Source organism: Kitasatospora sp. NPDC058046 (assembly GCF_042885595.1).
GTDB lineage: Bacteria > Actinomycetota > Actinomycetes > Streptomycetales > Streptomycetaceae > Kitasatospora.
On record NZ_JBHVRS010000017.1, the window covers coordinates 171,987 to 228,692 of the forward strand.

Genomic DNA, 56,706 nt, shown 5'->3' on the forward strand with positions numbered 1-56,706 from the left:
CGTACGGTCAGCCGCAGGGGCACCACGTTGGACATCGTGCCGGGCACCGCCGTCAGGTCGCGGTCGGCGGACCGCCGGGCCGTGACGGGGAGGGCGAGCACCACGTCCCGCGTTCCGGTCAGCCGGTGCGCGTAGAGCGCCGCCGCCGCGACCACCAGGCGGGACCAGCGGACGCCGGTCCTCGCCGCCGCGGCGCGCAGCGCGTCCGGGCGCCGCAGTTCCCGCTCCTCGGCCAGCCGGAGCGCGCGGTCCGGGTCGGTCGGGGCCGTGCGGGTCAGCCGGGTCGGTTCCGGCCGGTCGGCGAATCGTTCCGTCCAGTAGTCGCGGTCGGCGGTGAAGTCCGCCGACGCGCGGTAGGCGGCGTCGCTGTCGACCAGGTCCCGCAGCGGGCCGAACGGGGACGGCGGCACCGGGCCGCCGTCGGCCAGCGCCGAGTACACCTCGCCGACCCGCCCGCGGACCATCGAGCTGCTGATCGCGTCCAGCACCACGTGGTGGTAGTTCAGGTACCAGAGGTACTCGGTCGGCGACAGCCGGATCAGCGCGTGGCCGAACAGCTGGTCGCGCGCGAGGTCCAGCGGGCGCAGCAGGTCCCGCTCCATCCACTCCAGGGCCGCCGCGCGGGGTTCGGGCTCCCCGCTGAGGTCCAGGTGGGCCGGTGCCCAGTCCCAGGTCTCGCGGAGGACCTGGCGCGGGCCCTCGCCATCGTCGACGAAGGTCACGTGCAGGGCGTCGACCTCGTCGACCACCCGGCGCAGCGCCGTCTCGAACAGCTCCGGGTCCACCGGCCCGTGGATCTCCAGGCACTCGCCGACGCGGTAGCCGGGGATCGGTGTGCGGGAGCGTTGTTCGGCGAGCCAGATCTCGCGCTGGGCCCCGGTCAGGGGAAGGACGTCGCCGTCGCGACGGGACATGGGAAGACCTCCGGAAGAGTGTGGGCGGGCAGGCGCGCAGGACGCGCCGACTGCGGTGGCGTCACGCTGTCGGCGGGCGGAGCGGCCTGGTCGGTGGCATCACGCTGTCGGCGAGCGGAGCGGCCTGGTCGGTGGCATCACGCTGTCGGCGAGCGGAGCGGCCTGGTCGGTGGCATCACGCTGTCGGCGAGCGGAGCGGCCTGGTGCGGTCAGGCGGCGAGTTCGCCGGCCTGGAGTTGCCAGAGGGATGCGTAGAGTCCGTGCCGGGCGATGAGTTCGTCGTGGGTGCCCTGTTCGGCCACGACACCGCCCTTGTCCATGACGTAGATCCGGTCCGCGTGGCGGACGGTGGAGAGCCGGTGGGCGATCACGACCATCGTGCGGTCGGCCGCGAAGACCCGGAGCGTGCGCTGGATGGCGGCCTCGGTCTCGTTGTCGACGGCCGAGGTGGCCTCGTCGAGGACGACGACCGGCGAGTCCTTGAGGATCGCCCGGGCCAGGGCGATCCGCTGCCGCTGGCCGCCCGAGAGGGCGGCGCCGCGTTCGCCGATCACCGTGTCGTAGCCGTCCGGCAGCGTCGCGATGAAGGCGTGGGCCTCGGCCATCGTGGCCGCCTCCACCAGGGCCTCGTCCGAGGCGCCGAAACTGCCGTAGCGGATGTTGTCGGCGATGGTGCCGTCGAAGAGGAAGGCGTCCTGGGCGACGAACCCGATCGCGTGGCGCAGGTCGCGCCGGCGCAGGTCGCGCACGTCCCGACCGTCGAGCAGCACGCTGCCGGACTCCGCGTCCTGGAAGCGCATCAGCAGCTTGGCGACGGTCGTCTTGCCGGAGCCGGTGGCGCCGACGAGGGCGGTGACCTGCCCGGCGGGGATGGTCAGCGAGAGGTCCTCCAGGACCGGCGGCCGTCCGGGGTAGGCGAAGGTCACGCCGTCGAGGACGATCTCGCCCTTCACCGTCGCGACGTCGAGCGCTCCCCCGGTGCCCTCGGTCTCGGCGGGCAGGGCCTCCAGCCGGTGGACCCGGTCGTAGGCGGCGAGCGTGCGCTGGTACTGGTCGACGATGCCGCCGAGCCGGTTCATCCGCAGCATCACCATCTGGGGCAGCCCGATCAGCGGGCTGAACACCTCGAACCGCAGGGTGCCGTCGAGCACCGAGCGGCCGCCGAGCAGCAGGGTGCCGGCCATCGAACTCGTCGTGCAGACCCGGACGACCTCGGCGTGCCGGATCGTGCCCCGGTCGGTCTGCCGGTTGCTCTCCTGGGCTTCCCCGCTGAGCCGGTCGATGCGCTGGGCCTCGTAGTCCTCGGTGCAGAAGCTCTTGACCGTGGCGCCGGCCTCCAGGGTGTTCACCAGCTGGCTGTGCAGCCTGGCCCGGCGCTCGCCGGAGACGGCGTAGTCGGTCGCGGCCCTGTCCTGGTAGCGGAGCGACAGCCAGGCGATGACCGGGATCGGCAGGAACGCGATCCAGGCGATCTGCGGGGCCAGCAGCAGGAACGCCGGCACCAACAGGGCCAGGCTGGTGCCCAGTTGCAGCACGTCGTTGGCCGAGGTGGCGAAGAAGCTGCCCAGCTGCCGGACGTCGTCGGTGAGCACGCCGGCGATCCGGCTGGTCCGCTCGCCTTCCAGCTGCCCCAGTTCGAGGTGCTGCACATGGGCGTAGGTGCGGCTCCGCCAGTCGTGCTCGATGTCCTGGCCGAGCCCGCGCCACTGGAGGTTCGAGGCGCACGAGAGGCCTGCCACGGCGGCGCAGGCGACGGTCACCAGCCCTGCCAGGCCCCAGAGTTGGGCGGTGGCGGTGGTCAGGCCGAAGCGGACCAGCGGCGCGGCCTCGCCCTTGATGAGGACCAGGGCGGTCCAGCCGAGGAAGGTGCCGAGCGCCATCTCCGAGACCTGGCAGGCGACCGAGAGCGCGGAGGCCCGGTAGAGGCGCCGGCGGTGCGGCCCGACGACCTCCCGCAGCGGATGCCGGCCGCTGCCGGACCCGGACAGCTCCCTGGTCCGCTCGACCGCTCGACGCCATGCCGTCCGGACGACGGCGACCGTCGCGACGGCGACCCCGCCGAGTGCCACCAGCTGCCTGCTCAGCGCCGACCCGCGGATCAGCGCGAGGCCGGCCGCCGCCCCGCCGCCCACGGCGAGGACGGGGCGCAGGACGGGAACGCGGTCCGGCCGCGCCCCCGGTCCGGCGGCGGGCCGGGCCGCCGCCGGCGGGGCGGTCCTGACCGGACCCTCCGCGACCCGGGCGACCACCCGGCGCAGGATCCGGCCGACATCCGCGGCGGGCAGCAGCGGTTCGTGCCGGACGAGGACCCCACCGGTGATCGGGTTCGCCTGCGCCTCGGTGATCCCGGGGACGCGACGCAGCGCCGCCGCGAGGACTTCGGCCGTCCTCGGCCGTCCGAGGACCAGCTTGACGTCCCAGCGCTGGCGGCCCGGAATGACCGAGCGCGGGCTCACGTCCGGATCCACGGAGCGGAATCCGGCCGCGGCACCCAGCAGAGATGGCATGTGTACGATCACCTGTTTGCAGAGGTCGCGAACGATCCGCCATCGGGCATGACGGAACACCGCGACGGAGCGGAATTCTGAACGGGCGGCCGATGCGGCCGGAAGGCCCTCGGCCGACCGCCGCGTGGACACGGCGCGCGAGTTCGATCGCGGTGTGCGTCCAGGCGGCGGGTCAGGACATGATGGTGCGTCAGTGTGCCTTTCCGGCACCGGCGTTCGCGCGAATCTTCGGCGCCCTCGCCTCGGCGTCGCCCGGGGCGGTCGCCCCGGCCTTCTCTTCGAACGGGGCAGTGGCCTCCGCGGCGCGGTGGCCCTCACCGGAGGCGACCTGGGCCGCCACCACGTCGGCGGCCACCTCGGCCGCGAGGTCGTGGATGTTCTCGCCGGCCTCGTGGGCGGCCTTCTTCACCTCCATGACGATGCCGACGGACGTCTTGACGACACCGCGCACCAGTGGCTTGAGGAGGCGCTTGGCCAGCGGCGCGACGACGAGACCGATCAGGAACGGCGGAACTACGGGCGGCATGGTGTTCCCATCTCTCTACGCAGACGGATGACAGGGGATCCGGGCGCTTCGGACTCCGGAGCGCACACAGCAGAACGGACGGACGTACCCGCCTCGCGGGATGACCGGTTCCCCTCGCGGATTTCCCGCGGAACCGAAACTCCTCGCCGATGGGGTCCACCGCCCGATCCTCCGTCACCGTAGTCGAGTCGAGCTCACCAAAACCAAATGCTCCCAAGGGGATTCACTCGTGCGAGTGCAATCTGAACATAACCCAGAACGATCGCTTGTATGTACGCCAAGCAATTTGTCAGATAGTAATATTTATTGATCGGCTACGACCTTCAGCTCCCGCGTGACCCGCCGGCGCAGGGCGGGGAACGGCAGCGCGCCACCTCCCAGCACCGCCTCGTGGAAGGCCCGCACGTCGAACCCGGCACCCCGGCCGGCCTCCGCCTCCGCCCGCAGCCGGACGAACTCCAGGTAGCCCGCGCGGTAGGAGAGCGCCTGCCCCGGCAGATCCGTCGAGTACCGCAACAGGTCCGAGGCGATCTGGCCGTCCTCCTCCGTGGAGTTGGCGCGCATGAAGTCCCGCGCCCCCGCCAGGTCCATCGTCCCGAGGTTGAGCCCGGTGTCGACGACCAGCCGCTGCGCGGTGAACCGCTCCTGCGCGAGACGCCCGTACGCGTCCCACGGGTCCTCGTAGAGGCCCATCTCCCAGCCGAGCCCCGCCGCGTACTCGGCCCAGCCCTCGTTGAACGCGCCGAACTCCGCCGCCTCGCGGCGCAGTCGCGGCAGCGCGGCGTCCTCCGCCTGCCGGGCGAGGTGGAAGTGGTGCCCGGGCGCCAGCTCGTGGTAGATCAGGGAGGCCGAGCCGATCAGGGACCGCCGGTCCAGGTCCGAGCCGTTGTAGCGGTAGCGCCCGACCGCACTGGCCGCGGTCGGGACCTCGTAGTACCCGAAGGTCATCCCCGGCTCCAGCGCCGGGTCCAGCCGGGCCAGCCCGTACGGGGCGGCGGGCAGGACGGCGAACCACTGCGGCAGCCGCGGCTCCAGCCGGTCGAGGTGGCCGCGGAACCGGGCCTCGACCTCCTCGGGCGTCCGGGCGTACAAGCGGGGCTCGGTCCGCAGCCGCTCGTGGAACTCCGCCTCGGTGCCGTGGAAGCCGAGGGCCGCGCGCACCTCCCGCATCCGCTCGGCCAGTTCGCGGCACTGGTCGCGGCCGAGCTCGTGCAGCCGCTCAGGACCGGTGTCGCTCCCGGTGTGGGTCCGGACGAAGTCCCGGTAGGCCTCCTCGCCGCCCTCGTAGTGCGCCCACCCGACGTCCCGCGGCGCCCCTCCCGGGTACGCCGGGTCGTCGACGCACCCGAGCAGCCGGTCGAAGGCCGGCGCCAACTCCGCCTCCACCAGCCGCCGGACACCGTCCCGGAGGCGTCCGCGCCCGGCCGGCCCGAGCCCACCGAGCCGGTCGTCCGCCACCGTGACCCGGCGCCCGGCGGAGGACCGCAGGCCCTCGACCGTGGCCCGCACCCCGGCCAGGGCCGCCGCCGGCACCCGGAAGCCGCGCGCGGCCTGGCCGGCCACCTTGTCACCGATCGAGCCGACCACCCGCGCGAGGTCGTGCACCAGCGCCACGTACCGTTCACCGTCGGCTGGTTCGGCGAAGCGGAAGGCACCCAGGACCGCATCGACGTACAGCGACAGCGGGAAGAGCCGGTACGGCGTGGCGGCGGGCGTCAGCCAGTACCACCGGTGGGCGCGCAACTCCTGTTCCGCCAGCGCCACGAGGACGGCCGCGGTGTCGGCATCGGCACCGGACAGCTCCGCGCCGTCCAGCGGCCGCATCCGCTCCAGCACACCGGCCGCGAACCGCTCCCGCTCCTCGGACTCGGCGAGCGACGCCCCCGGCAGCGCCTCGACCGGGAGCCCCTGGCGGACCCGCAGCAACGGCTCCCGCTCCAGCAGGAACTCCCAGTAGCGGTCCGCCAGGTGGCCGACCTCACGGCCCGGATCGTTCGTCGTCATGTCGACACAGTGTGGCGATGGCGGACGGCCAGGTCACCCGGCCGACGGCCTACAGGCCCCGACACCCCTCGAAAGAGTGAACCAGGGGCACGCCGCCGCCGCGCCCCGCGCCCCGGCGCCCACCGCTCCCCACAAGGCGGGAGCACTGCGCCCCTTGAATCGAACACGCCTTTCCCCCAGGTGAGTTGACTCGCCATCGCCAAGGCCCGGTGGCACCATGACGCCATGCTCCGTCGCCCCCTGCCAGCCGCCCTCGCGGCCGCCCTGACCGCTGCCGCGCTCGCGCTCAGCGGCTGCGGCAGCGCTGCCACGTCCTCGACGAGCACCCCCCTGGTGGACCGCGGGACCGTCCGGATCGCGGCGGCCGGCGAGACCCCGAGCTTCGACCCGTACTCCACCTTCGGCGCCTCCCAGGCCCGCTACGCCTACGACTCCCTGGTGAACGTCGCCCCCGACGGCACCCTGGTCACCGGCCTGGCCGCGTCCTGGCAGGCCACCGCCACCACGGCCGACTTCACCCTCCGCCCGGGCGTCACCTGCTCCGACGGCACGCCCCTCACCGCCTCCGCCGTCGCCCGGGCCCTCAGCTACGCGGGCGACCCGGCCAACCAGCTCGCCGGCGCCCAGACCGTCCTGCCGAACGTGCCGTTCACCGCGAGCGCCGACGACACGACCGGCACGGTGTCGGCGACCACCACCGCTCCCTTCCCGTTCCTCACCCGCAGCATCGGCCTGCTGCCGATCGTCTGCCCGGCCGGCCTCGACCACCCCCGGTCGCTGGACCGCACCACCCAGGGCACCGGCCCCTACGTGCTCACCCGCTACACCCCCGGCGGGCCCTACGAGTTCACCGTCCGCGACGGCTACACCTGGGGGCCCGCCGGGGCGACCACCGCGGCGCCCGGCCTCCCCGCGCGCATCGTCATCGCCGTCGTCCCCCAGGCCTCCACCGCGGCGAACCTGCTGCTCACCGGCGGCGTCGACATCGCGAACGTGAACGGTCCCGACCGCGCCCGGCTCACCGGCCACGGCCTGGCCGTCACCGACGTGGCCACCGTGGTCGGGCTGACCTTCTTCAACCAGCGCCCCGGCCGGGCCCTCGCCGACCCGGCGCTGCGCCGCGCCCTGGTCTCCGCCCTCGACCGGCAGGGGCTCGCCAACGTCGCGGTCGGCGGCACCGGCCGCCCCGCCGGCGACCTCGGCGCCCCGGGCGCCGTCTGCCACGCCGACCTCGCCGACGCCAACCTGCCCGCACAAGACGGCGCCCAGGCCCTGCGCGCGGCCGGCTGGACCCGCTCCCCCGGCGGCCCGCTGACCAAGGACGGCCGGGCCCTACGGCTCCGCCTGATCACCAGCCCCGACCTCGGCCCGACCCTCACCTCCGTCGCCGAGCTGATGGCCCGGCAGTGGACGGCGCTCGGCGCGCGGGTCGACCTGGTCACCGAGAGCCTGCCCGCCCTCGTCAACGCCATGTACCAGAGCGCCGACTTCGACGTGGTGGTCGGCACCTCGCCGGGCTTCGCGCTGCCGGTCGGCTTCATCCCCTTCTTCTCCGGCCCCACCCCCGCCCAGGGCCTCAACTTCGCGGGCGTGCGCAACCCCGAGTACGACGCCCTGGTCGCCCAGGCCCTCCGGGAGACCGACACGACGGGCTGCGGCACCTGGAACCGGGCCGCCGCCGCGCTCTTCCGCGCGGCCGACGCCCTGCCGATCGCCGACGGCCGCAGCGGCGTGTACGGCCACCGCACCACGTTCACCACCACCTTCGGCGGCCAGCTCGTCCCCACCAGCATCCGCCTCCACCAGTGACCGGGGCCACCATGTCCGTACCCCGACTGCTGCGGCACCCCTGGACCGTGTTCCTCGGCCGCCGCACCGTCCGGCTGCTGCTCTCCCTCGCGGTCGTCCTCACCGCCTCGTTCGCGATGATCCGCCTCGTCCCCGGCGACCCGGTCCGCGCCGCGCTCGGCGTCGACGCCGCCCCCGCCCTGGTCGCCGCCCGCAGACACAGCCTCGGGCTCGACGCGCCGTTCCTGTCCCAGTACCGGCACTACCTCGGCGGCCTCCTGCACGGCGACCTCGGCACCTCGCTGACCACCGGGACACCGGTCGCGGAACTGGTCCGCACCCGGCTGCCGGCCACCCTGGAGATCGCCGGGCTGGCCTTCCTGGCCACCCTCGCCGTCGCCCTGCCCGGCGGCCTGCTGGCCGCCGTCCGCACCCGCGACGGCCGCCGCCCGCGCACCGAGCTGGCGTTCACCGCCGTCACCGCCGGCCTGACCGGGGTCCCGGACTTCGTCCTGGCCGCCGGACTCACCGCGCTGCTGGCCGTCGGCCTCCAACTCCTCCCGGTGGCCGGTGCGGCGGGTGTCGAGTCCTTCGTCCTGCCGGTCCTCGCCCTCTCCCTCGCGCCCACCGCCGTCCTGCTGCGCATCGTCCGGGTGGAGGCGCTGAAGGTGCTGGACGAGGACTACCTGCGCACCGCCCGGAGCAAACGGCTGTCCCCCGCGCGGTACTACCTGCGGCACGCGGCACCGAACACGGCCACCGCCGCGCTCACCGTCGCCGGGAGCCTGCTGCCCGGCCTGATCGCCGGCACCGTGCTGGTCGAGAAGGTCTTCGCCTGGCCCGGCATCGGCTCCGCCATGGCGCAGTCCGTGGTCGCCCAGGACTACCCGGTGGTCCAGGCGATGGTGCTGGTGCTGGGCACCACCGTGCTGCTCGCTGGCCTCCTGGTCGACGTGCTGCTCGCCGTGCTCGACCCCCGCTCGGCGATCAGGGAGATGTGACCATGAGCCTTCCGTCCGGCCTCCGGCGCTCGCCCATGGCCTGGGTCACCGCCGTCATGCTGGCCTCGCTCGTCCTGCTCGCGCTGGTCGGACCGCTGGTCTGGGGCGCGGCGGCCGACCGCCCGGACCCCTCGGCGGTGCTCCAGGGGCCGTCTGCGGGGCACCCGTTCGGCACCGACAACCTCGGCCGGGACCTGCTCGCCCGGGTCCTGGCGGCCACCCGGCCCTCCCTGCTGCTCGCGCTGGCGGCCATCCTGCTCGGCGCGAGCGCGGGGGTCCTGCTCGGGGCCTCCACCGCCGTGCTCGGCCGGCGCGCCCGCCGGCTGACCGCCGGACTGGTCAACCTCCTGCTCGCCTTCCCGGCGCTCCTGGTCGCGATGTTCCTCGCGGTCGTGTTCGGCGCGGGCGCCGCCGGGGCGATGCTGGCCCTCGCGGCCGCGGGCGTCCCCGGCTTCGCCCGGCTCGCCCAGACCCTCGCCGCCGGGGTGGCGGGCACCGACCACCTGGCCGCGGCCCGGGTCCTCGGCCTGCGCCGCCTGCGGCTGCTGTGGCGGCACGTCCTGCCCAACATCGCCGAGCCGCTGCTCCTGGCCACCACCACGGCGGCGGGGACCTCCCTGGTCGCGCTCTCCGGGCTGAGCTTCCTCGGCCTGGGCGTCCAACCACCCGGCTACGACTGGGGGCAGCTGCTCAACCAGGGGCTCGACCGCGTCTACGCCGAGCCGCTGCCCGCCCTCGCACCCGGTCTGGCCATCCTCTACGCGGCCCTGACCTTCCAACTGCTCGGCGAGGTCCTGGCCGGGAGCGTCGCCCGGCGCGGCCCGGCGCCGCGCACGCCCGTACCGACGCCCGCCGCGAGCGGCCACGCCGAGGACGGCCTGGTACTCCAGGTCGAGGACCTCCACATCGAACTCCCCACCCCTGACGGCGTGATCCGGCCGGTGCGCGGCGTCAGCCTCGCCCTGCGGCCGGGCGAGACCGTCGGGCTCGTCGGCGAGTCGGGGTCGGGCAAGTCGCTCACCGCGCTCGCCGTCGCCGACCTGCTGCCGTACGGTGCCCGGGCGCCCCGGCGCACCCTGCGGCTGCTCGGGGCCGACCTCGCCGCCCTGCCCCCGAAGGAACGGGACCGGCACCTCGCGACGGGCCTGGCGGTGATCTTCCAGAACCCGGCCTCGGCGCTCAACCCGTCCCTGCGGATCGCCACCCAGCTCACCGAGACCGTCCGGGCCCACCGGGGCGCGAGCCGTGCCCGGGCCGCCGCGGAGGCCGCCGACGCGCTGCGCCGGGTCGCCCTCTCCCCGGCGCTGCTGCGCTCCCGCCCCCACCAGCTCTCCGGCGGCCAGCGCCAGCGCGTGATGATCGCCTCCGGGCTGATGGTGCGGCCCGGCCTGATCATCGCCGACGAGCCGACCACCGCGCTCGACGTCACCGTGCAGCGGCAGATCACCGGGCTGCTGTCCGAGATCCGGCGGGACACCGGCGCCGCGATCCTGTTCATCAGCCACGACGTCGCGCTCGTCGGGGAGTTCTGCGAACGCGTCCTGGTGATGTACGCGGGCACCATCGTCGAGGCCCTGCCCGCCGACCGCCTCGCCGACGGCGCCCGGCACCCCTACACCCGGGCCCTGGTCGCCTCGGTCCCGGAGCTCACCGCCGACCGCGACCGGCCGCTGCGGACCGTCGACGGCGCACCGCCCGACCCGCTGCTGCCCGCCCCGGGGTGCGCGTTCGAGCCCCGCTGCCCGCGCCGCCGGGACCACTGCGCCGAGCAGGCCCCGCCGCTGGAGGACCTCGACGCCGGCCACCGGGTCGCGTGCTGGTCCCCGGTACCGGTGGCGGCGGACCCGGAGGCGGTGGCCGCGTCATGACCGAACTCCAGGTGACCGGCCTCACCGTCCGCCACCCCGGCCCGCGCGGCCCGGTCACCGCCGTGGACGGCGTCTCGCTGGAGGTCCCGTCCGGTACGACGCTCGGGCTCGTGGGCGAGTCCGGCTCCGGCAAGTCGAGCCTGGCCCGCGCGATCGTCGGCCTCACCCCCGTGCACGCCGGCCGGGTCCTGCTCGACGGCCGGGAGGCCCGCACCCGCACCGTCCGCGACCGCCGCCGGCTCGGCCGCCTGGTCCAGGTCGTCCTCCAGGACCCGGACACCGCGCTCGACCCGCGGATGACGGTCCGCCAGACGCTCGTCGAGGCGGCCACCGTCTTCCGCCGGCTCGACCGGCCCGCCCGCGCCGAACGCGTCACCGAACTGCTCGGCCTCGTCGGCCTGGACCCGCGGCTCGCCGACCGGCTGCCGCGCCGGCTCTCCGGCGGGCAGCGCCAACGGGTCGCCATCGCCCGCGCCCTGGCCGTCGAACCCGGCCTGCTGATCGCCGACGAGATCACCTCGTCGCTCGACGTCTCGGTGCAGGCCTCCGTCCTCAACACGATCCGGGAACTCCAGCAACGCCTCGGCCTGTCCATGCTGTTCATCGGCCACAACCTGCCGGCGGTCTGCCACGTCTCCGACGCGGTGGCGGTCATGCGGCACGGCCGGATCGTGGAAACCGCCCCCACCGCAACCCTCCTGCGCGCCCCGCGGCACCCGTACACTCGGACGCTACTCGCCGCCGTGCCGAGCCTGCGCACGCCGCCGCCCGGGGAGGGGCCGCCATGACCGACGTTCGACCGGACGCCGTGGTCGTCGGAGCCGGGGTGATCGGCGCCGCCGTCGCCCTCGAACTCGCGCGCGCCGGGCGGCAGGTGGTCGTCGTGGACAAGGCGGGCGCCGTCGGCCACGGGTCCACCAGCGCCTCCAGCGCGATCATCCGCTTCAACTACTCCACCTTCGCGAGCGTCGCCACCGCCTGGGAGGCGCAGCACCTCTGGACGTCCTGGCCCGACCACCTGCGGCTCACCGGCCCCCGCCCGCTCGCCGCCTTCCACCGCACCGGCGCCGTGCTGCTCGACTCCCCCGAGGTCGAACCCTCCGAGACCGCCGCCCTGTTCGAGCGCGCCGGCGTCCCGTACGAGCGGTGGGACGCCCCGGCGCTGCGCAAGCGCCTTCCCGGGATCGACCCCGGACGGTACTGGCCGCCGAAGCCGGTGGACGACGACGCCTTCTTCGCCGACCCGTCCGGCGAACTCGGCGCCCTGTTCACCCCGGACGCCGGGTACGTCGACGACCCCCAGCTCGCCGCCCGGAACCTCGCCGACGCCGCGGCCGGGCTGGGCACCCGACTCCTCCTCCACCACACCGTGGTGGCCGTCGACCGGCACGCGGACCGGGTCACCGGCGTCCGCCTGGCCGACGGCTCGCGGATCGCCGCACCGGTCGTGGTCAACGCCGCCGGCCCGTGGTCGGGCGGCCTCAACCGGCTGGCGGGCGTCGGCGACGACTTCACGATCGGTGTGCGTCCGCTGCGCGAGGAGGTCCACCAGGTCCCCGCACCGGACGTCCGGACCGCCGACCCCTTCCCCCTGGTCGCCGACCTCGACGTCGGCACCTACGTCCGCACGGCCCCCGGCGGGCAGCTCCTGGTCGGCGGGACCGAGCCGGACTGCGACCCGCACGAGTGGATCGACGACCCGGACGGGGCCGATCCCCGCCCCACCGCCCGGCGCTTCCGCACCCAGGTGACCCGGGCGGCGCGCCGGTTCCCGGCGCTCCGGGTCCCCAACCGGCCCCTCGGCGCGGCGGGCGTGTACGACGTCGCCGACGACTGGACCCCGATCTACGACCGCACCGCCCTCGACGGCTACTACGTCGCGATGGGCACCAGCGGCAACCAGTTCAAGAACGCCCCGCTGGTGGGCCGCTACCTCGCCACCCTGATCGACCGGGTCGAGGCCGGGCACGACCACGACGGCGACCCGGTGCACTTCCGCTGCGACCACGCCGGCACCGTGGTCGACCTGGGCGCCTTCTCCCGCCGGCGCCCGGTCCGGACGGACTCCGCGCGGACGGTCATGGGCTGATCGCGGGCAGCTCGCGCACCAGGTCCCCGACCACGCCGACCACGAACTCGGGCGCCTCGTGCGGGAAGTCGTGACCCGTCCCCGCCGGTGTGTACACCAGCCTCGACGCCGTCGACGCCGCCAGGTAGCGGACCCTGCTGCGGAGGTAGAAGCGGCTGATCCGCTCGGCCTCGACCGCGTCCCGGGCGGCGGCCAGCACCGCCTCGCCGCCGATCAGGTCCCGCGGTACCACCAGCACCAGCGGCAGGTCCCCGAGGTCCCCGTCGTACACCACGGTGTCCCAGCCCACCTGTGCCAGCCCGGACGGCGACAGCTCGGCGAAGATCGACGCGGCGGCGCAGCACGGCCCGGTCCGGCCGCCGGGGCCCCGGTGCGCGCCGAACAGCTGCCGCACCGCCGCCAGCAGGACGCCCCGGCGCAGCGCCGCGAGCTGCCCGTTGGGCGGCGCGAAGGCGATGACCTCCAGGGGGGTCGGGTCCAGCAGGACGAGCCCCGCCACCAGGTCCGGCCGGCGCCTGGCCACGTTCGCGACCAGCAGCCCGCCGAAGGAGTGGCCGACGAACACGAAGGGTGCCCGCTCCCCCGCCGCCTCCAGCGCCGCCGGCAGCTCCGCCGCCTCGGCGGCCGTCGTCCGGGGGAAGGGCCCGACGTCGCTCCAGCCCGTCCCCGGGCGGTCGACCAGCACCGACCGGGCCTGGGCCGACAGCATCGTGTGCAGTTCCCGGAGGTCCTCGCCGGGGGCGTGCCCGCCGGGCATCCAGACCACCGTCGGCCCCGCCCCGGCCCGCCCCTCGGCGAGGACGTGCATCCGGTGACCGCCCACGTCCACCAACCGCCCCGGCGGCGGATGCGCCCGCGCCTCCCGGGCCACCAGCACCAGGTGCCGAACGGCCCCGGCCGCCAGCACCACCCCGACGGCCAGCGCCAGGCCAGCGAGCGCCACCGACCAGGCCGCCCCCACCGCGAGGAGGCCGCCGCCCGCTGCCGCCACCGCCAGCGCGACCGGCGCCCCGATCCAGTCCCGGCTCACCACTGCGAGCAGGGAGTTCGCCATTCGTCCGTCCCGTCGCATCGGCCCTCCGCGACAGCAGCGCGTCCGACAACTGCCCCCTGGCCTTCTCTTTCCCGCCCACTCGTGCCCTCACCCTGATCAACTCCCCCACAGTCCGGCATTCCGGGCCCCGGACGCACCCGGGGCCGGGCCGGTCGGCTGCCGGCCGGGCACCACCGGACCGACCCGATCCGTCCGGCCCTCTGGTCCCGGCTCCGTGACCGGCCGAAGATGGCGGCATGGGTGTCGACGAAGCGGGTGCCGGGCTGCTGGTGACGAACGTGCGCGTCTTCGACGGAACCGGAGCCGAGGCGGCGCCGGGGTACGTCCGGGTGGAGCGGGACAGGATCGCGGAGGTGGTGCTGGGCCGTCCCTTCCCGTCCGGTCCCCCGGGTGGCGCGACGGTGCTCGACGGCGGAGGCCGCACCCTCATCCCCGGGCTCACCGACGCCCACGTCCACCTGTTCGCGGCCGGCGGCACCATGGCCGAGCTCCAGCTCGCGCCGACCGGCACCGTCTACTACCAGGCCCTGGCCGCGGCCCGCTCCATGCTGATGCGCGGCTTCACCACGGTGCGGGACATGGCCGGCGACACCGAGCCACTGCGGCGGGTGCTGGACCGCGGGCTGTTCCCCGGCCCGCGGATCTACCCGAGCCAGGCGGCCGTCTCCCAGACCTCCGGCCATGGCGACTTCGGGACGGTCCACGACGCCCCCACCGCCCTGGGCGGGCCGCCGGCCAGGAGCGAGCAGCTCGGGTTCACCCGAGTGGCCGACGGGCCGGAACGGGTGCTCGCCGCGGTGCGCGAACAGCTCAGGAAGGGCGCCACCCAGATCAAGCTGATGGCCGGCGGCGGCGTCAGCTCCGAGTTCGACCCGCTGGACGTCCTGCAGTTCACCCCGGCCGAGCTGGAGGCCGCCGTCGCCGCGGCCTCCGACTGGGGCACCTACGTGACCGTGCACGTCTACACCTCCGAAGGCGTCCGCCGCGCGGTACGGGCCGGGGTGCGCTGCGTCGAACACGGGCACCTCCTCGACGAGGACACCGTCCGCCACCTCGCGGAGCAGGGCGTCTGGCTGAGCACCCAGCCGTTCGAGGTCGACGACCACCACTACGCCTCCCCGGACAGCGCCCGCAAGAACCGCGAGGTCTGCGAAGGCGTCGCCCGCACCATCGGCTGGGCGGTGCGGCACGGCGTGCGGCTGGCCTTCGGCACCGACCTGGTCTTCGACCCCGGGAAGACGCACCGGCAGAACGAGATGCTCGTCCGGCTCGGCGGCCACCTCGGCCCGGTCGAGGCCCTGCGGACGGCCACCTCCGGCAACGCCGAGCTGTTCCGCCTGTCCGGCCGCCGGGACCCCTACCGTGCCGCGCCGCTCGGCGTCATCGCGCCGGGAGCCTGGGCCGACCTCCTGGTCGTCGACGGCGACCCGACCACCGACCTGTCCGTCCTCGCCGACCCCGACCGCAACCTGCGACTGATCGTCAAGGACGGCGTCGTCCACAAGAACGCACTCGGTTGACCCCCTCGCTGTGGCCGGTCAGGCGTGCCGGAGGCAGAGGGTTCCCCACTGGAATCCCGCACCGATCCCCGACAGCACATAGGTGTCCCCCGGGAGCAGGGCGCCTTCGGCCACGGTGGCGTGGAGCGCGGTGAACAGCCCGGCCGACCCGGTGTTGCCCAGCCGCTCGACCGTGACGGGGACGCGCTCGCGGGGAACGCCCAGGGCGGTCATGGTCTCGGTGAGGATGTTCAGGTTGGCCTGGTGCAGGAAGAAGTACCGGATCCGGTCGACCGGCACACCGGCCCGGTGCGCGGCGCTCGCGATGCTCTCGGGCAGGCGGGTGGTGGCGGTGTTCCAGACGGCGCGGCCGTCCATCCGCAGATAGTGCTCCCCGCCGGCGACGGTGGCCGCCGTGGTGGGCAGCCGGGATCCCCCGGCGGGGATCTGGACGCCGTAGGAGAGTTGGGAGCCCAGGTCGTAGGAGAGCAGCCCCGCTCCGGCCTGGTCGGTGCGGGTGAGCACCACGGCCGCCGCGGCGTCTCCGAAGAACACCCCGGCGGTGCGGTCGGTCGGATCGGTGACCCTGGAGGCGCAGTCGGCCGCGAGCAGCAGGACGGTGCTGATGGAGGGGTTCTGCAGGAGGTGGGCGGCGATCAGCACGGCCTGGACGCCGGAGGCACAGGCCGCCTGGGTGACGTCCAGGGACAGGGCGCGGTGGGCACCGAGGGCGTCCTTGACGATCAACGCGGTCGACAGGAGCGGCTGGTCCCCGGTGTAGGAGGCGACGATGACCGCGTCCAGCTGGGCAGGCCCGACCCCGGCGGCCTCCAGGGCCGGATGGGCCGCGGCGACGCACATGTCGGAGGTCGCCAGGTCCGGGGCCAGCCGCCGGCGCTCACGGATCCCGGTGCGGCTGGTGATCCACTCGTCGCTGGTGTCCAGGGTGCGGGTGAGCTGCTCGTTGGTCACGACGGCCGGCGGCAGGTGCACCCCCGTCCCGGCGACGGCGAACGGCACCGGCAGCCCGGCACCGGTCTGGTGGTGCAGCGTCTGCTCCACGGTGACGGTCACAGCAGGGTGCTCCGCCCGGATTCGATCGGTCCGCCGCGAGAGGCTCCCATGGTTCTTTTCCTTCCCCTGCCGGTCCGTCATTTTTCAGTACCGTCGCATCGTTCCACGAAACATCGGGGCCAGATGTCTCGTGGTAATCCGTAAGCGTGACGAAGCCGCCGACGAATTGACATCCAGCCGCCGTGATGTGCTATCGACCGGATTCCTGAAATGGATCCGCGCAGGAAAGATGAATACGCCGCTCTCGCAATTGACCGTCCACTCCGAAAAGTCGTACGAAAAGAGCGCGGATGACCGATCCAACGGCGTATCGGGGGTCGCCGGCGGTGAGGACGTCGAACTGCGGGGCTCGACGGCGGCCCGGGCATCATCGCCGCCGGTGGCTGCGGCGAGTCGCGAATCTCGATGGCGTTGCGGCGCTGGTGCTGCCAGGGTGTCCCCGTGCCGAAGAAGTTACTCTTCATGACTCTAGCCGGACATGGACACATCAATCCAATGGTGCCGTTGGTCGAGGAACTCGTACGGCGCGGGCACCAGGTGGACTACGCCACCGGAGCAGGCCACGCCGCCGCGGTCACCAGTGCCGGCGCACGCTGGTTGGAACTGCCGCCGCTGGAGCCGTTCACACCACCATCGAAGATCGGCCCAGAGGCCGTGGCCGGCTGGTTACGCCACTACTTCGCGGCGATGCGCGCGACCTACCCGGTGTTGCAGAAGTACTGTGCCTCGGAGCCGGTGGACGCAATCTGTTACGACACGACGAACTGGCCTGCCCGGACCATCGCCAGGAGGCTGGGGATCCCCGCCGTGCAGTGCTTCCCTCACCTCGCCTCGAACGAGGCGTACTCACTGGACCGGCAGTTGACCGCAGGGCTCGACACCGGCGATCCGGCGATGGCCTTGCTCGCCGCTGACTGTGAGGCCTTCTCCACCGAGTACGGCGTCCCGCTCGGTGTCGCCGACACCATGACGATGGCGGACGGGCTCAACCTCGTGTTCGTCCCGCGAGAGTTCCAGCCGGCCGCTGACAGCTTCGACGAACGTTTTCACTTCGTCGGCCCCTCGATGGGCAGTCGCGAGCAGACCGAGCACTGGTCGCCGCCCGACCCCGACGCGCCACTGCTGTATGTCTCACTGGGCACCGTCTTCAACGGTCGCCCGGAGTTCTACCGCGCCTGCATCGACGCCATCGCCGACGGGCCCTGGCAGCTGGCGATGACCGTGGGCGATACGGATGCCGCCGTACTCGGCGCCATCCCGAGCCGGGTGGACGTCCGGTCGCGGTTCCCGCAACTGGCGGTACTCCGCCATGCCACCGCCTTCGTATCGCACGCCGGGATTAACTCCGTTATGGAGGCGCTGCATTACGAGGTCGGCCTCGTCGCCGTCCCGCGGACACCCGAGCAGGCTGCCAACGCCGGGCGCCTGGGGGAACTCGGGCTCGGCGAATGCCTGGACGCCGACATGGTGAGCGCCGAAGCACTGCGGGCGGCGATCGACAGGGTCGCCTCAGACCCGGCAGTACGCGTCAGCCTTGCGGGAATGCGCCAAGCCATCCTGCGAAGCGGTGGAGTCACACGCGGCGCCGACGTGATCGAGCAGTACCTCCGTCAGCACTCCGTGTGACTCTGCGCTCCTGCGTCGCCCTCACCGGAAGCGGGTGCGGCCACCGCGTGATCGTCAAGAGCTGTGTGGACCGGTCGTCGCCGTCTCCGTCGACGGCGACCGCCTGGACTCCGGGACACCGGTGTTCACGAGGACGGCTGTCCCGGAGCATCGGTGGCGGCCGGTCCGGCACCAGGCCGGCTCGTCACCAGGTGGCGGGCAGGTGCAGGGGGCTGCGGGTGGAGGTGCCCAGCCGCCATTCGATCCCGGTGGTCGGCAGGGTGAGGCGCAGGCCGGGCAGGCGGGCGGCGAGACGGTGGAGGGCGATCCGCATCTGGAGGCGGGCCAGCCACGCGCCGGGGCAGAAATGGGGACCGGCGCCGAAGGCCAGGGTGCCGGCTTCCAGCGGGTCGAACAGCCGGCTGAGGGAATCGGGTGGGAAAACGCCGGGGTCCCGGCCGGCGGTGGTGCGGTCGGCCGCGACGATGTCGCCGGCGCCGATGGTCACGCCGCCCAGCTCGACCTCCTCGGCGGTACGAAGGAGGCTTCCGGGGCGTTCCTTGTTGGCGCCCAGGGGGATGGTGTGCAGCAGCCGCTCCGCCGCCAGGGCGGCCGCCGCCTCGTCCGAGCCGATGCGGCTCCAGGTGTCGGGGCGTTCGGCGAGCAGGTAGAGCACCGCGTTGGCCAGCGTGGTCATGCTGGTCTCGTGTCCGGCGACGAGCAGTCCGCACACCAGGTTGACCAGTTGGCGCTCGGACACCTCACCCTCCCGGTCCGCGGCCCGGACGATGGCGCTGACCAGGTCGTCGCCGGGTGCGCGGCGGCGGCCGGCGAGCAGCCCGGCCACGTACGCGGTGAACTCCCGCATCGCGCGGATGACTTCGGCGGGGTCGCGGTCGGCGGTGGCGAAGGCGAGTTCGGTCCAGTCCCGGACGCGTCCGAGGTCCTCGCCGGGGAGGTCCATCATCCTGGCGATCACCGCGCTCGGCAGCGGCCTGGTGTACCCGGTGACCAGATCGGCCGGGGCGCCGAGCCGCACGAGATCGTCCAGCAGCCGGTCGACCACGGAGGTCACCCACGGACGCGACCGCTCGATCGCGCCGGGGGTGAACGCCCGTTGGAAGACGCGGCGCATCCGGTGGTGCTCGATCCCGTCCTTGTGGAACATCGAGTCCCGGTCGCTGCCCAGGTTGGGCGTGTCACTCAGCGGCGGCGCGTCCGGGGCGAACAGCAGCGACCGCTTGAACCGGGCGTCCACGAGGGCCCGGCGGACGTCGTCGTAGCGCGTGAGCAGCCAGATCGGAGTGCCGTTCGGCAGCTGCTCACGGCGCGGCGGCCCCACGGGCGGCAGCTCCATGCGGTGCATCGGGACCAGCCGCATTCCGGGGACAGTGGTTGTGAGGTTCTCGGTCTGGGGCAACGGTTCCCCCTGGGATCGTCGGATGGCTGCGGTGCGGTCGGCAGGCACCGGCGGCTCTCGGGCGGGTCACCGCCCGCCGCCGGCGTGGGACGGACGGGCACGGTGGTTCGCGGACGTCATGGTGGCGAAGCGGCAGCCGGGGCGCCAACCGGCCCGCGCAGGGTTCACCCGTCCGGCGGCAGACGGCCGGGCGTCCCGCCCCCGGTCCGGCGGTTCCCCTACCGCGGTCCGTCTACCGCCGGCCGCTCGCCGCGAGCGGGCGGGAGCGCAGCAGGGCGCGGGTCGGCAGGGCCGTCGCGGCGAGGCAGAGGGCCACGGCTGCGGCGGCCAGCGGCAGGGCGGTGCCGGGCGGGACGTACGGCGGGGCGTCGGCGAGGCCCCGGGCGATCGGGACCAGGGTGATCCAGGCGATGAGGCCGCCGAGCAGCAGCCCGGTCACGGCCACCAACAGGGCCTCCCAGCGCATCATGCCGCGTATCTGGCGGCGGGTGGCGCCGGTGAGGCGGAGCAGGGCCACCTCGCGGCCGCGGTCCAGGACGGTCATCACCAGGGTGTTGGCGGCGGTGATCGCGGCGAAGCCGCCGAGGACGGCCGCCATCACGGAGTTCGCCCAGTCGCCGGCCTCGCGCCTGCGGTCGGTCTGCGCGACGTACCCGGCGCGGTCGGCCACCGTGAGCCCGACGACCGTGGCGGCCCCGGTGGTGGAGGCCTCGGCGGGGAGCTTCGCCAGCCGGGCGGCGACGTCCGCGCGGTCGGCGCCGGGTGCGTCCGCGACGAGCACCTGGCTGTCGTAGGCGACGGCGGCGTGTGCGGCGACGGCGGCCCGGGGCAGGATCAACTGCCCGAAACCGAGGCCGCGTTCGTAGGTGGCGACGACCGTCAGCTGTGTCTGGGTGCCGTCGCCGAGCCAGAAGGAGGCGCGGTCGCCGACGCTGTGGCCGAGCCTGTCGGCGAGGGCCGCGTCGAGGGCGACGGTGTCCGTGCCCCGGGCGAGGTCGGCGAGCGAGCCGCTGCGCACGCCCAGGTCGAGGACCCGGGGCAGCCTCGCCGGATCGCCGGACACGCCGAGGGCGTTGGCGGAGCGGAGCTTCCCGTCGGAGCGGTAGACGGCTCCGGTGCGCAGCACGCCCACGGCGGCTTCGACGCCGGGCACTTCGGCGGCTCGTTCGGCGGTGGCGGCGGGCAGGCCGCGACCGGTGGAGCCGAGCACGTGGTCGGCGACGACCCCGGCACGCAGCTGTTCGCCGGTGGCGTGCCCGACGCTGCTCTGGATGAACAGCATGGTGCCGCAGAAGGCGCTGACCATCACGATGGGTGTGATCGCGGAGGTCAGCCGGCGGGCGTCGGCCCGGGCGTTGTCGGCGGCCAGCGATCCGGCGGTGCCGCCCGCGCCCGCCCGCAGCGGCAGGCCGAGCACTCCGGCGGAGACCCGGGCCACCCAGGGGCCGAGCAGGGCGGTGGCCACCAGGAAGCACATGACCACGCCGAGCGCGGTGTTGGCGGCGTTCTCACCGCTCAGGCCGGCGGCGACGGCGGCCAGCACGACGCCGCCCACGACGGCCGCCAGACCGAGGAGGGCCCGCACCACGCCCGCCCGTCCGGCCGGCACCGAGGCCTCTCCGAGCGCCTGGCCGGGGCGCAGGCGGGAGGGACGGTGCGCGGCGAGGTAGCCGGCGGCCAGCGCGGCCAGCGAGCAGGTGGCGACGGCGACGAGCGCGGGGACCGCTCCGACGTCCAGTTCGACGCCCTCGGGGACGGCGCCGCGGGAGACCAGTCCGTCGAACCACCAGCGGGCCAGCGCCACGCCCGGGGCGAGGCCGAGCAGGCCGGCGAGGGGTGCCACCAGCATCGCCTCGGTGGCGACCGTGCGGCGGATCTGGCGGGGGGTCGCGCCGACGGCGCGCAGCAGGGCGAACTCGCGGGCCCGCTGACCGACGGCCAGGGCGACGGTGGACACCACCACGAAGACGGCCGTCATGGTGGCGGTGCCGCCGAAGGATCCGCCGATCGCGATCAGCAGCGTCCGGCTCTGCCCGAGCCCAGGCTGCTCGACGGAGCCGCGGTCCTCGCCGGTGACCACCCTGATCCCGGTGGGCGACGCCCCGGAGGCCTGCGGGCCGGCGGTGTCGCGCAGGGCCTCGCGGAGCCGGCGGGCGAGGTCCTTGGCGCCGACGCCCTCGCTCGGCTGGACGGCGATGGCGTCCGCCCGGCCGGGGTGACCGGAGAGCTGCCCGGCCACCGCGTCGGCGAACCAGGCCGTCGGGCCGGCGTTCTGCGGCGCGGCCAGGCCGGAGATCCGGTAGGTGCTGCTGCCTCCGGGTGCGACCAGGGTGAGGCTCGCGCCGGGTGCCAGCCGGGCGTCCCGTGCGGTGGCGGCGTCCAGGACCACTTCGCCCGGGCCGGGGGCGCGGCCCTCGACCAGGGTGTCCGCGCCGCCGGCGATGCCGAGCGCCGCGAACCCGCGCCCGGTCAGGCCGGGTGCGGCCGGACCCGGTTGGATCGGGAAGGCGGTGTCGGGACGGGCCGCGGCGACACCGGGCAGGGCGGCGATGCGCTGGGCCAGGGCCGCGTCCACCCGGGGCCGGTCGGGCACCGGCCGGTCAACGGCCTTCTCCTTCTTGTTGACCTTGCGGACGATCCCGATGTCCGGACCGGCCGCGACGACGACCGACGCCTGCGCGTAGCGCACCGGGGGCACGCTCGCGGTGATGCCGGTCTGCAACAGGGTGCCGCAGCCCATGATGACCGCCGCGCCGAACAGCAGGGCGACGAAGGTCCCCGCGAAGGAAGGCGGCCGGAAGCGCACCGAGGCGCGCGCGAGTCCGTTGCTCATGCCGCCGCCCCCTGCGCGGCGGTGGAGCTGCCGGGGCCCGGCGCGAGGTCGACCCCGCGCACCGCGTGCACCTCCCCGCCGCCGCGCCCGTGGCCGCGCCGCACCGCGCGCGGTCCGATCGCGGGGCGGGCGGGGGCGTGAGGCTCGGGCGGTTCGTACTCCGGGCGGTGGTGGCGGGCTGCCATGGTGCTGCCATCCCTCGTGGATCGTGTCCGTCAGCGACGGGGTCCAGGCTAGGAACGGCGGTGGGTACGAACCATGGTGGCGACCGGCGTGCGCGGGGTGGGGATAACCCCACCCGACGCGCGCAGGCCTCGGGCGGGCCGGACCGGCTCCAGCGGGCCTTGCCGCCCGGCCACGGCTCAGCCGCAGTGCTCGAAGCTGTAGCCGGTGTCACCGGTGCCGGAGAACTCGTTGTACTTCAGCCCCCCGATGAAGTCGATGCAGGCCCCCTTGGCGTACGCGTAGACCGGGCCCGCGTACTGGGTGTAGTTGCTGCCGACACCGTCCTTGATCCAGGTGCTGTCGCGGGAGCGCCGTATCTCGACGAAGATCTCGTGCTGGCCGCTGACGACCGCGTCGTTCCCGCGGGCGATCGCGCAGTTGTACCCGTTTCCGCTGTTGTAGTAGATGTCGATGAAGCCGACCACCGCGGCCACGTTGTGGATGTCGTTGATCTCCCAGCTCCGCTTGAAGTCGTACGCGCTCCCGCACTTGTTGACCCGGGCGGAGGCGTGGGCCGCGCCGGCGGAGAGGCCGACGAAACCTCCGGCGAGGACCGTGGCCGCGAGGACCGTCGCGAGACGCTTCCTGATCATCGAGAACTCCTTCGAGTGCCGGGGTTCGCGGACCGCTGCCGCGATCCGCGCGGAACTGCCGGCGGCGGGTGGTGCGTTGCTGGATCGCGTCGCCGCCGGGTGGTACGTCGGGCGGCCGACCGCCCCCGTTGTCGTCGGTCGGCCGCCCGGTCGCGGCGCTCGGGGTTCGTGGTGCGGACTCCCCGGCGCCCGTCAGAGGGCGGCGCCCGGCCCGCTCGAACGGGCCCTGCCGCCCGGCGATGGTTCAGCCGCAGTGCTTGGAACCGTAGCCCGAACCCCCTTGCCCCGTGAACTCGTTGTACTTCAGCCCACCGACGAAGTCGATGCAGGCCCCCTTGGCGTACGCGTAGACCGGGCCCGCGTACTGGGTGTAGTTGCTGCCAGCACCGTTCTCGATCCAGCCGTCCGTTCCGGAGCGCCGAATCGCGACGTAGATCTCGTGGTGACCGGTGACGGCCGCGTCGCGCCCGCGGGCGATCGCACAGTTGTACCCGTTCCCGCTGTTGTAGTAGATGTCGATGAAGCCGACCACCGGAGCCGCGCTGGAGTTGTCGGTGATGTCCCAGCTCCGCTTGAAGTCGTACGCGCTCCCGCACTTGTTGACCCGGGGGGAGGCGTGGGCCGCGCCGGCGGAGAGGCCGACGAAGCCTCCGGCGAGGACGGTGGCCGCGAGGACCGTCGCGAGCTGCTTCCTGATCATCGAGAGCTCCTTCGAGTGCGGTGGTTGCCAAGTCCGGGGCCGTCGGGTGACCGCCGCCGCGGGACGGCGCAGCCCCGGCTCCGGCACCGGAGGTCCCGGCCGGCGTGTCCCGTCGCAGGCAGGCTCCGACAAGTTGTCCGAAGACCCGGTGGAGTTCCCACAGTGCGGGCGTATTTGATTGTCCATCTACAAGACTCGGTCGCGGCCCAGGTGAACAGCGGACAACCCGGATTGACCACGGACACGGCAGGGGGCAGGGAATGGGGAGCGCCGGACGCCCACAGGGGCGGTTCAAGGGCGAGACCGAGCAGGCGAACGACCTGGCCGGGCTGGTGCGGGAGGTGACCTCCGGGCTCACCGTCCGCGAACTCGCGCGCCGGTACCCGGCCGGCAGGACCAGCTGGAGCGAGTACCGCTCCGCGGAGAAGGACATCCCGTGGCACCTGCTCCGGCAGCTGATCCACGACCGCGTGACGGACCCCCGGGCCCAGGCGGTGCTCCTGGCCCGGGCCGGTCAGCTGCACGAACGGGCCGGGCTGGCGGCCAGGGGGCTCCCGTCGCCCGCGGCAGGGCGGTCGGACGCGCGGCAGGCACTGGATCTGGCCAGGCAGGCGCAACAGCAGGCCGAGGCCGGCGTGGCGGAGGCGGAGGAACTGATCCGCGTGCTGATCGCCATCGTGGCCGAGCTGCGGGGTGAACTGGGCTCCGCCGGAGCGGACGGGCCGGCCCCCCTCCCGCCGCTGCCGCCCGGCGGGGGCGACGCGGGGCAGCGGCGGGCCCGGCTGCTGGAGGCGACGCGCTGCCTGGACGAGGTGCGCCGCATCCGGGAGAGCGCGTACGACGCACGGCGGACCGCGGAGCAGGAGCAACGCGCCATGGGGCTCCTGGTCGACCAGGAGCAGTCGCCGGCCGGGGCCGACGGTGGCCGACAGCCGGGTACGGAGCCCGCGGTGGCCGACGGGGTGCCGGCGCACCTGCCCGTGCTCCGGCGCCTGCACACGGACCTCCTCGCGGTACGCACGGCCCTGGCCGGCCGGTACCTGGAGGTGGCCCGGATGGCCCCGGCCACGACCGGCCCTACGATTGTCCGCGGTGAGCTGGTCCCGGTCACGGACAATCGCCCGACCAGCCTCTTCCCGCCGGGCCCGGCGTTCGACGGCCCTCCACCCGTCGACCCGCTCTACCCCACCGAGCCTGTCGGGGCGCCGGGGCGTCGGGCCGTCAGGGCGGGCGCGGCCGTCGGCGCGGCGGCGGTCCTGGCCGGGGCCCTGGTCCTGGCGGGCGTGCTGGTGGGCGTACAGCTGCGCCCGGTTCCCGCCTCCTCCGGCGCGCTCCCCCTGGCGGTCAGTACCGACGCCTCACCGACGCCCGGTACGAGCGCCGAACCGTCCGCGCCACCGGCGGGCAGCCCGTCGGCGCGGCCCCCCGGCGACGGTCCGGCCACGGCGTCGACCGCGCCCCCACCGGACGGCGGGCCGGCTCCGGCGGCGGGGGTTCGGAGCGCACCGGCACAGCCCGGTCCGGCGGTTCCCGGCGAGCCGCCCCGTGCGCTGTCGGAAGCCACCGGCCCTCCGGCCTCGACCGGGGGCGACCGACCCGCGCCGCCCCCGGTGCCCACCGCCGCCGCGTCCGCCTCCGCGTCCGCGTTCCCGGCACCGGGGCGCCTCGGCGGCACCCCGCTCGTCCCGCCGACGGGATCGGTGGCGATCAGGAACAACAACAGCCTGCAGTGCATCGCCACGCCCGGCGGGAGCCGGGAGGAGGGCGCGCAGGTCCAGCAGTATCCCTGCGGGGACTTCCCCGACCACTTCTGGCAGACCCAGCAGGCCTACACGGACGCCGACGGCGACACCTACTACCGGATCGTCAGCTACAACAGCGCCCTCTGTCTCTCCGTCCAGGACTCCAGCACCGAGGCCACCGCCCAGGTCGTCCAGTCGGCGTGCCGGAACAACCCCGGGCAGGCCTGGAAGATCGAGAAGTGGCCGCACGGCATCCGCTTCGTCAACGGCAACAGCCGCCAGTGCCTCGCCGTCTCCCACGGCAGCAACGCCCCGCAGGCCCCGCTGATGCAGTACCCGTGCGGCGACTACCCGGACCACCACTGGGGCTACGGCTCACGCCGCTGAAGCTCGTTCCAGAGGCCGGGAACGGGGACCTCCCGGCACGAGCAGGGTGTCGCGGGCTGGCCCGGATGCCGTGGCGCGACGGGCGCACGCCATGCGCCGGCGTGGACGCAGACCGCCCACAGGGAGGGGGTCGCCGGAGAGCGGTCGCGTACCGCCCGGACGCCGGGGTCCGCGGTACTGCGGGCGGAGAGGTACGCCAATCCCGGCCAGGGGCGGGCCGGTTGGGCCGTGCTGATCGCGGCTGTCGGCCGGCCGCCGGCGAGGCAGGCGGGCGCCGGTGCCTCACCGCGGCCGGCCGGCATGACCGCGGCGGTCAGGGCCACTTCACCTCGGAGAGGTGCTCCTCCACGCGGAGGATGTCGGCGTCGGTCAGGGCGAAGCACGCACGGACGTAGGGATAAGGGGCCGGCCCGAGATGGAACGCGTCGGCCGGGATGGTGGCGATGCCGGCGGCACTCAGGATCGTCTCCGCGACCTCGCCGCTGTCGCCGCCCAGCGGAGTCCCGTCCACCAGGAGGTAGTAGGCGCCTTCCGGGTCGTTGGTCGCGAGGCCCGCGTCGCGGAACGCCGCGGCGATCCGGTCGCGCTTGCGGCGGTAGTCCTGGCGCGTCCGCGCGTAGAAGGAGTCCGGCAGGGTGAACGCCCGTGCGGCGATCTGCTGCAGCGGGGTGGGGGCGCACACCGAGAGCGCGTCGGCGGCGATGCGCAACGGCGCGATCAGCTCCGGGGGTCCGGCGGCGTAGCCGAGCCGCCATCCGGGGATGCTGTAGGTCTTGGAGAGGCCGGAGACCGTGATCGTGCGGTCGCGCAGCAGGTCGAACGAGGCCGGAGAGCGGTGCGGTTCGTCCCCGTAGTAGAGGTGCTCGTAGATCTCGTCGGTGATCACCAGCAGGTCCCGGTCCGCTGCGAAGCGCGCCACCTCCTCGATCTCGTCCGGTGGCATCCGGTGGCCCGACGGATTGCCGGGTGTGCACAGCACGATCGCCCTGGTGCGGTCCGTCGTGGCCGCCTCCAGGGCCGCCCTGTCGATCCGGAACCCGGGGGCGTCCGTCCTGACCGGCTGGGGAACGACCCCGTGGATCTCCGCCACGGTGCGGTGGTAGCCGTAGAAGGGTTCGGGCAGGAGCAGGCCGTCTCCCGGGTCGAGGTGGGCCAGTACCGCCGCGTTGTACGCGCCGGTGGCGCCGATGGTGGCCACCACCCCGTGCTCCGGGTCGACGTGGACTCCGTTGTACTCCGCCAGCTTCCGCGCGACGGCCTGCCGGAGGACGGCGTCTCCGTGGGCGGGGCTGTAGGAGTGGTCGGCGGACGCGAAGTGTGCGGTCGCGTGGTCGAGCAGGTCGTCCGGGGGCGGCGTGCGGGACAGGCCCTGGCCGAGGTTGATGCCGCCGACGGCGACGCACCGCTCGGTCATGGCCCTGATGGTCGACTGCCGGAACCCGTCGAGCCTCCGCGCGTGCGGCTTCATCGGTGCCTCCTCCCGTGTTCGGGCCGGTCGTGGGGTCGGTGGGTGTTCACCCGGTGGGTGTTCATGCGCTGACTGTTCATGCGGTGACTGTTCATGCGGCGGTCCATCCACCGTCCGCCTCGATGACGGCTCCGTGGACGTAGCTGGACGCCTCCGAGGCCAGGTACAGCACGGTCCCGACGAGCTCCTCGGGCCTGCCCCAACGGCCGGCGGGTACCCGGGTGAGCAGGCCCGCACTGCGCTGCGCGTCCGTGCGCAGACCGGCGGTCAGGTCCGTCTCGAAGTAGCCGGCGGCGATCGCGTTCACGTGGACGCCCCGCCCGGCCCACTCCGCCGCACAGGAGCGGGTGAGCTGTACCAGCGCGCCCTTGCTCGCCGCGTAGGCGACGACGTTGCGGCCACCGCTGTGGGCCAGGACCGATGCGATGTTGACGATCTTTCCGCTGCCCTGCCGGAGCATGGCCCTCCCGGCGGCGCGTGACACGAGGAACGCGCCGGTCAGGTTGGTGTCGATGACGCGCTGCCAGGTCTCGGCCGGGTAGTCCTCGGCCGGGAACCTGTCGATGATGCCGGCGTTGTTGACGACGATGTCGAGTCCGCCGTGCTCGCGCACCGCACGGGAGAGGACGTCCTCGACCTCTGCCTCCCGCGTCACGTCCAGCCCGACACCGACGGCGGATCCTCCGTCGACGGCCAGTTTGCCGGCGACCGCGTCTGCTGCTTCGCTGCTGCGCCCGGCGACGATCACTCTGGCACCGGCGCGGGCCAGGCCGGCCGCGATGGCCTGGCCTAGCCCGCGGGTGGCCCCAGTGATCAGGGCCACCTTGCCTGTGACGTCGAACAGGTGCAGCGGACTGGTGTCATCCATGTCCGCCACCACAGTCCTCTCCGTTCTCTCCGTCCGGGTGTTACGCCGTCAGCTCGGACTCGATGGTGGTGCTGTGGTACCAGGGGTTTCCGGCGGATTCGGAGATGAGGTCGCGCGACCGCGTCTCGTGGTGCCGGCCGAGGCGGAGTGCCGCGTGCTGCACCACGTTGAGGGCGGTGAAGTACTTCCGGAGGAAGTCCCCCTCCGAAAGGTGCACCCGGGAGAACCGGATGTTCCGGTTCTCCGGTCGGTCGTCGGTCAGCAGACGCTGCAGGTTCTCACCCTTGGCGAGGGTGTACTCGTCGTCGTCCGCGTCGGAGAACCAGACCGTGCTGTGCTTCCGCACCGGGTCGGAAAGCGTCGCCACCTCGCTGTGGCAGAATTCGTGGAAGTAGTTCCGGGCGGTCGGAACCATGGCCATCTCGTTGAAGTGCATCTTGGCCAGCTTGAGCAGGCTCTCGTGCCATTTCGGGGACGCGATCATGATGATGTTCGCGTCCTCGCTCGCGTCGGCGATCCGACGGGCGGCCTCGCGGCCGTTCTCCTCGAAATCCGCCTCGAGCAGGCCCGCCAATTCGCCCAGCCGGGCGTGGTGGTCGTCGCTCAGCACCCCGAATTCGTGGAACATGTCCATCAGGATGGCGAAGTACTGCGAGACGTGGAAGAGCGGGTACTCGCGGTCCGGTTCGCGCAGCCGCCAGTAGGCGATGGAGGCGCCGTCCGCCCGCCCGAGCTCGGCCAGTTTGCCGCCGGAGGTGAGCAGGAGCACCTGGTCCCGGACGGCGCGAAGCCGCTGGTAGGCGAGGACCGGCTCCTGCGAGTGCCCGCTGTAGGAGCTGATGATGTACAGGGTCGCCTCGTCCTCGAGGACCGAGGGAGCGGCCAGGAAGCGGAAGTCGTAGTCGTTCACGACGTGCACTTCGAGGGGCAGGCCGATCTCCGTGAAGTAGCCGCGGACGATATCCGAGACGATGGCCGAGCAGCCCATTCCGGTGAAGACGATGCGCTTGAACCTCCCTTCGGAGAGACGCTGTCGAAGGTCCGGGGTGACGTCGTCGAGCGAGTACTCGTCGGGCTTCGTCAGGCCGGCCCGGTACTCCTTCTCGATGAATTCCTCGTAGCGGTCGAGTCGGGACTTCATGCGATCTCACTCCATCACGGTCGCGTGCGGGTCGAAGAAGTCGTGCGACTCCGGATACCGAACTCCGGAGACCCGGGTTGCTTCGGGTGATTCGACTCTAACAAGCGCGGAAGGCCTCGTGGCATTCACATCGGTAAGTCTGCGAATCGACCAGGGACCGCATGGTCCGATTTCGCCGGTCTCACATGCTGAGAGGGTTTCTGACGGAATATGAGAACGGCGGCGGCAGTCGAACGGACAAGTCCCCTGAATGCAGACGACCGCCACGCTTCGGGACACGGAGGAACCGGCCGTTCTCACCAACTTGCCCAAAACCCTTCTCAACCGCGCCATGATTGGTGTATGACTGCGCAGCTACTGACGTTCGTACTCGCTTCTCTTCTGATCATCGTTGTTCCGGGCCCCGACCTGGTGCTCCTGCTGCGGAACGCGGCACGGGGCGGCCGCCGGGGCGCGGCCGCGACCGCGATGGGCATCATGCTCGGCAACGCGGTCCTCGCCGGCGCGGCCGTCGCGGGCCTGACCGCGCTGCTCACGGGCTCCGAAGTGCTCTACACCGCCGTGCGGATCGCCGGCGCCCTGTACCTCGCCTACCTGGGCATCCGGTCCCTGATCGACTTCATCCGCCTCGGCCGACGCGAGGACGGAGCTGACGACGCGACGGCCGCGCAGCCCGCCGGCCACGGCCGTGGCGGCGGTGGCGGGGCGCCGGACAGCGGGGCGGACTTCCGCCAGGGCCTGCTGAGCAATCTGCTCAACCCGAAGGTCGCCGCCTTCTACCTCTCCCTCTTCCCGCAGTTCCAGCTGCCCGGCATGTCCGAGCTCTCCCAGCACGTGCTCCTGGCCGGGCTGTTCTGGCTGCTGGCCCTGGCCTGGTACGTCGTGGTGGTCGCGGTCCTGGGCGCGATCCAGCGCGTCCTGCTGCGGCGCAAGGTGCAACGGGGGCTGTCGGGGGTGGCCGGGGTGGCGCTGCTCGGGCTCGGGGCGGCGGTGGGGGCCCGTCAGTAGCGCGTTCCCGACTCCGGCGAGGCGACGGGGGCGGCCCCGGCCGGGGCCGCTCCGGTCGCCTCGGGGGCGGGGTCGGTGAGTCCGGTGACGCGCAGGGTGATGTTGAGGCGGCCCCGGGCGGGGCCGACGGCGGGGTCGCCGGTACCGGGGAAGATCTTCGGCACGGCGTGGTACGCGAGGCGGGAGGGGCCGCCGAAGACGAGCAGGTCGCCGGAGGCGAGGGTCAGGTCGGTCCAAGGCCGGTTGCGGGTACGGGTGTTGCCGAAGCGGAAGAGGCAGGTGTCGCCGATGCTGAGGGAGACCACCGGGGCGAGCGAGTGCTCGTCCTTGTCCTGGTGCATGCCGAGCCGGGCGTCGGCGTCGTAGAAGTTGACCAGCGCGGCGTCGGGTTCGTAGCCGGCGCCCTGGCCGGGGTCCTGGTAGGCGTCGGCCACCGCCCGGCGGCCGAGGTCGGCGAGCCAGTCGGGGAGGCGGGCGACGCGGCGGCCGTTCACGTCGTCGGCGGTGCGGGTGTAGGCGTACGGCTGCCAGTGCCAGCCCAGGCACACGGTCTGTACGGACATGACGCCGCCGCGCGGCAGCCGGGTGTGCCGGATCGGGACGGGCCCGGTGGCCCAGGCGCGGCAGGCGGCGACGAGGTCGCGCTGCCGGTCGGGGGTGAGCCAGCCGGGCAGGTGGACGGCGCCCGGCGCGATCTCGCGGCGCTCGTAGCCGGCGGGCGGCGGGCCGAACAGGGCGGGGGTGGTCGTCACGTGGCGGCGCCCGGGGTGGCAGGCGGGAAGGAGTCGGTCCAGCCGGAGGCGATGCGCCAGGTGCCGCCGTCCGCGCTCGCGCCGCGTACGCCGTCCAGGACGCCGGGCCCGGCGAGCGCGGCGGCGACCGGCTCGGCGAGGGACGCGAAGCCGAAGGTGCGGTCCGGGCGCCAGGGGGTGCTGTGGCGCAGGCGTCGGGCGAGTTGGGCCCAGCCGAGCGGGGCGGCGGCGATGACGAGGGCGTCGGGTTCGGGGGCGGTGAGGCGGTGGGCGGGCCGCAGCCAGGAGGCGGCCTGTTCGGGCCAGTCGACGACGGCCAGGACGGCATGGCCGGCGGCCTGCCAGGCGTCGGCGAAGGCGGCGGCGGCCGCGCGGGAGGCGTCGTCGCGGCTGTGGCCGATCGCGACGCCGTGCAGGGGTGGGCGGCGGTGTTCGGCGAGCAGGCGCAGCAGGGCCGCGAGTTCGGGGGCGGTGTGGGGGGCGGGTGCGGGGAGGTCGCCGTAGGCGGTCGGCCCGGGTTCGGGAGGAGGGGGGAGCGGTCGGGTGCGGGGCGGGGGTTCACGGGGTGCGGTCCTTCCGGCGGGTCTTCCACTGCCGGTACTTCTCGGGCAGGCACACCGAGCAGGGCCGGTAGGCGGCGGCGATCGCGGTGGCCTCGTCGGCGAAGAAGACGCGGTGGCGCACGTAGCCGCCGGCGGCGATGGTGCGCAGGGCGGAGGGGCAGTCGAGGCGGCCGTAGAGGCGGCCCCGGCGGTGGCCGCCGAGGGTGCCGGGCGTGGTGCTGGAGTAGGGGCGGTTGTCGGGTCCGGTCAGGGTGTAGCGGCGGGACGGGACCGGGGCGGTGCCGACAGTGGGCGCAGCGGTGTCGGCGGTGGGCTCGGGTGTGCCGGTGGCGGCCATGGCGGCGGGGCCTCAGGCGTCGTGGAAGACGAGGCCGAGGGTGTGGCGGCGGCCGCTGCGCACGGTGCTGACGCCGTGGCGGACGGGGCCGGCGCGGTGGCCGCGGGCCGAGGGGACAGGGCGGTCGCGGGTGGTGAAGACCAGGCCGTGCCCCTGGGGGACGACGGTGGCGGTGCCGCGGGACTGGGCGCGGGGGCGCTGTTCGACGAGGAGGAACTCGCCGCCGGTGTAGTCGGTGCCGTGGGCGTCGAGGCCGATGACCACCTGGAGGGGGAAGACGAGGTCGCCGAAGACGTCGCGGTACAGGGCGTTCCAGTCGCCGGGGCCGTAGCGCAGCAGGATCTGGGAGCTCTTGTCCTGGCCGGCGGCGTGGCACATGGCGGTCCACTCGGCGAGGGTGTCGGGCCAGGGGGCGGGGCGGCGGAGCTTGTCGGCCCAGGTGCGGGCGACGGTGAGCAGGTGGGGGTAGAGGGCCTCGCGCAGGGCGGCGACGGGTTCGGGCAGGTCGTGGGTGAAGTAGCGGTACTGGCCGGAGCCGAAGCGGTGGCGGGCCATGTCGACGGTGGTGCGGAACAGTTCGGGCCGGTCGTAGAGCGCGGCGAGCTCCCGGCACTGGGCGGGGTCGAGCAGGCGGGGCGTCGGGGCGCAGCCGTGGGTTTCGAGTTCGGCGGTCAGGGCGGTCCAGTCGGCGGTGCCGAGGGCGCGGACGGCGGCCTGGACGCTGCCGGCGGCGGTGTCGGGGACGGTCTCGGGGGCGTGGGTGTTCACGGGGTGTCCTGGGGGTGAGCGGGCGGGCGCGCGGTCAGCGGGCGTTGTGGAAGATCACGCCGAGCGTGGTGCGGCGCCCGGACTCGACGGCGTTGGTGCCGTGGCGCATCGGGTGGCGCCGGTAGCCGCGGCTGCCCTGGACGGGGCGGTGCTGGACGGGGAAGACCAGGGCCTGGCCGAGCCGCGGCCGCACCACGATCGCGCGGGACTGCGAGCGGGGCCGCTGTTCGACGAAGACGTTCTCTCCGCCGGTGAAGTCCTCGCCGGGCCGTTCCAGCATGATCGTGGCCTGCAGCGGGAAGACGAGGTCGCCGTAGACGTCCTGGTGCAGGCAGGCGTGGTCGCCCGGACCGTAGCGCAGGACCAGCGGGGTGGGACGGTGCTGGCCCGCGGCGGCGCACTCGGCGTGCAGCTCGGCGAGGGTGAGGGGGAAGGTCCGCTCGCCCAGCCGCGCCGCCCACTGGTTGGCGATCCGCGCCAGCGGCGGGTACAGCCGCTCCCGCAGCGCGTCCAGGACCGGTACGGCGGCCGGGTCGGCGTAGTACCGGTAGGTGCCGCGGCCGAAGCCGTAGCGCTGCATCACCACGGTGGAGCGGAACAGGCCGTCGTCGTCGAAGGTGTCGGCAAGCTCCCGGCACTGGGCGGGCGACAGCAGGGGCCCGGTGAGCGCCACCCCGTCCCGGTCCAGCTGCTCCCGTACGTCCTGCCAGTCGACCGGGGCGAGCGCGGGCAGGGCGGCCGGGCCCGGGGAGGCCGGGCCCGGCGCGGGTGCCGCGGTGGCCTGCGCGGCGGTGTCAGGTTCGGCGGTGGCAGCTTCGGCAACGGCGAAGAGGGCGTCGTTCACGGGGAGGTCCTTCGACGGGCGGGGACGAGCAGGCGCACGGGCCGCGGGAAGGCGGGCCGTGGCCGGCGTACGGTCGGGCTGTCCCGATCCTCACCCGTGGAAGGGTCCGTGTGCTGGCGGCATTCGGACGTCGCGTCGGGCGCCGCGTCCGAGGTCGGACGGGTCCGCCGTCAAGACGTGCGGGAGCGGGTGGGCGCCAGGTCCGCGACCAGCAGCGCCAGCAGGTCCGCCGGCGCCTCGATGAAGCGGTAGTGGCCTCCTTCCAGGAGTTCGAAGGTGGTGTCGCCGCAGGCCGGCCAGCCGGTCATCAGGGACGGCTCGATGCCCGTGTCCTCGGTCCAGCCGATGGCGGTGACCGGGCACGGCAGCCGGACCGGCTCGGCCACGTGGTAGCGCTTGTTCATGTCGACGTCGTTGCGCAGGACGCCGAGGTAGAGCGCGAGCAGGCTCGGTTCCAGCGTGCCGCCCAACTCCGCGACGAGCCCGCGCAGTTCGTCGGCCAGCTCGTCGTCGTTCATGCCGAGGAAGCGGCCGTAGGGGCCGTCGTGCGGCGCGACCTCGGAGGAGACGAACAGCCGGGTCGGGGCGGGGCAGCCCCGCTGGACCAGCCGTACGGCGGTCTCGTACGCCGCCAGCGCGGAGCCGCAGTGGCCGAACAGGGCGTAGGGCCGGTCCAGGTAGGGGCGCAGCGCCTCGCAGAGGTCGTCGGCCAGCGCCTGGTAGGTGGTGTGGGCGGGCTCGCGCATCCGGTTCTCCCGGCCGGGCAGCTGCACGGGACAGACCTCGACGCCGTCGACCGAGGACGGCCACTGGCGGTACATGCTGGCACCGCAGCCGGAGTAGGGCAGGCAGAACAGCCGCGCCGGCGCCACCGGCGACGGCTCGCGCAGGAACCACTTGTTGCGGGTACGGGCCGTCGGAGCGTCCACTGATGACCTTCCGTGTGGGGTTTCTTCTCTGGTTCGGCTGCGGTGAGAGTGTCGGGCCCTACCGGGTCCGCGCGGTGACCGGCAGGTGGGTGAAGCCCGCGATGACGTTCGAGCGCATCCGTCGCGGTGCCCCGGCGAGTTCGAAGTCCGTGAACCGGCCGAGCAGTTCGGCGAACAGGATCCGCAGGGCCACCCGTGCGACGGTGTGGCCGATGCAGTAGTGCGCGCCGACGCCGAAGGCGATGTGCTTGTTGGGCCGCCGTCGGATGTCGAAGGTGTACGGGTCGGCGAACACGGTCTCGTCGCGGTTGGCCGACGCCAGCCAGACGACGACCGCGTCCCCCGCGGGGATCGGCACGCCCCGGACCTCGACGTCGCGGGTGGTGTGGCGCATGAAGTGCTGGGTGGGCGAGGCCCAGCGCAGCGCCTCCTCCACGCCGCTGCCGAGCAGCTCCGGGTGGGCCGCCCAGTCGTCCAGGACCGGGGTTCCGGCCAGTTCGGCCATCGCCGCGATCGGCGGCTGGGCGGTGGTGACGGTCGCACCGAGCAGCAGGCTGTAGCAGTTGGACACGATCTCGCCCGGCGACAGCCGGCGTCCGTCCAGTTCCATCGTGAGCAGCACGCTGACCAGGTCGTCGCCCGGTGCGCGCCGGCGCTCGGTGACGAGGTCCTGGAAGTAGGCGAACAGTTCGCGGTGGGCGGTCACCAGGGTGGCCTGGGGCCCGTCGGCGAGCTGGAACTCGGGGTCGTCCGCGGCGATGCAGGCGTGGGCGAGCCGGACCAGCCGCGGCCAGTCCTGTTGCGGCAGCGCCATCATGGTGCCGATGACCGCCATCGGCAGGGTGGCCATGGCGGCGGCGAAGTCGTACGGGCCGCCGTCGGCCAGCGGCCGGAGCAGGTCGACGACGACCCGGCGGATGGCCTCCCGGTCGTTCTCCACCGTCTTGATCGACAGGGCCTGCTGGAGCGGGCCGCGCAGGTGGGCGTGCCGGGGCGGGTCGGTCGCGGCCATCTGGCGGCCGCCGGCGGGGTCGCCCTTGCCGAGGAGGTTGAGCAGGGTGCCCTGTTCGGAGGTGAACGTGGCGTGGTCGCGCAGGACCCGGTTGGCCTCGGCGTGGCCGACGATCGACCAGAAGCCGATGTCGCCGACCGGCTGCCAGCTCACCGGTGCTTCGCGGCGCAGCCGTCGCCAGGCCTCGTGCGCCCCGCCCGCGTGGTAGAGGTCGGGGTCGATCAGGTCGACCGGCCGCGGGGCGAGGACCGGGCAGCGCGCGGTCGGGGGGACCGTCGTCATCGGGGCCGCTCCTCCCCCGCCGCGTCGGCCGGGCCGCCTGGCGCATCGGCCCGGCCGTCCGGACCCGCCGTCCCCAGCCGCTCGCTGAGGGCCGTCGCCAGCTCGGCGACCGTCGGCGACATGTACAGGGTCTGCGCGGGGAGGTCCACGTCGAACTCGCGCTGGGTGGCGACCAGGAGGTCGGTGGCCAGCAGGGAGTGCCCGCCGAGGTCGAAGAAGTCGTCGTCGACGCCGACCGGTTCGATGCCGAGGACGTCGCCCCACAGGTCGGCCAGTCGGGTCTGCACCTCGGTGACGGGCGGGACGAACTCGTTGGGCACGTTGCGCGGGACCCGGGTGGCGGTGGGCAGGGCCCGGCGGTCGATCTTGCCGTTGCGATTCACCGGCAGCTCGGGACGGACCAGGATCGCCCAGGGGATCAGGTAGTCCGGCAGGCTGTCCCGCAGGTCGTGGCGCAGCCGCCGGCCGAGGTCGGCGTTGCCCTCCGGGCCGGGTTCCGCCGGCACGACGTAGGCCAGCAGCCGGGTGCCGCCCGCCGGGTCGGGCTGCGGCAGCACGACCGCGTGCCGCACCCCGGGGAGCCGTTCCAACTCGACCTCGACGGCGCGCGGTTCGGCGCGGTAGCCCTGGACCTTGACCTGGTCGTCCGCGCGTCCGACGAACTCCAGCGTGCCGTCCGGCAGCCAGCGCACGAGGTCGCCGGTCCGGTACATCCGGGCGCCGGGCTCGGTGCCGAACGGGTCGGGCAGGAACCGTTCGGCGGTCGCGGCCGGGCGGCCCAGGTAGCCGCGGGCCAGGCCCGCCCCGGCCACGTACAGCTCCCCGCACTCGCCGACGGGCACCGGCCTGAGGTCCTCGTCGAGCACGGCGACCCTGGTGCCGCTGATCGGGCGGCCGATCGGCACGCTCCGCAGCTCGGGGAGGGTGCTGCTGGTCCAGCAGGTCGTGTACGTGGTGTTCTCGGTCGGCCCGTAGCCGTTGGTGAAGAGCAGCTCCGGGTAGCGGGCGAGCAGGTGCTGGACGTGGCCCGGCGAGGCCACGTCGCCCCCGGTGAGGACGTGCCGGACGTCGGCGAACGCCTCCGGGTGGGAGCTCACCATCTGGTGGAGGAGCCCGGTGGTCAGCAGCAGGACCGTCACGCGCTCGGCGCGGACGACGCGCGCCACGTGCTCCAGGGTGATGGCGACCGGGGGGAAGAGGACCAGCCGGCAGCCGTTGACGAGCGGGGTCCAGATCTCGAAGGTGGAGGCGTCGAACGCGACCGGCGCGAGGTGGAAGAAGACGTCCTCGGCGCGGACGTCCACCCAGTCCGCGCCCCGGACGAGCCGGTCGACCGCCCGGTGGGGCACGCCGACGCCCTTGGGCTCGCCGGTGGAGCCGGAGGTGTAGCTGACGTAGGCGAGCCGGTCCGGGTCGCCGGGGCGGGCCGGGGCCGCCGGGCCGGTGGCCGGCTCCTGCGCCGGGTCGCCCTCCGTCACCGTGACGACGGCGTGGGGCAGCCGCTCCCGCAGCTCGGGCCCCGCGGCCTCCCCGGTGATCACCATGGCCGCGCCGGCGTCTTCGAGCAGCAGCGCGTGGCGGGCGGCCGGGTCGTCCGGTTCGAGCCCGAGGTACGCCCCGCCCGCGATGAGGACGGCGAGCAGGGCCACGATCAGCTCCGGCGACCGCGGCACCAGCACGCCGACGACACCCTCCGGCGCCAGTCCGGCCTCCCGCAGCCGCCCGGCGAGCCGGTTGGCGCGGTCGTCGAGCTGCCGGTAGGTCAGGGTCCGTCCGTCGCAGGTGACGGCGGGCGCGTGCGGGGCCCGCTCGGCCTGTTCGGCGACCAGCTCGTGGATCGCCCGGGCGTCGAACGGTGGCCGTCCGCTGCCGACGAACGCCGGGATGTCGGAGGTGAGGACCGTCTGGGTCAACTGCTTCCCGCTTTCCTGTGCTGAAGTGTCCCCGTCGGGGGTGAACGCGCGACCGCGAGGGCGGTCGCCGCCGGTGCCGCTGTGGCTGTGGTTGTGGCTGTGCCTCAGACCGCCGGCACGTGGAAGAAGGTGTCGCGCGCGGCGATGCGGCCCTGCGGCGTCATCCGGAAGAAGTCCGCGAACCGCAGCTCGACCTCGCCGCCGTCGTGCAGCACGCCGCGGAACAGGCCGTGCACCGCCACCTCGTCGCCGGTGGTGACCACGGTGGCCAGGGTGTGGGTGCCGGCGCGGATCACCCGCTGGTCGCGGTAGAAGCGCTCCAGTTCGGCGTGCCCGACCATGGGCGGGTACCCGGGGCGGTGGTAGCGGGCGTCGGGGGTGAACAGGGCGACCAGCGCGGGCACGTCGCCGGCGTCGACCAGCCGGTAGTACCGGCGGACCTGGGACTCCGCCGGCGCTACGGCGGTCGGTGCTTCCGGTGTCGCGGGCGGTGCCGGGGTGTCGTCGGGCTGGGAGAGGGTGTGGACCATGCCGAAGGTGCTTCCTGTGATCGCCCTCAGGGGCTCAGGGTCGGGTACGGGGTGAGAGGACCGGTACGGCCGCGGCGTCCGGGGCCTCCTCCAGGGCTTCGACCAGGCGCGCCGGGGTGGGCGCCTGGAACAGGGCGCCGAGGGTGAGGTCCCGGCCGAACCGCACCCGCACCCGGTTGACCAGTCGGGTCGCGAGCAGGGAGTTGCCGCCGAGCGCGAAGAAGCCGTCGTCGACGCCCACCTCGGGCCGGCCGAGCACCTCGGCGAACAGCGCGCACATCGTCCGCTCCGCCGGGGTGCGCGGCCCGGGCCCGGACGGTGCCGGCTCGGGGTCGGGGACGGGCAGCGCGGCCCGGTCGATCTTCCCCCTGGGCGTCAGGGGGAAGGCGTCGAGCACGACGATCGCCGAGGGCACCATGTAGTCCGGCAGGGCCGCGGCGGCGTGCTCCCGCACCGAGGCCGGGTCGAGCGCCGGGTCGGGCCCCGGGGCCCCGGCCGGGACGACGTAGCCGATCAGACGCCGGCCGGAGGAGGCGCCCGGGCCGGCGACCACGGTCGCCTGGGCGACGGCGGAGTGCCCGGCCAGGACCGCCTCGATCTCGCCGAGTTCGATGCGGAAGCCGTGGAGCTTGACCTGTTCGTCCGCGCGGCCGAGGAACTCCAGCTCCCCCTCGGCGTTCCAGCGGACCACGTCGCCCGTGCGGTACATCCGCTCGCCCGGTTCGCCGAACGGGCACGGCACGAACTGGGCGGCCGTCCGGCGGGGGTCGTTCAGGTACCCGCGCGCCACGCCCGCGCCGGCGACGTACAGCACGCCGGCCACCCCCGGCGGCACCGGGGACAGCGCCTCGTCCAGGACGTACACCCGCCGGTTGTCCACCGGCCGGCCGAGGGGGACGACGTCGGGCACGGCGTGGCCGGGGCGGAGCACCCGGCGGGTGGTGAACGTGGTGGCCTCGGTCGGGCCGTACCCGGCGACCACCACGGAGTCCGGGCAGCGGTCCAGGACGCGCCGGACCGCGTCGGCCGGCACGATGTCGCCGCCGGTCCACACCTGGCCGACCCCGGCCAGCGTGCCCGGGGACTCCTCGGCGAACACCCGGAACAGCCCGGCCGTCAGCCAGAGCGCGCCGACCCGGTGGTCGACGATCTGCCGGTGGAGGTCCGCGAGCGCCAGCTCGCCGGGCGGGGCCACGACCACCCGGCCGCCGTTGAGCAGCGGCACCCACCACTCGTAGGTCGAGGCGTCGAAGGCGTGCGGGGAGTGCGCGAGCACGCGCGGGCCGTCCTCCTCACGCCAACAGCCTTGCGCGGTCAGGCTGATGACGTTGCGGTGACTCAGGGCCACGCCCTTCGGCGTGCCCGTGGAGCCCGAGGTGTACAGGACGCAGGCCAGGTGGTCCGGGCGCAGCGGCACGACGGGGTCGGTGGCCGGCTGGTCGGCGAGGCCGGGGTCGGCGTCGACGACGACCCCGGGGGTGCCGAGGGACGGCGCGTGCTCCCGGGTGGCCCCGTGGGTGAGCAGCACCGCCGCCCCGGTGTCGTCCAGGACGCGGCGCAGGCGGGCCGCCGGGGCCCGGGTGTCCAGCGGTACGTAGGCGCCGCCGGCCTTGCCGACCGCCAGGACCGCCACCACCACGTCGACGGAGCGTTCCATGAGCACGGCCACGGTGCTGTCGCAGCGGACGCCGAGGGCGATGAGCCGGTGGGCCAGCCGGTTGGCCCGGGCGTTCAACTCCGCGTAGGACAGGGTGGTTTCGCCGCACACCACGGCGGGCGCCTCGGGCCTGCGCGCGACCTCGGCCGCGAAGGCCGACGGCACCGTCGGGTGCGGCAGGGGCCGCGTGGTGCGGTTGGCGGCCACGACGGTCCGGTGCCGTTCCCCGGGGGTGAGGAGGTCGGGCCGGCCGATCGGCCGGTCCGGGTCGGCGGCCACCGCGTCCAGGAAGCGGCGGAACCGCTGCTGGTGGGCGGTGAGTTCGGCCTCGGTGTAGAGCGCGGGGTTGGCGTCGAGGTCGAGCCGGGGCTCGGTGCCGTCGGAGCGGTCGTAGACGGAGAAGGAGAGGTCCTCGACCGGCCCGTTGGACAGGTTGTGCACGGTGGCCCGGACGCCCGCGAAGTCCAGGTGGTAGTAGAAGGACATGATGTTGACGACGGGCCCGAACAGGACCCGCTCCGAGCGGGCCGGGTCCAGTTCCCTGCGCAGGTCCTCGCTGCGGTGGCGCTGGTGCCCGCGCTGGGCGGCGACCTCCTCGGCCACCTGTCGCGCGAGCGCGGACAGGCCCTGCTCGGGGTGGACGCGCAGCCGCAGCGGCACCACGTTCGCCACCATGCCGGGGACGGCCGGCGCGGCGGAGCCGGTGCGCCCGGTCACCGGCATGCTGAGCACGATGTCCCGTTCGCCGCTGAGGCGGTGGAGGTACGCGGCGACCGCGGCGGTGAAGGCGGTGGGCCAGCTCGCCCCGGCGGGTCGCGCGGCCCGCCGCAGCGCGGCCAGGGTGGGCGCGTCGAGGCTGCCGGTACGGCGCAGGAAGCCGTCCGAGGCGGGCGCCGAGCGGCTGGCGAGGCTGACCGGGTCCGGTCGTCCGGCCAGCCGGGACGCCCAGAACTCACGGTCCCGCTGGGGCTGTTCGGAGGCGTGGTAGGCGGCGTCGTGCGCCAGCAGGGCGCTCAGCGGCCCGAAGGCCGGCCCTGCCCCGGCCCGGCCCCCGACCAGTCCGGTGTAGGTCTTGGCGACGCGGCGCGCGATGAGCGACATGCTGAAGCCGTCGACCACGATGTGGTGGACGCGCTGGTACCAGAGGAAGCGGTCCGGCGCGACGGCGAACAGGGCCTGGCGGAAGAGCCGGTCCCGGGTGAGCCCGAGCGGGGTGGACAGGTCAGCGCGCATCCAGCGCTCGGCCTCCCCCAGCGGGTCCGGTGCCGAGGTGAGGTCGACGTGGTGCATCGTCCAGTCGGGCGACGCGGTGACGACCTGCCGGGGGCCGTCGGCGCCGTCGGTGAGGCGGACGCGCAGGGACTCGGTCTCGTCCACCACGCGCCGTACGGCCGTCTCGAACAGCTCCGGGTCGATCGGCCCGGGGATGTCCACGTACTCGCCGGTGTTGTAGGCGGGGCTGCCGGGGCGCAGGTGGTGGGCGAACCAGATGCCGGACTGCGCCGACGACAGCGGCAGCTCCTTCTCGTCGCTCATCCGAGCTCCTCCAGGACGGCCGACAGCGCGTCGGCGAAGGGGGCGGCGTGCGGCGGCGACAGCATGTCGTGGTGGTTGCCGGGGACCTCGACGACGCTCAACGCCCCCCGGGTGCGGTCCCGCCACCGGGCGGGGACCACGACCGGGCCGCCGAGTTCGGGGTGGGTCTCGGCGCTGGTGAACAGGTGGATCGGTGTCCGCAGCCGTGCCGTCGACCGGTAGCGCCGGGCGGCGGCGCCGTTGGCGGTGAACACCCGTGCCATGCGCCGCAGTTGTTCGGTGCGCACGTGCGAGGGAAGGTGCTCGCGGCCGTCCGCGTCGTGGAGCAGCAGGGCGAGGGCGGCCTCCTCGTCGAGCTCGTGGAGGTCCCCGCCTTCCCTGTCGGCGGCTTCACCGGTGGACGCGGGCGCTCCGACGTCGATGATCCCGAGGAACCCCGGGGGGTTCCCCTGCTCCTCCAGCAGTCGGGCCAGCTCGAAGGCGACCAGCCCGCCGAAGGACCAGCCGGCCAGCAGGTACGGGCCGTCGGGCAGGACGGACCGCAGCTCCCGCAGGTAGCGCTGCGCCTGCTCCTCGACGGTGGCCAGGGGCGGCTCGTCGGTGTTGTAGCCGACGGCCTCCAGGCCGTAGACGGGCCGGCCGCCCAGAGGGGATTCGGCGAGGTGCTCGGTGAGCTGTCCGGCCAGGTGGAGGAAGGAGCACACGTCGCCGCTCTGCGGGTGCACCAGGATCAGCGGCGCCCGGCGGCGGTCCCCCTCGGCCAGCGGAACGACCAGCCGGCGCAGGGCCCGCGCCGCGTTGGGCAGTTCCGCGCACAGCCCCTCGACGGTGGGGTGGCGGAACACCGTGTTCAGCGGCACGGTCACCCCCCACTCCCGCCGGACGGCCTCCACCAGCTCGACCGCCCTCAGGGAGTGCCCGCCCAGCGCGAAGAAGTCGTCCCGGACGCCGACCCGCGGGGTGCCCAGCACGCGCTCCCAGATCCTGGTCATCAGGAGTTCCGGCAGGTCCCGTGGCGGGAGCGCACCGGCCGCGTGGTCGTGGCGGGCGGGCTCGGGCAGGGCCGCGCGGTCCACCTTGCCGTTGGTGGTCAGGGGGATCCGGTCGAGCGCGGTCAGCGTCGTGGGCACCATGAACTCGGGCAGGGTCTCGCGCAGGGCGCGCCGCAGGGCCGCCAGGTCACCCGGTCGGTCCTGCCACACCAGGTAGCCGGCCAGTTCGGCGTCCGTCCCGCCGCCGCGCACCGTCACCGCGGCCCTGGCGACACCGGGCTGCGCGCACAGCGCGGCCTCGATCTCGCCCAGCTCGATGCGGTACCCGCGGATCTTCACCTGCTCGTCGGTGCGGCCGAGGAAGACCAGGCTGCCGTCCGGCAGGTACCGCGCCAGGTCGCCGGTCCGGTACAGCCGACCGCCGTCCGCGCCGAACGGGTCGGGCACGAAGCGCTCGGCGGTCAGCCCCGGCCGGTTGGCGTACCCGCGGGTGACGCCGACCCCGCCGATGTGGATCTCCCCCGGGACGCCGACGGGCACCGGGGCGCCGGCCGGGTCCAGCAGGTAGATCCGGAGGTTGCCGAGCGGCCGACCGATCGGCACGGACCCGCCCGGCCGGGCGAGGTCCCGGTCGGCGTCCACCCGCCGGGTGACGCAGCCGACGGACGCCTCGGTGGGACCGTAGCCGTTCCAGAGCGTGGAGACCCGGTCGAGGAGCCGCCGGGCCAGGGCGGGCTGGAGCGGTTCGCCCACGCAGATCGCCTGGAACCGGCCGCCCTGCCAGCCGCCGTCCAGCAGCAGGAGCCAGGTGGCCGGGGTGGCCATGAGCGTGGTGACGCCGAACTCGCGCATCATCTCCGTCAGGCGCGGGCCGTCGACCGCGACCTCCGACGGGGCGATCACCACGCTCGCGCCCCAGGCCAGCGGCATGAGCACCTGGGGGACGATGACGTCGAAGGAGATCGAGGCCACCGAGGCGACGACGTCGGACCCGTCGAGGTCCAGCTGGCGGCCGCGGACCACCAGGTAGTTGACCACGCCCTCGTGCGGGACCAGCACGGCCTTGGGGCGGCCGGTCGAACCGGAGGTGTAGATCGAGTACGCCAGGTCGGCGGGCGTCGCGAGCGGCGGCAGCCGGTCCTCGGACAGGGCCGCGACGAGCGGGGCCTCGGCGTCCAGCCACACCGTCTCGGCGCCGTGCTCCGGCAGCCGGTCGGCCAGGGAGCGCCGGGTGAGCAGCAGCGGCACGTCGGCGTCGGCGAGCATGAACGACATCCGCTGGGCCGGGAGGTCCGGGTCGAGCGGCAGGTAGGCGGCGCCCGACTTGAGGACGGCCAGCAGGGCCACGACCAGCTCCGCCGAGCGCGGCAGGCAGACACCGACCAGGCGTTCCGGCCGGGCTCCCCGGGCTCGCAGGTGCCGGGCCAACCGGTTGGCCCGGCCGTCGAGTTCCCGGTAGGTCAGTCGCTCGCTTCCGCAGCGGACCGCCACCGCGTCGGGGGTCAGCCGGGCCCGCTCCTCGACCAGCTCGTGCACGCAGCGGTCGGCGGGGAAGGGTTCGTCGGTGGCGTTGGCGGCCACCAGCAGCGCCTCGCGCTCGGCCTCGGTGAGCAGGTCCAGGCGGGAGACGGGACGGTCGGGGTCGTCGGCCGCGGCGTCCAGCAGCCGGAGGTAGTGGCCGACCAGGCGCTCCACGCTCGCGCGGTCGAACAGCGCGGTGTCGAAGGCCACGGTGCCGGTCGTCCCGCTCGTCCCGCTCGTGCCTGCCGTACCGTCCGGGCCGCTCGGCCGGTCGGCGATCACCAGGCTGAGGTCGACCTTGGCCGTGCCGTTGTCGACCTCCAGCTGTTCGACCTCCGCCCCGGCCAGCCGGAGGGAGGCGGTCGGGTCGGACAGGCCGGCGACCATCACCTGGAACAGCGGGTTGCGGTCGAGGCCGCGGGCCGGCCGCAGCTCCTGCACCAGCCGCTCGAACGGCACGTCCTGGTGCGCGTAGGCGTCCAGGGCGGTCCGGCGGACCCGGTCGAGCAGCTCGGCGAAGCCCGGGTCGTCCGCGAGGTCGGTGCGCAGGACCACGGTGTTGATGAACGAGCCCACCAGCGGGTCGAGTTCCGGCCGGGTGCGGCCCGCGACCGGCGTGCCGACCGCCACGTCGGACTGCCCGCTGTAGCGGGCGAGCAGGGCCTGGAACCCGGCCAGCAGGGTCATGAACATCGTCGCGCCGTGCCGCCGGCCCAGCAGCCGCAGGCGCTCGGCCAGTTCCTCGGGCACCGTGAAGGTGATCCGCTCGCCCCGGCCCGTACGGACCGGTCCGCGCGGACGGTCGGTGGGCAGGTCCAGCGGCGACAGCCCGGACAACTGTGCGCTCCAGTAGTCCAGTTGGCTCTGCAGGCGGTCGCCGGAGAGCCGGGCCCGCTGCCAGTGGGCGAAGTCCGCGTACTGGATCCGCAAGGGCGGCAGCTCGTGCTCGCGGCCTTCCAGCCGGCTCCGGTACATCGCCGACAGGTCGTCCCACAGCAGCGGCATCGACCAGCCGTCGACCGCGATGTGGTGGACGACCACCACCAGGAGGTGCTCGTCCTCGTCGACCCGCAGCAGCGACGCGCGCAGCAGCGGGGCGGCGGCCAGGTCGAAGGGGCGCAGGATCTCGGAGTGGACGAGGTCGAGGGCGAGTTCCGTCCGGCGTTCCGCGGGCTCGGTCCGGAGGTCCGTGACGGGCAGGTCGACCGGCCGGGCCGGCTCCACCGAGGGGACGGGGCGGCCGTCCTCCTCGGGGAAGGCGGTGCGCAGGACTTCGTGGCGCCGCACCAGGTCGGTGAGGCCGTGGCCGAGGGCGGCCAGGTCCAGCGGGCCGCGCAGCCGGAAGACCTCGTGGACGTTGTACAGCGCGGGGCCGTCGGACAGCCGCTCGATCAGCCACATGCGTTCCTGGGTGAACGACGGCACCCGCGCGCCCTCCGGGCGGGGCGGGACCGCGGCCTCCGGCTCGCCCTCGGCGGCCCTGGTCCGGGCCGCGCGGACGCGTTGGTCGAGCAGGGCGCGTAGGCCGGCCCGCGTGGAAGCGGTCGGCTGGCCGGGCTTTTCGGGGCGACTGCGCTGTGCCTTCACGGGTGACGGGCCTTTCCGGCGGGGAGCGGTTCCGCCTCGGCTTCGCCGAGGTCCGCCAGCAGCGCCGCGTCGATGCCGTCGGCGAGTTCGGCGACGGTCGGGTGGTAGAAGAGCAGGACGACCGGCAGTTCGAGGTCGAGCGCCCGGCCGAGGCGGGACATGACCTTCGAGGCGAGCAGCGAGTGGCCGCCCAGTTCGAAGAAGTCGCTGTGCACGCCGTCCGGGGTGACTCCGAGCACCTCGGCCCAGGTCTCCAGCACCAGGAGTTCGGTCTCGGTCTCGGCGGCGCCGGCCTGGGAGGCATCGGGCCGCGGGGCCGCGGGGTGCACGGTGGGGGCAGAGGCGCCCACGCGGAGGCCGGGCGGGGTCTGCCAGGCCGAGATCGGCCGCTCGGGAGCGCCGACGAGATGGTCGAGCAGCGCCGTGAAGCCCTCGGCGAGCCGGCGCACCGTGTCGCGCTCGAAGAGGTCGGCGGCGTAGCGGATGACGCCGGTGAGGCGGTCGCCGAGGTCCGTCAGGGAGACCTCGATGTCGAACTTGGCGACGTCGTTCGGTATCTGATGACTGCTCACCTCCAGCCCCGGAAGGCCGGACGGGAGCGCGGGCGGATCCTCCAGCTGGAACATGACGGTGACCAGCGGGTGCTGGCCGAGGTCGCGTTCGGGCCGCAGCTCCTGCACCAGCCGCTCGAAGGGGACGTCCTGGTGGGCGTAGGCCTCCACCGCGCACCGCCGCACCCGGGCGAGCACGTCGGTGAAGCCGGGGTCGCCGGACAGGTCGGTGCGCAGGACGAGGGTGTTGACGAAGAAGCCGACCAGCGGCTCCACCTCGATCCGGGTCCGCCCGGAGATCGGGGTGCCCACCGCCACGTCGGCCTGTCCCGTGCAGCGCGCGAGCAGGACCTGGAAGGCGGCCAGCAGCGTCATGAACGGCGTCACCTCGTGGGTGCGCCCCAGCGCGCGGATCCGGTCGGCGAGGTCCGCCGGGATCTCGATCTCGACCTGGTCGCCCCGGCCGGACCACGCCGCGGGGCGCTCCCGGTCCGTCGGGAGCACCGACGGGACCAGGTCGGCCAAGTGCTCGCGCCAGTAGTCGAGTTGGCCTTGCAGCGCGGTTCCGGCCAGGTGGGTCCGCTGCCAGTGCGCGAAGTCGGCGTACTGGACGGGCAGGTCCGGCAGGGCGATCGGCCGGCCGTCGACGGCGGCGCCGTACCCGGCGGAGAACTCCTGCCACAGCACCGGCAGCGACCAGCCGTCGCAGGCGATGTGATGGATCACCAGGACCAGCAGGTGGTCATCGGGGGCGACGCGGATCAGTCGGGCCCGCAGCATCGGGGCGGCGCCGAGGTCGAAGGGGGCCGCCAGGTCGGCGGCCACCAGCTCCCGGGCCCGCTGCCAGGCCTGCTCCGCCGGGGTGTGCGCCAGGTCGGTGATCGTCGGCACGAAGGTCCCGACCGGCTCCGTGACGTGGCACGGGCCGTCCTCGGAGTCGGCGATCCTGCCGCGCAACACCTCGTGGCGCCGCACGACGTCGGTCAGCGCCCGGACGAGCGCCTCCTGGTCCAGCCGGCCACGCAGGCGGACCGCGGTCGGGACGTTGTGGTCCGGCAGACCCGGCCGCAGCCGGTCGAGGAACCACAGCCGTTGCTGGGCGAAGGACAACTGGGTCGGAGCGTGCGCGCTCCGATCGGAGCCAGGCATGACGGATCCACCTTTCACGGCGATCGGGAGCGCTAAAGCACCCCGGAAATCCCCTCGCCGATTCGCTTCTTCGCGAACAGTACGGCGGATACTAGGCAGCTCCCGTCTCACTCCGCAAGACAGAGAAGGGGGTCGAAGGCATCAGGACAATCTTTACGCCAGACCCCGCTAATCCTTATGTAGATTGAACACGCTCGACGGCTAGCATCCGCGCGCCCGACTGCCACACCCTCCCTGACGTGCCGTCATGGTGGAGATCGAGCACACCACTTCCGTGGACGAGCGCCACGTGATAATTCTTCTTTCGCCGGGAAGGCGGCCGGACGGGCCCCTTTCGTGTCGGCCCTTCATTGTTCCGAAAAAGATCGGTGAACCCGTTGCATGAACTCATCCGTTGTCCATAGAGCCCACCCCGTTGCATGAACTCGGAGAAGTCATGATGCAGCAGCCAAGCCTGGTGGGTTCATTCGTCTCGCACGCCACCGACCACCCCGGTGATCCGGCCCTGGTGTGGCACGGGGAGGAGACGACCTACCGCGAACTCCACCGGGCGGCGGAGCGGGAGCGCCTGCGGATCGTCCGGCTCGCCCCGGACGGCGACGAGCCGATCGGCATCCCGGCCGCCAAGTCGCCCTCGACGATCGCCCTGGTGCTCGCCTGCCTGCTGGAGGGGCGGCGCTTCCTGCTGCTGCCGGCGCCCGTACCGGAAGGAGGGACCGCCCACGCGCCGGCCGAACGGGCCGGCATCCGGCACGTCCTCTCGCCGGAGGACCCCGGTCCGGACGCCCGGGAGCGGCCGGCCGAACCGAAGCCGCCACGCGACACGGAACCCGCCGACGTCTCCTTCATGTTCACCACCTCCGGTTCCACCGGGCGGCCGAAGATCGTGCCGCTGAGCACGGGCGCGGTGGACCGCTTCACCACCTGGGCCGGCGAGCGGTTCGGCATCCGTCGGGGAACGACGGTCCTCAACTACGCGCCGCTCACCTTCGACCTGTGCCTGCTGGACATCTGGGCCACGCTCAAGCACGGCGGCCGCGTCGTCCTGGTCGATCCGGCCCGGGCCACCCAGCCGGGCCACCTGCTGGACCTGCTCTCCCGCCACGAGGTCCAACTCGTGCAGGCGGTACCGATGTTCTACCAACTGCTGGTCGACGCGACCGCGCAGAGCGGCCGCCGGCTCGACACCGTCGAGCACGTCGTCTTCACCGGCGACAGCCTGCCCGCCCGCTGCCTGGCCGAACTTCCGCGCCTGTTCCCCGGCGCCCGGCTCCACAACGTCTACGGCTGCACCGAGACCAACGACAGCTTCCTGCACGAGCTCGACGGCACCGAGCCGCCGGACGGCCCGGTGCCGATCGGACGTCCGCTGCCCGGAGTCCACGCGGTGATCGTCGGCGCCGACGGCGCGATCGTCACCGGGCCGGGCACCGGCGAACTCCACGTCGCGACGCCCTTCCAGACCGACGGCTACCTGGACCGGGCCCAGGACGCCGGCAGGTTCGCGACCCACCACCACGACGGGGAGACCCGGCGCTACTTCCGCAGCGGCGACCTCGTCCGGCGCGACGAGGACGGCCGCGTCACCCTGGAAGGCCGCAACGACCACCAGGTCAAGGTCCGCGGCACCCGAGTCAACACCCACGAGGTCGAACAGGTGCTGCTCGACCACCCCGAGGTCGTCGAGGCGGCCGTGGTGGCCGTACCCGACCCGGTGGCCGGCCGCCTGCTGCGCGGCCTGGTCCGCCGAGCCCCGGACAGCCGGCTGAACTCGCTGGCGCTGCGCCGGCACTGCGCGCAGCGCCTCCCGCTCACCGCCGTCCCCTCGACCCTGCGGATCGTGGACGACCCGCTGCCCAGGACGTCCACCGGAAAGATCGACCGCGCGCCCGTCGAGCGCGCCTGCTCCCCCTCCCAGCCCACCGAAGGAACGGCCACGTGAACCACGCCGCGGTAGTCACCCAGTTCATCATCGAGGAGTTCCTGCCCGACGTCGGCCCGAACGAGCTGGACGCCGACTACGACCTCGTGGACGGCGGGGTCATCGACAGCCTCGGCCTGCTCAAGACGATCGCCTGGCTGGAGGACCGCTTCGACGTGCGCGTCGAGGAGTTCGACCTCGACCCGGACAGCTTCCGCTCCGTCGGCTCGATCAGCAGGTTCATCGACCAGGCCCAGCCGCAGCGGACGGACGCCCTCTAGTCATGCACGAGGTGCTGCGAGCGCTGATCCGCCGGGACCGCGCCGTCGACCAGGAGCTGTGGGGGTCCTTCTGGGACCAGCTGCGGGACGGCGCCCTGCGGCCCGGCGAGACGGTGGCGCTGCTGTCCTCGCTGTCCACCCGGATGCCCGACCGGGACACGCTGGTCGCGATGCTCCGCTCGCTGGACGAGCGGCGGCCGGCCGTCACCGCGCGGCTGGACGGCACGGCCAACATCGTCGGCACCGGAGGCGGGCCGGCCACGTTCAACATCTCCACCGCGGCGGCGTTCCTCGCCGCGGCCCTGGGCGTCCGCGTCGTCAAGACGGGCTCCCGCGCCTACACGGGCACCTGCGGCTCCCACGACCTGCTCGACCGCCTCGGCATCGGACGGACCACCTCGTACGAGCGGACCGAGGAGCGGCTGGAACGCTTCGGCATCGCCTTCCCGGGGAACTTCGTCTACCCGCGGGAGGTGGCGCTGCTGGCCCGGAGCATCGTGCCGATGGACCTGCGGATGATCGGCGGGTTCATCAACTCCGTCGGGCCCTTCCTGGCCGCGGTGCCGGTCTCCGCCCAGCTCGTCGGCGTCTCGGACCGTTCGCTGCTGCCGGCGCTGGGCCGGGTCGCCGCCACCGTCACCGACCGGAGGATCTGGCTCTGCTCCAACGAGCTGGGCATCGACGAGCTCGTCGGCTCCGTCGACAACCTCCTCCTCCCCAATGACGGCACCGACCCGATCCACCTGCCGGCCGAGGCTCCCGCGAGCGCGACCGACACGATCGCCGAACTGCGGCCCGCCACCGGAGGCGAGGACGTGGTCGAGCACTTCCTCGGCGTGCTCTCCGGAACGGGGACGGCGCTCGCCACCCGGACCGTCTGCCTGAACGCCGCCGCACTGGCCGTCGCGAGCGGGCTGATCGACGGGTGGCCGTCGGCGATCCGGGCGGCCGAGGACGCCCTGCGCGGCGGCGCCGCCCGCGACCTCGTCGACCGCCTCCGCACCCGACCGGCGCGTGCGCGGTGAGCGGGTTCTTCGCCCGCCGGCCACCGGACCGGCCCGGCCTGGCCGTGTTCCTCAACGCCGGGGACCCCCCGCTGCCCGTCCTGGCCGACGTGATGCGGATGCTCGACGACTGCCGGGTGGACTGCCTGGAGCTGGCGGTGCCCTTTCCGAACTCGGTCACCGACGGGCCCGTCATCCGCCGCTCGGCACAGCGGGCCCTGGCCGACGGCGTCGGACTCGACGAGGTGCTCGACTTCCTCGCCGGGGTCCTGCCCGGGCTGCGCCACCTGCGGGTGGCCCTGCTGGCCGACTGGAGCCACACGGTCAGGGCCCCGACCGTGCCCGGCTTCGTCCGGCGGATCGCCGACGCGGGCGTCCACGGGCTGCTGGTCCACGGACTGCCGCCGCGGCTGCGGGCCGACTGCCTCGACGCGGTGCGGGCGGCCGGGCTGCCCCTGGTCGCCACCTGCTACGCCGCGTCGTCCCCCGAGGTACGGGCCGCGGCAGCCGACTGCGCCACCGCGTACCTGTACCTGGTGGCCCACTACGGCCGCAGCGGCGGCGGGCTCACCGCCGACCACCGGGAGCTGGCCGCCGCGCTGGCCGCACTGCGGACAAGGACCGCCGCACCGATCGCCGTCGGGTTCGGCGTCCGCTCCCGGGCGGACATCGACCTGCTGCACGGCCTCGGCGCCGACGCCGCGGTCGTGGGCAGCGCCGGGGTCGCCCGGATCGAGCACGCCCTCGCCGAAGGGGCCGACGTGGTCGAGGAGTTCCACACCTTCATCCAGACCGTTTCGCCGTACTCACCAAGCCGCCAGGAGGCACACCGATGATCGTCCGACACCTTGCCGACGTGAAGACCGTGGACTGGGGCAACGGGCTCAGCCGCCGGTTCCTGCTCGAGTCCGACGGCCTCGGCTACACGATGACGGACACCACCGTCCGGGCCGGCACCAAGTCGCGGCTGGAGTACCGCCGCCACCTGGAGGCCTGCTACTGCATCGAGGGGAAGGGCGAGGTCGTGGACACCGACGGCACCTCCCACCCGCTGGAGCCGGGCACGCTGTACGCGCTCGACCGCAACGACGCCCACTTCCTGATCGCGAGCCCGGAGGAGGACCTCCGCCTGGTGTGCGTGTTCTCGCCCGCGTTGCGCGGCGACGAGCGCCACAACCTGGACTCGGCCGACTTCTCCGAGTACTGACAGGGACGGACAGATGATCAGGTGGAACGCCGACCAGCTCGCCCTGGGCGAGGGGATCGCCCAGTGGTGCGAGGAGCTCAGCTCCGGCCATCTCGAAGGGGACGCCGAAGGCGCCTTCCCGTGGGACAAGTGGAAGCTGATCCAGAGGTCCGGGATCCTCGGCCTGCCGTTCGACGAGCAGTGGGGCGGGCTGGGCCAGGACCTGCTCACCACCATGCACGTGCTCGAACGGCTCGGCACCGGGTGCCGTGACGGCGGACTGAACTTCTCGGTCGCCACCCACCTGGTCGGCGTCGGGGTCCCGCTGCAACGGTTCGGCTCGCCGGAGCTCAAGGCGCGCCACCTGCCGGGGATCTGCTCGGGAGAGACGATCGGCGCGCACGCGATCAGCGAGACCGAGAGCGGCTCCGACGCGCTGGCGATGAGGACCACGGCCACCCGCGAGGGCGACGACTTCGTCCTGCGGGGCGGCAAGTCCTTCATCACCAACGGCCCGGTGGCCGACGTGTTCGTGGTGTACGCCCGCACCCACCCGAGCAGCGGCCCGCTCAGCATCACCGCCTTCGTCGTGGAGCGGGACACCCCGGGCCTCGTCATCGGGCCGCCCGTCGCCACCATGGGGCTGCGGACCGCGCCGCTGAGCGAACTGCACTTCGACGACTGCCGGATCCCCGCGTCCGCCGTGATCGGCCGGGTCGGCTCCGGGTTCCTGGTCCTGGACCACGTGATGAAGTGGGAGATCCTCTGCTCCTTCGTCATCAGCACCGGGCAGATGCGCCACCGGCTCGACCGCTGCGTCGAGTACGCCAAGGAACGCGTCCAGTTCGGCAGTCCGATCGGCTCGTACCAGTCGATCTCCCACAAGCTCGTGGAGATGAGCATCGGCCTGGACACCGCGCGGAAGTGGCTCTACGACACGGCCGTCCGGCTGACGCAGGGCGAGAACGTCACGAGGGACATCGCCGTCAGCAAGCTCCTCGCCAGCGAGAGCAACCTCTCCTCCGCGCTGGCCGCCGTGCAGATCTTCGGCGGCAGCGGGTACCTGGCCGAGTACGGGCTGGAGAAGGACCTGCGCGACGCGGTCGCCGGCCCGATCTACTCGGGCACGTCGGAGATCCAGCGCAATCGCGTCGCCGCCATGCTGGGGCTGTGACGCCCGATGCTGCTCAAGATCTGCGGAGCCGCCTCGGCCGAGGACGTGGCCTCGCTCGACCGGGCCGGAGCCGACCTCGTCGGCCTGTGGCACGGGGTCCCGAGGGGTCATGCGAATCTGACGCTCAGTCAACTGACCGTGCTCGCCGACGCCGTACACCGGACGGCACGACTGCGTCCGGTCCTCGTGACCTTCCTCAACGACGCCGAGGCGCTGCGCGCGGCGACGGCCGCGGCCCGGGTGCCGTGGGTCCAACTGCACGGCTACCAGCCGCCGGGACTGGTCCGCGCCCTGAAGGGCAGCACGGACCTCATCGTGGTCAAGGTGCTGCACCTCGGTGCGGACACCCGCGCGGAGCGGTCCCTGATCCCGGCGTACGAGCGGGCGGGAACGGACCTCTTCCTGCTGGACGCGGTGGCCGGGGACGGCCGGATCGGCAGCACCGGGCAACCGGCCGACTGCGCGGCCGTCCTCGGGATCACGGACCGCCTCTCGCGCCCCTTCCTGCTGGCCGGAGGCCTCTCGGCCGACAGCCGGGAGGCCTACCGGGCGGTGCTGGACCACCCCCTGTTCCTGGGCATCGACGTGGACACCGCGGCCAGGGACCCCGACGGACGGCTGAGCACCGACCGGGTCACGGCCGTACGGCGCGGCTGGCGGGTGCCGGACGGCGCCGGGGCGGCCGGGAGGCCGGGATGACGGCCGCGTTCATCGAGGCGCTGCTGGACGCCCGCCGACCGGTGATCATGGAGCTCAAGCGCCAGGACGCCGCCGGGCAGGACCTGTTCGGCGACAGGTCGGCCGCCCGGCTGGTCGCCGACTACCAGGAGGTCGGCGCCCCCTGCCTGTCCGTGGTGACCGGGCGGTGGTTCGGCGGCACCCCGGAGCTGCTGCGCGAGGTCGTGGCGGCGACGGACCTGCCCGTGCTGCAGAAGGACTTCATCACCCGCCGGAGCCAGCTGCACCAGGCCCGCGAGAGCGGCGCGTCCGCGGTCCTGCTCACCGCCGCGCTGCTGCCGCGCGCCACCCTGGGTCACCTGGTCGAACTCGGCCTGAGCCTGGGCCTGACGCCGTTCGTCGAGGTCGTCACCGAGGAGGAGATCAGCCGTGTGCCACGCGCCGAGGAGTGCGTGATCGCGGTGAACAACAAGGACATCGGCGACCGCGAACGCGGCGCCGGCGACCTCGGGCGGAGCTCGGCGCTCCTGCCCGCGGTGCTGGGCAGCGGCACCCGGTGCCCGGTGAGCGCCGGGGCCGTCCGCTCCCCCGAGGACGCGGCCCGCCTGCTCCAGGAGGGCTTCGCCGGTGTGCTCATCGGGACGGGCCTCCTGCGCGCCCCCAGCCTGCCTGGCTGGCTGGACGGCCTCGACGCCCACCGTGGCACCCTCGTCGACCCTCGCCACGAACCGGCTCCACCCCCAACCATCGACATCCGGAGGTAACGGCATGACCAGCGAAGCACCCGAGCAGTGGAAGGTCGTCGTCAACGACGAGGAGCAGTACTCGATCTGGTCCGCCGACCGCGAGACCCCGGCGGGCTGGCACGAGGACGGCGTACGGGGCGCGAAGGACGACTGCCTCGCGCACATCGAACGCGTCTGGACCGACATGCGCCCCCGCAGCCTGCGCCTGCGGTCCGTCCCGGAGGAGGGTGGTGCGCAGTGAGCCGGACGCTCGCGCCGCACGGTGCGCGCCCCGCGACCGGGCCCGTGCTCTCCACCACCCTGAACCTCCCGGCGTGCCGGGCCCGGGGCTGGGTCGTCGTCGACTCCATGGTCGACGGCCTGGCCATGGGCGGCACCAGGATGACCCCGACGGTGACCGAGCTGGAGCTGGCCGGGCTCGCCCGGGCGATGACCCACAAGCTGGCGCTGGTCGGCCTGCCCATCGGCGGTGCCAAGGCCGGCATCGCCCCCGATCCCGGCGCCGCTGTCGAACGGCAGGCGGTGATGCGGGAGTTCGGCCGCGCCGCGGCCCCGCTGCTGCACGGCGGGGTGTACCTGGGCTGCGACCAGGGCACCACCTACGCCGACCGGCGGCAGGCCTTCGAGGCCGCCGGGTACGACGTCACCCGCCGCCCCGGCACCACCCGCCTCACCGTCGGCTGGGCCGAACTGTGGGACCACATGGCCGACATCACCGGGTTCGGCGTGGCCGTCGCGGTGCTCGGCGCCCTGCGCGCCTCCGGTGCGCGGACCCCGCAGCGCGTCGCGATCCAGGGCTTCGGCACCGTCGGGCGCGCGGTGGCCGACCACCTGGCCGCCCACGGCCACCTGGTGGTGGCGGTGGCCGACGTCCTGGGCACCGTCGAGGACCAGCGCGGACTGCCCGTCGCCGAACTCACCGCGCTCACCAGCAGCGACGGCACGATCGACCGGAGCCGGCTGCCCGCCCGGGTCACGGTCCACGGGCCCGGGCAGGCCTGGCTGCACGTCGACGCCGACGTGCTGGTGCTGGCGGCCTCCCCCGCCGCGGTCGACGAGGAGGCGGTGCCGGCGGTCCGGGCCCGCCTGGTGGTCGAGGGCGGAAACCTGAGCTGCACCGAACCGGCCCGCCGGCTGCTGCGCGAGGCCGGCCACACCGTCCTGCCGGACGTGGTGGTCAACGTCGGCGGGGCGGCGGCGACCGGGTGCGTGCTCACCGGGCTGGCCCCGTCCGACCTGCCGCTCCCCAAACTGTCCGGGTGGCTGCGCGACTGGGTCGCCGGCCGGGTCGCCAGGAACTGCGAGCTGGTGCAGGAGCTGAGCGCCTCGGGCAGCGCCGACCCGGTCGCCCAGCTCCTCGGCTCGCGCGCGACCCCGCCCGGCGCCGCCGGATCGGAGGCCCCGTCCGAACGGTGACCGGGCCGACGGACGCGCCCCCGCGCCGCCCCGCGGAACGCTGCCTCGCGGCGGGGCGGCGCGCCGGCTACTTGACCGAGCCTGCGGTGAGTCCGGAGACGACGTGGCGCTCGATCACCGCGAACAGCACGACGACCGGCACGATGGCCACCAGCGAGGCGGCGAACACGTAGTTCCACTGCACGCTGTAGGCGCCGATCATGTTGTTGATGCCGACCGTGAGCGGCTGCCGGTCGGGCGAGTTGGTGAGGGTCAGGCCCATGATGAACTCGTTCCAGGCCGAGATGAACGTGAAGATCACGGCGGTGACCACGCCGGGCAGCGCCAGCGGCAGGGTGACGCGGAACAGCGCGCCCATGCGACCGTTGCCGTCGATCATCGCGGCCTCCTCCAACTCCCTGGGGATGGAGCCGATGTAGGCGCTCAGGATCCAGATCGCGAAGGCCAGGTTGAAGGCGGCGTTGGCGAGCACCAGGACGATCGGGGTGTCCAGCAGGTCCAGTGCGAAGAACTCCCGGTAGAGGCCGACCTGAAGGGCGGTGGGCTGGAACATCTGGGTGACCAGCACCAGCAGCAGGAAGGCCTTGCGGCCGCGGAAGCGCACCCGGGCGGTGTAGTACGCGGCGGGCAGGGCGACCAGCAGCACCAGCAGCGTCGAGCCTCCGGCCACCAGCAGGGTGGTCCGCAGGTTCTGGCCGAGCGTGGTGTCCGTCCAGACCCTGGTGAACGCGGAGAAGTCGAAGTGCGTCGGCAGGTAGGAGTTGTCCCGCAGCTGGCCGGCCGGGCGTCCGCCGGTGATCAGCATCTCGACGTACGGGAGCACGAAGAGCGCGGCGAGCGCCCAGGCCAGCGCGGTGAGCAGGACGGTCCGTGCGCGCGGGCGGTGCTTCGCCGGCGGCGACTGCGGGGTGGTCATCGGCCCTCCTCCCCGTTCCAGCGGCTGACCTTGAGGAAGACGGCCACCATGAGGACCACGACGACGAAGTTGACCACGGACATCGCGGCGGACTCGGCGACGTCGTAGCCGCGCAGCATGTACATGAACACGGTGGTGGTGGCGGTG

Annotated in this window: 46 protein-coding genes (2 of these 46 running past the window's edge); 19 read left to right on the top strand and 27 right to left on the bottom strand. The window is 73.9% G+C overall.

Annotated elements, in window-relative coordinates; all coding sequences use genetic code 11:
* The 4 genes from ACFVU7_RS29880 to ACFVU7_RS29895 all read right to left on the bottom strand — a co-directional run.
* A protein-coding gene (locus tag ACFVU7_RS29880) for a non-ribosomal peptide synthase/polyketide synthase (RefSeq protein WP_388048136.1) crosses the window boundary here: on the bottom strand, nt 1-914 show its beginning. Its footprint begins 23,023 nt before the window's first position; the window shows 914 of its 23,937 coding nt (coding positions 1-914); the start codon lies at nt 912-914; the stop codon falls past the left edge of the window.
* A 209-nt stretch (nt 915-1,123) separates the two neighbouring features.
* On the bottom strand, nt 1,124-3,421 hold the full coding sequence (locus tag ACFVU7_RS29885; RefSeq protein WP_388048138.1) for an ATP-binding cassette domain-containing protein: 2,298 nt from the start codon (nt 3,419-3,421) through the stop codon (nt 1,124-1,126).
* 190 nt (nt 3,422-3,611) lie between these two features.
* On the bottom strand, nt 3,612-3,947 hold the full coding sequence (locus ACFVU7_RS29890) for a DUF5132 domain-containing protein (RefSeq protein ID WP_074005859.1): 336 nt from the start codon (nt 3,945-3,947) through the stop codon (nt 3,612-3,614).
* A gap of 303 nt (nt 3,948-4,250) precedes the next feature.
* Complete coding sequence (locus tag ACFVU7_RS29895) at nt 4,251-5,951, bottom strand: DUF885 domain-containing protein (protein ID WP_388048140.1); 1,701 nt, start codon at nt 5,949-5,951, stop codon at nt 4,251-4,253.
* 225 nt (nt 5,952-6,176) lie between these two features.
* Here ACFVU7_RS29895 and ACFVU7_RS29900 point away from each other — a divergent pair, with 225 nt between their 5' ends.
* The 5 genes from ACFVU7_RS29900 to ACFVU7_RS29920 are packed head-to-tail and all read left to right on the top strand — an operon-like array spanning nt 6,177 to nt 12,697.
* A complete protein-coding gene (locus ACFVU7_RS29900; RefSeq protein WP_388048142.1) occupies nt 6,177-7,760 on the top strand; it encodes an ABC transporter substrate-binding protein in 1,584 nt (527 codons plus the stop codon).
* An 11-nt stretch (nt 7,761-7,771) separates the two neighbouring features.
* Nucleotides 7,772-8,740, top strand: a complete 969-nt coding sequence (locus ACFVU7_RS29905; RefSeq protein ID WP_380775360.1) for an ABC transporter permease — start codon at nt 7,772-7,774, stop codon at nt 8,738-8,740.
* A gap of 2 nt (nt 8,741-8,742) precedes the next feature.
* Nucleotides 8,743-10,608, top strand: coding sequence for a dipeptide/oligopeptide/nickel ABC transporter permease/ATP-binding protein (locus ACFVU7_RS29910; RefSeq protein ID WP_388048144.1), 1,866 nt, complete (start codon nt 8,743-8,745; stop codon nt 10,606-10,608).
* Nucleotides 10,605-11,396, top strand: coding sequence for an ABC transporter ATP-binding protein (locus tag ACFVU7_RS29915; protein ID WP_117486211.1), 792 nt, complete (start codon nt 10,605-10,607; stop codon nt 11,394-11,396). The genes ACFVU7_RS29910 and ACFVU7_RS29915 overlap by 4 nt, the downstream gene beginning before the upstream one ends.
* Nucleotides 11,393-12,697: an NAD(P)/FAD-dependent oxidoreductase gene (locus ACFVU7_RS29920; RefSeq protein WP_388048146.1), complete on the top strand. Its 1,305-nt coding sequence runs from the start codon at nt 11,393-11,395 to the stop codon at nt 12,695-12,697. Before ACFVU7_RS29915 ends, ACFVU7_RS29920 begins: the two co-directional genes overlap by 4 nt.
* Here ACFVU7_RS29920 and ACFVU7_RS29925 read toward each other — a convergent pair.
* Complete coding sequence (locus tag ACFVU7_RS29925) at nt 12,687-13,751, bottom strand: alpha/beta fold hydrolase (RefSeq protein ID WP_388048148.1); 1,065 nt, start codon at nt 13,749-13,751, stop codon at nt 12,687-12,689. The two genes, ACFVU7_RS29920 and ACFVU7_RS29925, sit on opposite strands and share 11 nt — an antisense overlap.
* A 236-nt stretch (nt 13,752-13,987) precedes the next feature.
* Here ACFVU7_RS29925 and ACFVU7_RS29930 point away from each other — a divergent pair, with 236 nt between their 5' ends.
* Entirely contained in the window at nt 13,988-15,271 is a 1,284-nt protein-coding gene (locus ACFVU7_RS29930) for an amidohydrolase family protein (protein WP_388048150.1), read from the top strand.
* An 18-nt stretch (nt 15,272-15,289) separates the two neighbouring features.
* On the opposite strand, the gene ACFVU7_RS29935 is transcribed toward ACFVU7_RS29930, so the two are convergent.
* On the bottom strand, nt 15,290-16,324 hold the full coding sequence (locus ACFVU7_RS29935; RefSeq protein ID WP_388048151.1) for a 3-oxoacyl-ACP synthase III family protein: 1,035 nt from the start codon (nt 16,322-16,324) through the stop codon (nt 15,290-15,292).
* A gap of 462 nt (nt 16,325-16,786) precedes the next feature.
* Here ACFVU7_RS29935 and ACFVU7_RS29940 point away from each other — a divergent pair, with 462 nt between their 5' ends.
* Nucleotides 16,787-17,950, top strand: a complete 1,164-nt coding sequence (locus tag ACFVU7_RS29940) for a macrolide family glycosyltransferase (protein ID WP_074005904.1) — start codon at nt 16,787-16,789, stop codon at nt 17,948-17,950.
* A gap of 184 nt (nt 17,951-18,134) precedes the next feature.
* Here ACFVU7_RS29940 and ACFVU7_RS29945 read toward each other — a convergent pair whose 3' ends face one another.
* The 5 genes from ACFVU7_RS29945 to ACFVU7_RS29965 form a co-directional block, all read right to left on the bottom strand.
* On the bottom strand, nt 18,135-19,286 hold the full coding sequence (locus tag ACFVU7_RS29945; RefSeq protein WP_388048153.1) for a cytochrome P450: 1,152 nt from the start codon (nt 19,284-19,286) through the stop codon (nt 18,135-18,137).
* 295 nt (nt 19,287-19,581) lie between these two features.
* Nucleotides 19,582-22,182 (bottom strand): ABC transporter permease, encoded by a 2,601-nt coding sequence (locus ACFVU7_RS29950; protein ID WP_388048155.1) that lies wholly within the window; start codon nt 22,180-22,182, stop codon nt 19,582-19,584.
* Nucleotides 22,179-22,367, bottom strand: a complete 189-nt coding sequence (locus ACFVU7_RS29955) for a hypothetical protein (RefSeq protein WP_388048157.1) — start codon at nt 22,365-22,367, stop codon at nt 22,179-22,181. The genes ACFVU7_RS29950 and ACFVU7_RS29955 overlap by 4 nt, the downstream gene beginning before the upstream one ends.
* Before the next feature lie 177 nt (nt 22,368-22,544).
* Nucleotides 22,545-23,000: a hypothetical protein gene (locus tag ACFVU7_RS29960; RefSeq protein ID WP_380775341.1), complete on the bottom strand. Its 456-nt coding sequence runs from the start codon at nt 22,998-23,000 to the stop codon at nt 22,545-22,547.
* Nucleotides 23,001-23,244: 244 nt separating this feature from the next.
* The gene (locus ACFVU7_RS29965; RefSeq protein ID WP_388048159.1) at nt 23,245-23,700 is read right to left on the bottom strand and encodes a hypothetical protein; all 456 of its coding nucleotides are present in this window, start codon (nt 23,698-23,700) and stop codon (nt 23,245-23,247) included.
* Nucleotides 23,701-23,960: 260 nt separating this feature from the next.
* On the opposite strand from ACFVU7_RS29965, the gene ACFVU7_RS29970 reads away from it, so the two are divergent.
* Nucleotides 23,961-25,829 carry an RICIN domain-containing protein gene (locus ACFVU7_RS29970; RefSeq protein WP_388048160.1) on the top strand — a complete coding sequence of 623 codons (1,869 nt, stop codon included), beginning with the start codon at nt 23,961-23,963 and terminating at the stop codon, nt 25,827-25,829.
* A 313-nt stretch (nt 25,830-26,142) separates the two neighbouring features.
* On the opposite strand, the gene ACFVU7_RS29975 is transcribed toward ACFVU7_RS29970, so the two are convergent.
* The 3 genes from ACFVU7_RS29975 to ACFVU7_RS29985 form a co-directional block, all read right to left on the bottom strand.
* Nucleotides 26,143-27,297, bottom strand: a complete 1,155-nt coding sequence (locus tag ACFVU7_RS29975) for a pyridoxal phosphate-dependent aminotransferase (RefSeq protein ID WP_380741068.1) — start codon at nt 27,295-27,297, stop codon at nt 26,143-26,145.
* Between the two features lie 91 nt (nt 27,298-27,388).
* Nucleotides 27,389-28,165: an SDR family NAD(P)-dependent oxidoreductase gene (locus ACFVU7_RS29980; protein ID WP_049659034.1), complete on the bottom strand. Its 777-nt coding sequence runs from the start codon at nt 28,163-28,165 to the stop codon at nt 27,389-27,391.
* Between the two features lie 40 nt (nt 28,166-28,205).
* Complete coding sequence (locus ACFVU7_RS29985) at nt 28,206-29,306, bottom strand: SIS domain-containing protein (protein WP_074005839.1); 1,101 nt, start codon at nt 29,304-29,306, stop codon at nt 28,206-28,208.
* A gap of 342 nt (nt 29,307-29,648) precedes the next feature.
* On the opposite strand from ACFVU7_RS29985, the gene ACFVU7_RS29990 reads away from it, so the two are divergent.
* A complete protein-coding gene (locus tag ACFVU7_RS29990; protein WP_063780371.1) occupies nt 29,649-30,314 on the top strand; it encodes a LysE family translocator in 666 nt (221 codons plus the stop codon).
* Here ACFVU7_RS29990 and ACFVU7_RS29995 read toward each other — a convergent pair.
* From ACFVU7_RS29995 to ACFVU7_RS30045, 11 genes are all read right to left on the bottom strand, one after another.
* A complete protein-coding gene (locus ACFVU7_RS29995) occupies nt 30,308-31,066 on the bottom strand; it encodes an alpha-ketoglutarate-dependent dioxygenase AlkB family protein (protein WP_388048162.1) in 759 nt (252 codons plus the stop codon). The two genes, ACFVU7_RS29990 and ACFVU7_RS29995, sit on opposite strands and share 7 nt — an antisense overlap.
* A gap of 558 nt (nt 31,067-31,624) precedes the next feature.
* The gene (locus ACFVU7_RS30000) at nt 31,625-31,966 is read right to left on the bottom strand and encodes a metal-binding protein (protein WP_388048164.1); all 342 of its coding nucleotides are present in this window, start codon (nt 31,964-31,966) and stop codon (nt 31,625-31,627) included.
* Nucleotides 31,967-31,978: 12 nt separating this feature from the next.
* On the bottom strand, nt 31,979-32,641 hold the full coding sequence (locus tag ACFVU7_RS30005; protein ID WP_388048203.1) for a 2OG-Fe(II) oxygenase: 663 nt from the start codon (nt 32,639-32,641) through the stop codon (nt 31,979-31,981).
* A gap of 127 nt (nt 32,642-32,768) precedes the next feature.
* A complete protein-coding gene (locus ACFVU7_RS30010) occupies nt 32,769-33,578 on the bottom strand; it encodes a 2OG-Fe(II) oxygenase (RefSeq protein WP_388048166.1) in 810 nt (269 codons plus the stop codon).
* A 170-nt stretch (nt 33,579-33,748) separates the two neighbouring features.
* A complete protein-coding gene (locus tag ACFVU7_RS30015) occupies nt 33,749-34,507 on the bottom strand; it encodes a thioesterase II family protein (RefSeq protein ID WP_388048168.1) in 759 nt (252 codons plus the stop codon).
* A gap of 58 nt (nt 34,508-34,565) precedes the next feature.
* Nucleotides 34,566-35,801 (bottom strand): cytochrome P450, encoded by a 1,236-nt coding sequence (locus tag ACFVU7_RS30020; RefSeq protein WP_388048170.1) that lies wholly within the window; start codon nt 35,799-35,801, stop codon nt 34,566-34,568.
* The gene (locus ACFVU7_RS30025; protein ID WP_388048172.1) at nt 35,798-37,714 is read right to left on the bottom strand and encodes an amino acid adenylation domain-containing protein; all 1,917 of its coding nucleotides are present in this window, start codon (nt 37,712-37,714) and stop codon (nt 35,798-35,800) included. The genes ACFVU7_RS30020 and ACFVU7_RS30025 overlap by 4 nt, the downstream gene beginning before the upstream one ends.
* A 104-nt stretch (nt 37,715-37,818) precedes the next feature.
* Entirely contained in the window at nt 37,819-38,244 is a 426-nt protein-coding gene (locus tag ACFVU7_RS30030; RefSeq protein WP_380775860.1) for a nuclear transport factor 2 family protein, read from the bottom strand.
* 34 nt (nt 38,245-38,278) lie between these two features.
* Nucleotides 38,279-41,437 (bottom strand): amino acid adenylation domain-containing protein, encoded by a 3,159-nt coding sequence (locus ACFVU7_RS30035; RefSeq protein ID WP_388048173.1) that lies wholly within the window; start codon nt 41,435-41,437, stop codon nt 38,279-38,281.
* A complete protein-coding gene (locus ACFVU7_RS30040; protein WP_388048175.1) occupies nt 41,434-45,537 on the bottom strand; it encodes an amino acid adenylation domain-containing protein in 4,104 nt (1,367 codons plus the stop codon). Before ACFVU7_RS30040 ends, ACFVU7_RS30035 begins: the two co-directional genes overlap by 4 nt.
* Nucleotides 45,534-47,237 (bottom strand): condensation domain-containing protein, encoded by a 1,704-nt coding sequence (locus tag ACFVU7_RS30045; protein ID WP_388048176.1) that lies wholly within the window; start codon nt 47,235-47,237, stop codon nt 45,534-45,536. Before ACFVU7_RS30045 ends, ACFVU7_RS30040 begins: the two co-directional genes overlap by 4 nt.
* 436 nt (nt 47,238-47,673) lie before the next feature.
* On the opposite strand from ACFVU7_RS30045, the gene ACFVU7_RS30050 reads away from it, so the two are divergent.
* Genes ACFVU7_RS30050 through ACFVU7_RS30095 form a run of 10 tightly spaced genes read left to right on the top strand, consistent with a single transcriptional unit; the run spans nt 47,674 to nt 55,643 of the window.
* Nucleotides 47,674-49,179 (top strand): AMP-binding protein, encoded by a 1,506-nt coding sequence (locus ACFVU7_RS30050; protein ID WP_388048178.1) that lies wholly within the window; start codon nt 47,674-47,676, stop codon nt 49,177-49,179.
* Nucleotides 49,176-49,439 (top strand): phosphopantetheine-binding protein, encoded by a 264-nt coding sequence (locus tag ACFVU7_RS30055; RefSeq protein ID WP_074005830.1) that lies wholly within the window; start codon nt 49,176-49,178, stop codon nt 49,437-49,439. Before ACFVU7_RS30050 ends, ACFVU7_RS30055 begins: the two co-directional genes overlap by 4 nt.
* Nucleotides 49,440-49,441: 2 nt before the next feature.
* Nucleotides 49,442-50,464 (top strand): anthranilate phosphoribosyltransferase, encoded by a 1,023-nt coding sequence (locus ACFVU7_RS30060; RefSeq protein WP_388048179.1) that lies wholly within the window; start codon nt 49,442-49,444, stop codon nt 50,462-50,464.
* Nucleotides 50,461-51,279, top strand: coding sequence for a tryptophan synthase subunit alpha (gene trpA, locus ACFVU7_RS30065; RefSeq protein WP_388048181.1), 819 nt, complete (start codon nt 50,461-50,463; stop codon nt 51,277-51,279). The genes ACFVU7_RS30060 and trpA overlap by 4 nt, the downstream gene beginning before the upstream one ends.
* On the top strand, nt 51,276-51,650 hold the full coding sequence (locus ACFVU7_RS30070) for an ectoine synthase (protein ID WP_049650325.1): 375 nt from the start codon (nt 51,276-51,278) through the stop codon (nt 51,648-51,650). The genes trpA and ACFVU7_RS30070 overlap by 4 nt, the downstream gene beginning before the upstream one ends.
* Before the next feature lie 13 nt (nt 51,651-51,663).
* A complete protein-coding gene (locus tag ACFVU7_RS30075) occupies nt 51,664-52,803 on the top strand; it encodes an acyl-CoA dehydrogenase family protein (RefSeq protein ID WP_049650324.1) in 1,140 nt (379 codons plus the stop codon).
* A 6-nt stretch (nt 52,804-52,809) separates the two neighbouring features.
* Nucleotides 52,810-53,502 (top strand): N-(5'-phosphoribosyl)anthranilate isomerase, encoded by a 693-nt coding sequence (locus ACFVU7_RS30080; RefSeq protein ID WP_388048183.1) that lies wholly within the window; start codon nt 52,810-52,812, stop codon nt 53,500-53,502.
* Nucleotides 53,499-54,245 (top strand): indole-3-glycerol-phosphate synthase, encoded by a 747-nt coding sequence (locus ACFVU7_RS30085; protein WP_388048185.1) that lies wholly within the window; start codon nt 53,499-53,501, stop codon nt 54,243-54,245. Before ACFVU7_RS30080 ends, ACFVU7_RS30085 begins: the two co-directional genes overlap by 4 nt.
* A gap of 4 nt (nt 54,246-54,249) precedes the next feature.
* Nucleotides 54,250-54,468 (top strand): MbtH family NRPS accessory protein, encoded by a 219-nt coding sequence (locus ACFVU7_RS30090; RefSeq protein WP_049650321.1) that lies wholly within the window; start codon nt 54,250-54,252, stop codon nt 54,466-54,468.
* Nucleotides 54,465-55,643, top strand: coding sequence for a Glu/Leu/Phe/Val dehydrogenase dimerization domain-containing protein (locus ACFVU7_RS30095; RefSeq protein WP_388048187.1), 1,179 nt, complete (start codon nt 54,465-54,467; stop codon nt 55,641-55,643). The genes ACFVU7_RS30090 and ACFVU7_RS30095 overlap by 4 nt, the downstream gene beginning before the upstream one ends.
* Before the next feature lie 67 nt (nt 55,644-55,710).
* Here ACFVU7_RS30095 and ACFVU7_RS30100 read toward each other — a convergent pair whose 3' ends face one another.
* Together ACFVU7_RS30100 and ACFVU7_RS30105 are read right to left on the bottom strand one after the other, a co-directional pair.
* Entirely contained in the window at nt 55,711-56,559 is an 849-nt protein-coding gene (locus ACFVU7_RS30100) for a carbohydrate ABC transporter permease (protein WP_387970003.1), read from the bottom strand.
* Nucleotides 56,556-56,706, bottom strand: the 3' end of a protein-coding gene (locus ACFVU7_RS30105; RefSeq protein ID WP_388048189.1) for a carbohydrate ABC transporter permease. 830 nt of this gene lie beyond the right edge of the window; the window shows 151 of its 981 coding nt (coding positions 831-981); its start codon lies beyond the right edge, outside the window; it ends in the stop codon at nt 56,556-56,558. The genes ACFVU7_RS30100 and ACFVU7_RS30105 overlap by 4 nt, the downstream gene beginning before the upstream one ends.

What these genes read in the sequence shown, in the direction of transcription:
- ACFVU7_RS29885 (WP_388048138.1), bottom strand. Translation starts at nt 3,421, where the DNA reads ATGCCATCTCTGCTGGGTGCCGCGGCCGGATTCCGCTCCGTGGATCCG.
- ACFVU7_RS29890 (WP_074005859.1), bottom strand. Translation starts at nt 3,947, where the DNA reads ATGCCGCCCGTAGTTCCGCCGTTCCTGATCGGTCTCGTCGTCGCGCCG.
- ACFVU7_RS29895 (WP_388048140.1), bottom strand. Translation starts at nt 5,951, where the DNA reads ATGACGACGAACGATCCGGGCCGTGAGGTCGGCCACCTGGCGGACCGC.
- ACFVU7_RS29900 (WP_388048142.1), top strand. Translation starts at nt 6,177, where the DNA reads ATGCTCCGTCGCCCCCTGCCAGCCGCCCTCGCGGCCGCCCTGACCGCT.
- ACFVU7_RS29905 (WP_380775360.1), top strand. Translation starts at nt 7,772, where the DNA reads ATGTCCGTACCCCGACTGCTGCGGCACCCCTGGACCGTGTTCCTCGGC.
- ACFVU7_RS29910 (WP_388048144.1), top strand. Translation starts at nt 8,743, where the DNA reads ATGAGCCTTCCGTCCGGCCTCCGGCGCTCGCCCATGGCCTGGGTCACC.
- ACFVU7_RS29915 (WP_117486211.1), top strand. Translation starts at nt 10,605, where the DNA reads ATGACCGAACTCCAGGTGACCGGCCTCACCGTCCGCCACCCCGGCCCG.
- ACFVU7_RS29920 (WP_388048146.1), top strand. Translation starts at nt 11,393, where the DNA reads ATGACCGACGTTCGACCGGACGCCGTGGTCGTCGGAGCCGGGGTGATC.
- ACFVU7_RS29925 (WP_388048148.1), bottom strand. Translation starts at nt 13,751, where the DNA reads ATGGCGAACTCCCTGCTCGCAGTGGTGAGCCGGGACTGGATCGGGGCG.
- ACFVU7_RS29930 (WP_388048150.1), top strand. Translation starts at nt 13,988, where the DNA reads ATGGGTGTCGACGAAGCGGGTGCCGGGCTGCTGGTGACGAACGTGCGC.
- ACFVU7_RS29940 (WP_074005904.1), top strand. Translation starts at nt 16,787, where the DNA reads ATGACTCTAGCCGGACATGGACACATCAATCCAATGGTGCCGTTGGTC.
- ACFVU7_RS29945 (WP_388048153.1), bottom strand. Translation starts at nt 19,286, where the DNA reads ATGGAGCTGCCGCCCGTGGGGCCGCCGCGCCGTGAGCAGCTGCCGAAC.
- ACFVU7_RS29950 (WP_388048155.1), bottom strand. Translation starts at nt 22,182, where the DNA reads ATGAGCAACGGACTCGCGCGCGCCTCGGTGCGCTTCCGGCCGCCTTCC.
- ACFVU7_RS29955 (WP_388048157.1), bottom strand. Translation starts at nt 22,367, where the DNA reads ATGGCAGCCCGCCACCACCGCCCGGAGTACGAACCGCCCGAGCCTCAC.
- ACFVU7_RS29960 (WP_380775341.1), bottom strand. Translation starts at nt 23,000, where the DNA reads ATGATCAGGAAGCGTCTCGCGACGGTCCTCGCGGCCACGGTCCTCGCC.
- ACFVU7_RS29965 (WP_388048159.1), bottom strand. Translation starts at nt 23,700, where the DNA reads ATGATCAGGAAGCAGCTCGCGACGGTCCTCGCGGCCACCGTCCTCGCC.
- ACFVU7_RS29970 (WP_388048160.1), top strand. Translation starts at nt 23,961, where the DNA reads ATGGGGAGCGCCGGACGCCCACAGGGGCGGTTCAAGGGCGAGACCGAG.
- ACFVU7_RS29975 (WP_380741068.1), bottom strand. Translation starts at nt 27,297, where the DNA reads ATGAAGCCGCACGCGCGGAGGCTCGACGGGTTCCGGCAGTCGACCATC.
- ACFVU7_RS29980 (WP_049659034.1), bottom strand. Translation starts at nt 28,165, where the DNA reads ATGGATGACACCAGTCCGCTGCACCTGTTCGACGTCACAGGCAAGGTG.
- ACFVU7_RS29985 (WP_074005839.1), bottom strand. Translation starts at nt 29,306, where the DNA reads ATGAAGTCCCGACTCGACCGCTACGAGGAATTCATCGAGAAGGAGTAC.
- ACFVU7_RS29990 (WP_063780371.1), top strand. Translation starts at nt 29,649, where the DNA reads ATGACTGCGCAGCTACTGACGTTCGTACTCGCTTCTCTTCTGATCATC.
- ACFVU7_RS30000 (WP_388048164.1), bottom strand. Translation starts at nt 31,966, where the DNA reads ATGGCCGCCACCGGCACACCCGAGCCCACCGCCGACACCGCTGCGCCC.
- ACFVU7_RS30020 (WP_388048170.1), bottom strand. Translation starts at nt 35,801, where the DNA reads ATGACGACGGTCCCCCCGACCGCGCGCTGCCCGGTCCTCGCCCCGCGG.
- ACFVU7_RS30030 (WP_380775860.1), bottom strand. Translation starts at nt 38,244, where the DNA reads ATGGTCCACACCCTCTCCCAGCCCGACGACACCCCGGCACCGCCCGCG.
- ACFVU7_RS30035 (WP_388048173.1), bottom strand. Translation starts at nt 41,437, where the DNA reads ATGAGCGACGAGAAGGAGCTGCCGCTGTCGTCGGCGCAGTCCGGCATC.
- ACFVU7_RS30045 (WP_388048176.1), bottom strand. Translation starts at nt 47,237, where the DNA reads ATGCCTGGCTCCGATCGGAGCGCGCACGCTCCGACCCAGTTGTCCTTC.
- ACFVU7_RS30050 (WP_388048178.1), top strand. Translation starts at nt 47,674, where the DNA reads ATGATGCAGCAGCCAAGCCTGGTGGGTTCATTCGTCTCGCACGCCACC.
- ACFVU7_RS30060 (WP_388048179.1), top strand. Translation starts at nt 49,442, where the DNA reads ATGCACGAGGTGCTGCGAGCGCTGATCCGCCGGGACCGCGCCGTCGAC.
- ACFVU7_RS30070 (WP_049650325.1), top strand. Translation starts at nt 51,276, where the DNA reads ATGATCGTCCGACACCTTGCCGACGTGAAGACCGTGGACTGGGGCAAC.
- ACFVU7_RS30075 (WP_049650324.1), top strand. Translation starts at nt 51,664, where the DNA reads ATGATCAGGTGGAACGCCGACCAGCTCGCCCTGGGCGAGGGGATCGCC.
- ACFVU7_RS30080 (WP_388048183.1), top strand. Translation starts at nt 52,810, where the DNA reads ATGCTGCTCAAGATCTGCGGAGCCGCCTCGGCCGAGGACGTGGCCTCG.
- ACFVU7_RS30085 (WP_388048185.1), top strand. Translation starts at nt 53,499, where the DNA reads ATGACGGCCGCGTTCATCGAGGCGCTGCTGGACGCCCGCCGACCGGTG.
- ACFVU7_RS30090 (WP_049650321.1), top strand. Translation starts at nt 54,250, where the DNA reads ATGACCAGCGAAGCACCCGAGCAGTGGAAGGTCGTCGTCAACGACGAG.
- ACFVU7_RS30100 (WP_387970003.1), bottom strand. Translation starts at nt 56,559, where the DNA reads ATGACCACCCCGCAGTCGCCGCCGGCGAAGCACCGCCCGCGCGCACGG.